The 57671-nt window shown below is 66.6% G+C and carries 49 protein-coding genes and 3 pseudogenes (1 of these 52 running past the window's edge); 31 read left to right on the top strand and 21 right to left on the bottom strand.

The genetic code is table 11. The features are described from left to right. Both D187_RS54140 and D187_RS50440 read right to left on the bottom strand, forming a co-directional pair. Positions 1–795: the 5' portion of an AAA family ATPase gene (locus D187_RS54140; RefSeq protein WP_081713885.1), read on the bottom strand. Its footprint begins 642 nt before the window's first position; only the first 795 of its 1437 coding nucleotides appear in the window; the start codon lies at positions 793–795; its stop codon lies off the left edge, out of view. Positions 796–1047: 252 nt separating this feature from the next. Then, positions 1048–1779: a hypothetical protein gene (locus D187_RS50440; RefSeq protein ID WP_051256564.1), complete on the bottom strand. Its 732-nt coding sequence runs from the start codon at positions 1777–1779 to the stop codon at positions 1048–1050. A 144-nt stretch (positions 1780–1923) separates the two neighbouring features. Between D187_RS50440 and D187_RS54135 the strand changes: the two are divergent. Together D187_RS54135 and D187_RS27210 are read left to right on the top strand one after the other, a co-directional pair. Further along, a pseudogene (locus D187_RS54135) lies at positions 1924–2292 on the top strand (DUF2380 domain-containing protein); the annotation flags it as partial. Next, a complete protein-coding gene (locus D187_RS27210) occupies positions 2272–2769 on the top strand; it encodes an NUDIX hydrolase (protein ID WP_438356967.1) in 498 nt (165 codons plus the stop codon). The pseudogene D187_RS54135 and the gene D187_RS27210, both read left to right, overlap by 21 nt. A 99-nt stretch (positions 2770–2868) precedes the next feature. On the opposite strand, the gene D187_RS57185 is transcribed toward D187_RS27210, so the two are convergent. From D187_RS57185 to D187_RS58185, 4 genes are all read right to left on the bottom strand, one after another. Continuing rightward, positions 2869–3714 (bottom strand): hypothetical protein, encoded by an 846-nt coding sequence (locus D187_RS57185; RefSeq protein ID WP_211241576.1) that lies wholly within the window; start codon positions 3712–3714, stop codon positions 2869–2871. Positions 3715–3823: 109 nt separating this feature from the next. Next, entirely contained in the window at positions 3824–4198 is a 375-nt protein-coding gene (locus D187_RS27200; RefSeq protein ID WP_002632457.1) for a cupin domain-containing protein, read from the bottom strand. 63 nt (positions 4199–4261) lie between these two features. Further along, positions 4262–4993: a hypothetical protein gene (locus D187_RS50435; protein ID WP_076606239.1), complete on the bottom strand. Its 732-nt coding sequence runs from the start codon at positions 4991–4993 to the stop codon at positions 4262–4264. After that, positions 4938–5354, bottom strand: coding sequence for a DUF5953 family protein (locus D187_RS58185; RefSeq protein WP_076606238.1), 417 nt, complete (start codon positions 5352–5354; stop codon positions 4938–4940). The genes D187_RS50435 and D187_RS58185 overlap by 56 nt, the downstream gene beginning before the upstream one ends. A 207-nt stretch (positions 5355–5561) precedes the next feature. On the opposite strand from D187_RS58185, the gene D187_RS27190 reads away from it, so the two are divergent. Both D187_RS27190 and D187_RS27185 read left to right on the top strand, forming a co-directional pair. Continuing rightward, on the top strand, positions 5562–8273 hold the full coding sequence (locus tag D187_RS27190) for an SNF2-related protein (protein ID WP_211241577.1): 2712 nt from the start codon (positions 5562–5564) through the stop codon (positions 8271–8273). A gap of 80 nt (positions 8274–8353) precedes the next feature. Beyond that, positions 8354–8674 carry a (2Fe-2S) ferredoxin domain-containing protein gene (locus D187_RS27185; RefSeq protein WP_051256562.1) on the top strand — a complete coding sequence of 107 codons (321 nt, stop codon included), beginning with the start codon at positions 8354–8356 and terminating at the stop codon, positions 8672–8674. A gap of 3 nt (positions 8675–8677) precedes the next feature. Here the strand turns inward: D187_RS27185 and D187_RS27180 are convergent, their stop codons facing one another. The 4 genes from D187_RS27180 to D187_RS27165 form a co-directional block, all read right to left on the bottom strand. Further along, positions 8678–9019 (bottom strand): Smr/MutS family protein, encoded by a 342-nt coding sequence (locus D187_RS27180; protein WP_002632461.1) that lies wholly within the window; start codon positions 9017–9019, stop codon positions 8678–8680. Then, complete coding sequence (locus tag D187_RS27175; protein ID WP_043431701.1) at positions 8985–9233, bottom strand: hypothetical protein; 249 nt, start codon at positions 9231–9233, stop codon at positions 8985–8987. The genes D187_RS27180 and D187_RS27175 overlap by 35 nt, the downstream gene beginning before the upstream one ends. 86 nt (positions 9234–9319) lie before the next feature. After that, the gene (locus D187_RS27170; protein ID WP_002632463.1) at positions 9320–10363 is read right to left on the bottom strand and encodes a DUF72 domain-containing protein; all 1044 of its coding nucleotides are present in this window, start codon (positions 10361–10363) and stop codon (positions 9320–9322) included. A 137-nt stretch (positions 10364–10500) separates the two neighbouring features. Beyond that, a complete protein-coding gene (locus D187_RS27165) occupies positions 10501–10782 on the bottom strand; it encodes a LysR family transcriptional regulator (RefSeq protein WP_043431683.1) in 282 nt (93 codons plus the stop codon). Positions 10783–10870: 88 nt separating this feature from the next. Between D187_RS27165 and map the strand changes: the two genes are divergently transcribed. From map to D187_RS27150, 3 genes are read left to right on the top strand one after another with little or no spacing between them, the layout of a single operon-like run. Next, positions 10871–11644, top strand: a complete 774-nt coding sequence (gene map / locus D187_RS27160; RefSeq protein ID WP_002632465.1) for a type I methionyl aminopeptidase — start codon at positions 10871–10873, stop codon at positions 11642–11644. Between the two features lie 51 nt (positions 11645–11695). After that, the gene (locus D187_RS27155) at positions 11696–12157 is read left to right on the top strand and encodes a GNAT family N-acetyltransferase (RefSeq protein WP_002632466.1); all 462 of its coding nucleotides are present in this window, start codon (positions 11696–11698) and stop codon (positions 12155–12157) included. A gap of 9 nt (positions 12158–12166) precedes the next feature. After that, positions 12167–13078, top strand: coding sequence for a hypothetical protein (locus tag D187_RS27150; RefSeq protein ID WP_002632467.1), 912 nt, complete (start codon positions 12167–12169; stop codon positions 13076–13078). On the opposite strand, the gene D187_RS27145 is transcribed toward D187_RS27150, so the two are convergent. Together D187_RS27145 and D187_RS27140 are read right to left on the bottom strand one after the other, a co-directional pair. After that, positions 13075–13440 (bottom strand): response regulator, encoded by a 366-nt coding sequence (locus D187_RS27145; RefSeq protein ID WP_002632468.1) that lies wholly within the window; start codon positions 13438–13440, stop codon positions 13075–13077. The genes D187_RS27150 and D187_RS27145 overlap by 4 nt on opposite strands. Positions 13441–13442: 2 nt before the next feature. Further along, a complete protein-coding gene (locus D187_RS27140) occupies positions 13443–14909 on the bottom strand; it encodes an ATPase domain-containing protein (RefSeq protein ID WP_043431682.1) in 1467 nt (488 codons plus the stop codon). 187 nt (positions 14910–15096) lie between these two features. Between D187_RS27140 and D187_RS27135 the strand changes: the two genes are divergently transcribed. Both D187_RS27135 and D187_RS27130 read left to right on the top strand, forming a co-directional pair. Continuing rightward, positions 15097–17460: a phosphoketolase family protein gene (locus D187_RS27135; protein WP_002632470.1), complete on the top strand. Its 2364-nt coding sequence runs from the start codon at positions 15097–15099 to the stop codon at positions 17458–17460. Beyond that, positions 17457–18626 carry an acetate/propionate family kinase gene (locus D187_RS27130; RefSeq protein ID WP_002632471.1) on the top strand — a complete coding sequence of 390 codons (1170 nt, stop codon included), beginning with the start codon at positions 17457–17459 and terminating at the stop codon, positions 18624–18626. Before D187_RS27135 ends, D187_RS27130 begins: the two co-directional genes overlap by 4 nt. Before the next feature lie 12 nt (positions 18627–18638). On the opposite strand, the gene D187_RS27125 is transcribed toward D187_RS27130, so the two are convergent. Further along, entirely contained in the window at positions 18639–19835 is a 1197-nt protein-coding gene (locus D187_RS27125; RefSeq protein WP_002632472.1) for a cytochrome P450, read from the bottom strand. 196 nt (positions 19836–20031) lie between these two features. On the opposite strand from D187_RS27125, the gene cysC reads away from it, so the two are divergent. From cysC to D187_RS27100, 6 genes and pseudogenes are all read left to right on the top strand, one after another. Further along, positions 20032–20604 (top strand): adenylyl-sulfate kinase, encoded by a 573-nt coding sequence (cysC, locus tag D187_RS27120; RefSeq protein WP_043431700.1) that lies wholly within the window; start codon positions 20032–20034, stop codon positions 20602–20604. 133 nt (positions 20605–20737) lie between these two features. Continuing rightward, on the top strand, positions 20738–22861 hold the full coding sequence (locus D187_RS27115) for a sulfatase family protein (protein WP_002632474.1): 2124 nt from the start codon (positions 20738–20740) through the stop codon (positions 22859–22861). Positions 22862–22947: 86 nt separating this feature from the next. Further along, a complete protein-coding gene (locus D187_RS27110; RefSeq protein WP_051256561.1) occupies positions 22948–23601 on the top strand; it encodes a hypothetical protein in 654 nt (217 codons plus the stop codon). Between the two features lie 260 nt (positions 23602–23861). Beyond that, a complete protein-coding gene (locus tag D187_RS27105) occupies positions 23862–24806 on the top strand; it encodes a DUF6310 domain-containing protein (protein ID WP_043431681.1) in 945 nt (314 codons plus the stop codon). A 1-nt stretch (position 24807) separates the two neighbouring features. Beyond that, positions 24808–25572: a DUF5953 family protein gene (locus D187_RS52710; RefSeq protein WP_002632477.1), complete on the top strand. Its 765-nt coding sequence runs from the start codon at positions 24808–24810 to the stop codon at positions 25570–25572. Positions 25573–26325: 753 nt separating this feature from the next. Continuing rightward, positions 26326–27637, top strand: a pseudogene (locus D187_RS27100) (IS4 family transposase). Positions 27638–28429: 792 nt separating this feature from the next. Here D187_RS27100 and D187_RS27095 read toward each other — a convergent pair. Both D187_RS27095 and D187_RS58180 read right to left on the bottom strand, forming a co-directional pair. Beyond that, a complete protein-coding gene (locus D187_RS27095; RefSeq protein ID WP_043431680.1) occupies positions 28430–29002 on the bottom strand; it encodes an imm11 family protein in 573 nt (190 codons plus the stop codon). After that, positions 28999–30402: pseudogene (locus D187_RS58180) on the bottom strand (AHH domain-containing protein). The gene D187_RS27095 and the pseudogene D187_RS58180 overlap by 4 nt, the downstream one beginning before the upstream one ends. 285 nt (positions 30403–30687) lie before the next feature. Here D187_RS58180 and D187_RS55510 point away from each other — a divergent pair. The 3 genes from D187_RS55510 (at position 30688) to D187_RS50430 (ending at position 32437) form a co-directional block, all read left to right on the top strand. Then, positions 30688–30975 carry a glycosyltransferase family protein gene (locus D187_RS55510; RefSeq protein WP_051256560.1) on the top strand — a complete coding sequence of 96 codons (288 nt, stop codon included), beginning with the start codon at positions 30688–30690 and terminating at the stop codon, positions 30973–30975. Positions 30976–31087: 112 nt separating this feature from the next. Then, entirely contained in the window at positions 31088–31657 is a 570-nt protein-coding gene (locus D187_RS57180) for a hypothetical protein (protein ID WP_211241575.1), read from the top strand. 126 nt (positions 31658–31783) lie between these two features. Next, positions 31784–32437: a glutathione S-transferase family protein gene (locus D187_RS50430; RefSeq protein ID WP_002631966.1), complete on the top strand. Its 654-nt coding sequence runs from the start codon at positions 31784–31786 to the stop codon at positions 32435–32437. A 111-nt stretch (positions 32438–32548) separates the two neighbouring features. On the opposite strand, the gene D187_RS50425 is transcribed toward D187_RS50430, so the two are convergent. Further along, positions 32549–33097: a MarR family winged helix-turn-helix transcriptional regulator gene (locus D187_RS50425; RefSeq protein WP_051256559.1), complete on the bottom strand. Its 549-nt coding sequence runs from the start codon at positions 33095–33097 to the stop codon at positions 32549–32551. A gap of 181 nt (positions 33098–33278) precedes the next feature. Between D187_RS50425 and D187_RS27065 the strand changes: the two genes are divergently transcribed. The 9 genes from D187_RS27065 to D187_RS27030 all read left to right on the top strand — a co-directional run bounded on the left by D187_RS27065 (position 33279) and on the right by D187_RS27030 (position 43726). Further along, positions 33279–34694 (top strand): cytochrome P450 family protein, encoded by a 1416-nt coding sequence (locus D187_RS27065; protein WP_002631960.1) that lies wholly within the window; start codon positions 33279–33281, stop codon positions 34692–34694. Between the two features lie 25 nt (positions 34695–34719). Further along, positions 34720–35970: a cytochrome P450 gene (locus D187_RS27060; RefSeq protein WP_002631959.1), complete on the top strand. Its 1251-nt coding sequence runs from the start codon at positions 34720–34722 to the stop codon at positions 35968–35970. A gap of 92 nt (positions 35971–36062) precedes the next feature. Then, positions 36063–38531 (top strand): pyrroloquinoline quinone biosynthesis protein PqqF, encoded by a 2469-nt coding sequence (gene pqqF, locus D187_RS27055; protein WP_002631957.1) that lies wholly within the window; start codon positions 36063–36065, stop codon positions 38529–38531. Positions 38532–38685: 154 nt separating this feature from the next. Beyond that, positions 38686–38757: a pyrroloquinoline quinone precursor peptide PqqA gene (gene pqqA, locus D187_RS52700; protein ID WP_076606242.1), complete on the top strand. Its 72-nt coding sequence runs from the start codon at positions 38686–38688 to the stop codon at positions 38755–38757. A 70-nt stretch (positions 38758–38827) separates the two neighbouring features. Continuing rightward, on the top strand, positions 38828–39739 hold the full coding sequence (pqqB, locus tag D187_RS27050) for a pyrroloquinoline quinone biosynthesis protein PqqB (RefSeq protein ID WP_002631955.1): 912 nt from the start codon (positions 38828–38830) through the stop codon (positions 39737–39739). A gap of 8 nt (positions 39740–39747) precedes the next feature. Then, positions 39748–40503 carry a pyrroloquinoline-quinone synthase PqqC gene (gene pqqC, locus D187_RS27045; RefSeq protein WP_002631953.1) on the top strand — a complete coding sequence of 252 codons (756 nt, stop codon included), beginning with the start codon at positions 39748–39750 and terminating at the stop codon, positions 40501–40503. Beyond that, the gene (pqqD, locus tag D187_RS27040; RefSeq protein WP_002631951.1) at positions 40500–40775 is read left to right on the top strand and encodes a pyrroloquinoline quinone biosynthesis peptide chaperone PqqD; all 276 of its coding nucleotides are present in this window, start codon (positions 40500–40502) and stop codon (positions 40773–40775) included. Before pqqC ends, pqqD begins: the two co-directional genes overlap by 4 nt. Beyond that, positions 40747–41910 (top strand): pyrroloquinoline quinone biosynthesis protein PqqE, encoded by a 1164-nt coding sequence (pqqE, locus tag D187_RS27035; RefSeq protein WP_043431678.1) that lies wholly within the window; start codon positions 40747–40749, stop codon positions 41908–41910. Before pqqD ends, pqqE begins: the two co-directional genes overlap by 29 nt. Continuing rightward, a complete protein-coding gene (locus D187_RS27030) occupies positions 41873–43726 on the top strand; it encodes a S9 family peptidase (RefSeq protein ID WP_002631949.1) in 1854 nt (617 codons plus the stop codon). Before pqqE ends, D187_RS27030 begins: the two co-directional genes overlap by 38 nt. Positions 43727–43802: 76 nt before the next feature. Here the strand turns inward: D187_RS27030 and D187_RS27025 are convergent, their stop codons facing one another. Beyond that, positions 43803–44912, bottom strand: a complete 1110-nt coding sequence (locus D187_RS27025) for a hypothetical protein (RefSeq protein WP_002631948.1) — start codon at positions 44910–44912, stop codon at positions 43803–43805. 599 nt (positions 44913–45511) lie between these two features. Here D187_RS27025 and D187_RS27020 point away from each other — a divergent pair. Then, a complete protein-coding gene (locus D187_RS27020; protein ID WP_002631947.1) occupies positions 45512–49402 on the top strand; it encodes a serine/threonine-protein kinase in 3891 nt (1296 codons plus the stop codon). 149 nt (positions 49403–49551) lie between these two features. On the opposite strand, the gene D187_RS54120 is transcribed toward D187_RS27020, so the two are convergent. Further along, complete coding sequence (locus D187_RS54120) at positions 49552–50838, bottom strand: Kelch repeat-containing protein (RefSeq protein WP_020918310.1); 1287 nt, start codon at positions 50836–50838, stop codon at positions 49552–49554. Positions 50839–52618: 1780 nt separating this feature from the next. After that, positions 52619–52792, bottom strand: a complete 174-nt coding sequence (locus D187_RS55505; protein ID WP_155893604.1) for a hypothetical protein — start codon at positions 52790–52792, stop codon at positions 52619–52621. A 246-nt stretch (positions 52793–53038) separates the two neighbouring features. Here D187_RS55505 and D187_RS27005 point away from each other — a divergent pair, with 246 nt between their 5' ends. Next, complete coding sequence (locus tag D187_RS27005; RefSeq protein ID WP_043431675.1) at positions 53039–53344, top strand: hypothetical protein; 306 nt, start codon at positions 53039–53041, stop codon at positions 53342–53344. A 151-nt stretch (positions 53345–53495) separates the two neighbouring features. Here the strand turns inward: D187_RS27005 and D187_RS27000 are convergent, their stop codons facing one another. Further along, on the bottom strand, positions 53496–54386 hold the full coding sequence (locus D187_RS27000; RefSeq protein ID WP_043431674.1) for a LysR family transcriptional regulator: 891 nt from the start codon (positions 54384–54386) through the stop codon (positions 53496–53498). A gap of 112 nt (positions 54387–54498) precedes the next feature. Between D187_RS27000 and D187_RS52695 the strand changes: the two genes are divergently transcribed. Together D187_RS52695 and D187_RS26995 are read left to right on the top strand one after the other, a co-directional pair. Then, positions 54499–55104 carry a VOC family protein gene (locus D187_RS52695; RefSeq protein ID WP_076606235.1) on the top strand — a complete coding sequence of 202 codons (606 nt, stop codon included), beginning with the start codon at positions 54499–54501 and terminating at the stop codon, positions 55102–55104. Positions 55105–55153: 49 nt separating this feature from the next. After that, positions 55154–55762 carry a hypothetical protein gene (locus tag D187_RS26995; RefSeq protein ID WP_043431673.1) on the top strand — a complete coding sequence of 203 codons (609 nt, stop codon included), beginning with the start codon at positions 55154–55156 and terminating at the stop codon, positions 55760–55762. 375 nt (positions 55763–56137) lie between these two features. Here the strand turns inward: D187_RS26995 and D187_RS50420 are convergent, their stop codons facing one another. Further along, positions 56138–57070: a transposase gene (locus D187_RS50420; protein ID WP_002631942.1), complete on the bottom strand. Its 933-nt coding sequence runs from the start codon at positions 57068–57070 to the stop codon at positions 56138–56140. Positions 57071–57671 lie beyond the last annotated feature (601 nt).

Raw genomic sequence — 57671 nt, 5'->3', positions numbered from 1 at the left:
TGTGACCTGTATGCCGTCAATCAATTCAGTAAGAATGCGCCCATTTATTTTTGAATACCATTCAATCGAGGAATCGCGAATTTGTGTTGTTATCTTTTCAAGTCGTTGCTGAACGTCGCTCATCCCGAATTGAATCAACTGCTCATCGCGAGGCAGATCTGGCTCTGAGTAACCAAGCGTATGCAAATCCTCCTCAATCCTGCGATACGTGGGGAAATACAACACCGGATACGGGTAGATATTATGCAATTCCTGGAGCGGAGAAACTGTGTGCCTTGCTGTGTTTTGCCTTAAGATTTCTCTTCCAAAAGACTCAATAGACACCATAATTTCCTTGGGACTGGCTCCAAGTAGGGCACTCGCGCGCATGATTTTTGAATTTCGCGCAGCGGCACCTTCCGGGTATCGGCGTAATAAATTAACAAGCGACTCAAAATCACGCTCTCCCAAAAAATCAAAAATCTGTATTGCCAGCATTTGATATCGATTGGTTCGCTGATCTCTGTCCTCCATCAAATCTTGCGGCGGGCGGCCAAACAGACTGCTTTCTATTTTTATTTTCTCCCCTGTATCGAACTCGATACTGATTTCTGAAAAATTCAGACGTCTCAGGCGATTGAGCCTTCCGGTCAACATATGAAACAACGTGCTTAGGACTGTTGTCTTCCCTGAGCCATTTTTATCGACAAGTATTTTGACTGGACTGTTTGTTTCAAGGCGAACATCGCGATCTCCGTGCAATCCACAGATTTCGAATGCTTTTAGCTGGTGGTTACCCATTTTGGACTCGCTCATTTTCTACCTGGAGGTCAGTGGCAATTTTCAGAAAGAGATCTGAGACGCTTGAATTTCAATGTCTTGAGGCCTTCACTTCGTCGACATAAGCAGAGAGTATACTCACCCGAACCGTGGTGAGCATAGGTGAAATTAAGACCTGACTATGAGACGCTGTCCGGCGCACAAGAGGAGGGTGATTCTTGGGAGTCAAAGGACTGCATGCCGCGCCGGTGCTCGAATCGAGCACCACAGAGGTTCGGAGCAAGCCGATCAGGGCTGAATAGAGCGTGGCTCCGGGTCCGGCTTCTTGACAGCCACGTAGCACCCGCCCTGGTACTCAGCCGTTCCTGGAGGACAGGGAGCGTCACTTCGATGGCGCACCCAGCAACCACCTCGAAGTTCCACTTCCGTTTTGGGCGTGCAGGGCGGCGTGGCCTGCTCCTTCAAGGGTTTCTCCGGCATCGGATAAGCAATGGTCGGTGAAGAAAAGCCCGGTCGATTCACGAGGACGGGAGTATCGTCGGGTGGGTCGCGCATCTCCGGAGGCGTGGACGTGCGCGGCCAGAGCAGGAAGGCGAGGCCCACCGCCAGGGCCACGCCCGCGAGTCCCCAGCGCGTCGCCTGGTGCCGTGGACGGATGGGCCGTGGCCCACGCATGAAGTGGGTCCGCACATCCGCCCGCTCATCGAGTTGCGCCAGGGAGGCCGCGAGGCGGATGAAGCCCAGGGTCAGTTCGTGGAACCTCGGCGGCTTCGCCCCGTCGGCGCGCTTGGGGTGAAGAACCAGGGCGTCCGGGTCAGTGAGCCTCGTGGTCTCCGCACACCAGGGGACGGACGTGCGCCAGTCGTCGCCGGAGCCTGGCATCAGGACCAGCGCGGGCTCTCCCGTATCGACATGGTGCGCCGCATAGAGGTGCCCTTCGTCCTCTGGGATATCCGGGAACCGCTCACCCAGCTGATATGCACCCAGACGACGTCCCTTCCACTCTGGCGTATCGCTCATTCCATACCTCCCATGAGCGACTCTTCCTACCCGCGATGTCGGACCGCTGTCCACACCCAAGGGGTCATGATGCCCGGACGTGGAACTGGACTCCCGGGCATCCAACGGATCGCGCACCTACTGTCTCTGGAATCGTGACGCACTGGGGACGGTCCCGAGGTGCGCGGCATGCGCGTGACGGATAGAGCGGGGGCTGGAATGAACGAGCCTCCGCGGCACCACGTTCTGCCGCGAGAGTTCCGCGAGTGGTTCGAGCAGCGCGGCTTCACTGGCGAAATGAGCATCGACCGATTCTGCGTCGAGATGGAGCAGGCAAGCCATGAAGCGATTCATGGCGGCGGCGACTGGCGCCTGGGTCGAATGTGGGCTGGCGAATGGAACCGGATGATCATGCGCGTGCTGCGCGGAGCGGAGATGGCGACCGGCCGGAGGTTGACGCGCAGCGAGATCCTGAACATCGTCGCGGCGAATATGACGGAGTACAAAGTCCCGATGAACTTCACCCCCTGGAGGGGACCATTGAACGAAGATCGTTCCTGGCAGGGGAACTGGAAGGTACGTCTACATGAGCGGGTCCGCGAGCGCGGATACACTTCGCTCACTGCCTTTGCCGAAGCGCGCCCGACCATCCCTCTGGTGGCGCTGGCGGAAGAACTCGGTCAGGACGACGTCAACGCGGTGCAGGTATTGAGTGGGTTGCTCGCCGAGGCCGAGCAGCGCAAACAGGTGACGCGCTTCGAGCGAGATGTGCTCGTTCGACTGCTGTCCGAGAGTCTCCCCGATGGCTGGCCGTCCGTCATGGACGACCAGGCCCGTTTCGCCGTCGGCAAGGCACTCGGCCGCTGGATCGGCTATACCCCCGAAGCCCATCAGGAGCGCTCCGAGCGGGTTGTCGCAGCGCTCCTCGCCACGCCGCCACCGCCCGGCTGGCGGCCACTCGGTCCCGACGATGAACTGCTGCGCACGCTCTTGCCAGACGAGGAGGTCTGAGCTTCACCTCTCCCCAGGCCGAGCCATGCCCTCGCTCCTGGGTGAAGCGCCCAGAAGGTGACCTGCCTTCCAACTCAAGAGCTCCAGGTCCATGTGCCGCTACTCTCCCCCTCCTTCGGTCTCCGCCGCCGCATCTCGGGCCCGCTCACGCTCGGCGGCCCGCTTCGTCTCTTCCCACTCCGTCAAAGTGGAGGCCACGGGGTGAAGCGTGTGGCGCATCAGCCGCTTGTGGTGCACCGCGAGGTAGTGCTCCCCGGCGATGGACACGAAGTCAAAGGGAGCAGCGGGGTGGTTCTTCAGCCACATCCCTGCTTCCGCACGGGTTTCGAATGCGGGCGTCGCGGGAGGTATTCCTCTCGCGGCGAGTTCTTCGATGTACGGCTCGATGATGTAGTCGCGGTACATGCCGCGAGCGTTGTCTTCACGAGAATACCAGGCCAGATAATATTCATCGCCAATGAGTATGCGTGCCGGGCTGAGTGGCTCCGCGAGCCCCTTCAGCCATGCCTCCGCATCGTCTCGTGTCGTGAAATGAGCGATGGCGAGTGGAGCATACTCGAGGCGATTGTTGACGTAGTCCTCGACCGCCGTGAGCTGTTTGGTGTCGGCGATGAAGTTGACCAAGTTGATGAAGACAACTGCGGACTGCTTCTGTTCAGGCTCAGGCGTCTCGTCGAAAGCCTTCAGGAGAAGCCTCATGACCGCATACGAGGTCGCATCCTTGCTCGCTTCGAGGGCGGGGCTCACGTGAGGGCGTGGCGTGGGAGCAATCTCCCTGAGGTAGTCTTCAAACAGGTAGACCTGACCTGTTTCGCCTAGGAATGCCCTGTATTCGTTCACTTGGCGCCAGAGCCGCTCTTCTTCCTCTCTGCCCTCGAGTCGAGCTGCTTGCCACCGAGATGCGGCGAATCGTGAGGCGCTGATCAAGGCGTCCTGGATGCTCACCGGGTAGCCTCCGCGATGTGTGGGTAGTACAAGGGAGTTGATACCCACCACGGCGTCGAATGGACTGGCATGTCCTCACAAGGGGTTCACGCCCTCCACGATATCCGTCCTATGAGCCCATCTGCTTTTCCAGCGGAACGGTTTGCGGCACGATCAGGTCGCCCGTGTGCTGGGTGGTGACGGTCTCGATCAGCATGATGCCGCATTCTTCGGTGGCTACGGGATTGTGCCTGGTCTTCTTCGGCACCACACAGAACTGGCCGGGCGAGAGGTGCACGTCGCGATCCTCGAACTGGATCGTCAGCTTGCCGTAGATGACGAAAAACATCTCGTCTTCGTCGGCGTGGTCGTGCCAGACCAGCTCACCCTTCAGCTTGGCGACCTTGATGTACTGGTCATTGACTCGCCCGATGATGCGCGGCGTCCAGTACTCCGTGATCTGCTCCAGTGCTTCCGCGAGCCCGATGACGCTTCCATTCAGCATGGCCTGTCTCCAGCGTTGTCCTGTGTTCCGTATAGCCGACAACCGCCCGCCAGGAACGTGCGCTCAGGGCTGGATGGAGGTGGGCTTAGGGTCCGGCTTCTTGACCGCCACGTAGCACCCACCTTGGTACTCAGCCGTTCCCGGTGGGCAGGGGGCATCACGGTGATGGCGCATCCAGCAGCCTCCCCTGATCTCCACTTCCGTTTCGGGCATGCAGGGGGGCCTGGCCTGCTCCTTCAAGGGTTTCTCCGGCATCGGATAGGCGATGGCTGGAAAAGAAAGGCCCGGTCGATTCACGAGGACGGGAGCGTCGTCGGGTGAGGCGCGCATCTCCGGAGGCGCGGACGTGCGCGGCCAGAGCAGGAAGGCGAGTCCCATCGCCAGAGCCACGCCCGCGAGTCCCCAGCGCGTGACCCGGTGCCGTGAACGGATGGGCCGTGGCTCACGCATGAAGTGGGCCCGCACATCCGCCCGCTCATCGAGTTGCGCCAGGGAGCCCGCGAGGCGGATGAAGCCCAGGGTCAGCGCGTGGAACCTCGGCGGCTTCGCCCCCTCCGCGCGCTTGGGGTGAAGAACCAGGGCGTCCGGGTCGGTGAGCCTCGTGGTCTCCGCACACCAAGGGATGGACGTGCGCCAGTCGTCGCCGGAGCCCGGCATCAGGATCAGCGCGGGCTCCCCCGTGTCGACATGGTGCGCCGCATAGAGGCGCCCTTCGTCCTCTGGGATATCCGGGAACCGCTCACCCAACTGATACGAGCCCAGACGACGTCCCTTCCACTCTGGCGTGTCGCTCATGTCCATGCCTCCCAAGAGCGACTCCTCCTACTCGCGATGTAGGACCGCTGTCCAGACCCGATGGGTCAGAATGCCCGGAAGTGGAACTGGACTCCCGGGCGTGAATGAGCATCCGGGGCCTACTGTCTTTGGAGCTTTCGAGATCGAGAGGTGTCTCGGTGAGAGGAACAATCCACCCGCCCGTCGCGGTGCGCCGCGAGCGTGACAACAGCTCGAGCGCTGGCAGCCCTCGCGGTGGAGCCCGTGGCCCATGCGGGCGGAACGTCTGCTCCGAAATCCCGATGAGCCTCGAGGAAAAGGGGCCCGGCCCGTACCCGCCGTCAAGCGGATTCTCGCGCCGCGCGTCCCTTCCACCCGACACTCCCGAAAAAAAACCGTGCCAAGCCCGCCGGGGCCGAATTCTGGGCCCCCGCGAAGACCCCCTTTACAGATGCGTTTCGCTCCCCAAAATGGCCGCCCAATCGTGCTACACGCCTGTGTAGCGACGCACGACACGGACGGAGACAGGCGCTTGGCGGAGGCGAGGGAATTCAGGGAGTTGCGGGTGGTGGCGGATGCGGCGGCGGTGATGGCTTCGGAGGAGGCGCTCTCCACGGAAGCCGGGCAGGCGCAGGCGTTGACGCCCTTCCACGAGCGGTTGCTCGCGGAGGAGCTCACCATCAAGAGCTCGGACTCGCGCGAACGGCTCGCCGGGGCGCTGGCCGAGGCGCGCGTGGACTTGAACCCGCACCAGCTCGAGGCCGCGTGCTTCGCCCTGGACTCGCTCTCGCGCGGCGGCTGCATGCTCGCGGACGAGGTGGGCCTCGGCAAGACGATCGAGGCCGGCATGGTGCTCGCCCAGCTCATGGCCGAGGGCAAGACGCGCATCCTCATCCTCGCCCCGGCCGTGCTGCGCGCGCAGTGGAACAGCGAGCTGCGCGAGAAGTTCGACCTCGAGTCCGTCATGGTGGACGGGCGCACCGTGCGCGCCACGGGCAACTGCTTCGATCAGCCCTTCCCCGTCATCTGCTCGCACCCGTTCGCCGCCAACAAGGCCTCGCTCGTGGCGGAGATCCCCTGGGACGTGGTCGTCATCGACGAGGCCCACCGGCTGCGCAACGCCTACAAGGCCGGACACAAGACGGGCCAGGCCCTGCGCGCCGCCCTCCAGGGCCGCCCCAAGCTGCTGCTCACCGCCACGCCCCTGCAGAACGACTTGATGGAGCTGTTCGGCCTCGTCACGCTCCTGGACGAGCAGATCCTCGGCCCCGAGCACGCCTTCCGCAGCCGCTACCGGCTGGAGGGCGAGACGGGCGGACTGCCCGGCGACGTCGCCACCGAGCTCAAGGAGCGGCTCGCTCCCGTGGTGCAGCGCACGCTGCGCCGCCAGGTGCGCGAGTACGTGCGCTACACCAACCGCCGCTCCATCGTGGAGGACTTCGCGCCCTCGCCCGAGGAGCATGATCTCTACGAGAAGGTGAGCGAGTACCTGCGGCGCTCCGAGGTGGCCGCCATCGAGCCGGGCAAGAAGACGTTGCTCACGCTCTGCTACCGCAAGCTCCTGGCCTCCTCCACCTACGCCATCGCCCCCACCCTGCGCCGGCTCTCGGAGAACCTCATCAAGCGCCTGGAGGCGGCACGCCTGGGCCAGCGCGCCCTGGGCTTCTTCGAGCCCGAGGAAGCCAGGCAGTTCGCCGAGGAGGGCGAGGAGTGGATGGAGGACTCCTCCAGCAAGCCCGTGAGCATCCGCACGCTCGAGAACGAGATGTGGGAGCTCAAGCAGTACGCGGACCTCGCCGACTCCATCAAGGTCAACGCCAAGGGCGAGGCGCTGCTGCGCGCGATGGAGCGCACCTTCAAGGTGATGAAGGGCCAGGGCTGGCCGGAGAAGGCGCTCATCTTCACCGAGTCCAAGCGCACCCAGCAGTACCTGTGCACCCTGCTGTCGCAGAACGGCTACGAGGGGAAGATCTCCCTGCTCTCGGGCGACTCGGGCGGCGGCCCCGAGGAGCGCCGCGCGCTGGTGAACGAGTTCCGCGACAAGACGCAGATCCTCATCTGCACCGAGGCGGGCGCCGAGGGCCTCAACCTCCAGTTCTGCAACCTGGTGGTGAACTACGACTTGCCGTGGAACCCGCAGCGCGTGGAGCAGCGCATCGGCCGCTGCCACCGCTATGGCCAGCAGCGCGACGTGCTCGTCATCAACTTCCTCAACCGGCGCAACGCCGCGGACGCGCGGCTGTACGAATTGCTCGAGAAGAAGTTGAACCTCTTCGACGGCGTGTTCGGCGCATCGGATGAAATCCTCGGCGCGCTGGAGAGCGGCGTGGACTTCGAGCGGCGCATCCTCGACATCTACCAGTCCTGCCGCCACCCGGACGACATCAACGCGGCGTTCGACAAGCTGCGCTCGGACATGGAGGGCCGCATCAGCGAGCGCATGACGGAAGCGCGCTCGGTGCTGATGGAGCGCTTCGACGGGGACGTGCGGCGGCGGCTGCGCATGGCGGGCGCGCAGACGAAGGAGGCGCTGGAGAAGCGCCAGCAGGGCGCGCGCGCGCTGACGGGCTCGGTGCTGGGCAGCCACGCCTCGGGCCGGCTCCAGGTGGCCAAGGCCGCCTACGCCGTGCGCGACAGGACGCACGACGCCATCAACTACCTGCAGCTCAACGCGGCCGGCCTGCCCGCGCGGCTCGCGCGCCTGGCGGGCAGCGAGGGCTGGTGGTTCGTCTACAAGTGCGAGACGACGGGCCTCAAGGCCGAGGAGCGCATGCTCCACCTGGTGCTGGTGCTCGAGCGCGACGGCAAGAGCTTCCGCGCCCTGCCGCTCGAGGACGGCGAGCACTTCATGAAGCTGGTGGGCAAGGAGGAGCGCCGCCGCCAGCCGCCCCCCGTGTCCGTGACGCTCATGCAGGAGCAGGCGCTCATGGCCGCCAAGGACGAGGTGCTGCGCGCCGCCGAGCGCCGCAATGCCCTGGAGTTGGATCTGGCGCGCGAGCGCGCCGACCGCTTCGCCGAGGACTGTCTGCTGGAGTCGCGCGAGGCGGTGGAGCGCGCGCGCGAGGCCTGGCAGGAGGCGCGCCGCCACGTGTGCTCCCAGGAGGAGCCCGCCGAGCGCATGAAGGTGCGCGCCCATGCGGAGCGGCTCGAGCGCGAGTACCGCAAGAAGCTCGCCTCGCTGCGCAACGAGGAGGAGAAGCGCTACGCGGCCAAGGATCGGCAGATCGCGGACCTCGCCAACAAGGCCAAGGTCACCGAGAAGCGCTCCCTCATCGCCTCCGCCTACTTCTGGCTGTCCTGAGGCCGCCCGGCCCCCTGCCTTCCGAGGGGGCCACATGCCGTGTACGAGCCAAAGCGAAGGCCGGTCGTTACCCTGCCTTCATGTCCGACGCCCGTCCCGTGCGCCCGCCCTGGAAGTCCGGCTTCGTGCTCGTGTGCAAGAAGTGCTCGGGCAACAAGAACCTGGACTTGAGGAAGTGGCTGGAGCGCCGGCTGGAAGCGGAAGGCCATGGCGACGAGGTGAAGGTGCTCAAGGTGAGCTGCATGGACATCTGCCCCAAGGCTCGGGTGATGGCCGTGGTGCCACCGGGGCCCGAGGGCTCGCCGGGCGGTTGCTACGCGGTGGATCCCCTCCACGAGCGGGAAGATTTCTACCGGCAGGTCCTGAAACTTCTTCCGGAGGACCATCCCAAGACGCACTAGGGCCTAGGACTCCCGGGGCTTGAGCCGCACCCAGGTCGCGCCCCAGCCGCCATCGGCCTCGGTCGCGGACCGGAAGGACTCCACTTCGGGAAGCTTGGGGAGAAGTGACTGGACGGTGCGCCTCAACGCGCCCGTGCCCTTGCCGTGGATGATGCGGATGTCGAGCACCCCGGCTTCACGGCACGCCCAGAGATACTCGGTGACGACGTCCTTCACGTCCCGGGGGTGGAACGGATGCAGATCCAGGTTCCCATCCAACGGCAGCGCCACCGGCGCCTCGGGATCGAACCCGGCGTCCTCGTCCCCCTCACTACTGGCCACGACGCACGCGGTCAGCCTCTTCATGGCGACGCACCGCGTCCAGGCGTCGCTGCTCCCGGGCCGCCTGGAACTCGGCCTCCAAGGTGGAGACTTCGTTGCGCAGGGCGGAGAAATGTTTACGCACGTCTTCCCAGGTATCACCCGCTGGCACGATTTGCGCCTGCTCTTCGACGCCGGGACCCGCACCACCGGCCGCTGCCATGCGTGCCACCAAAGCCGCAACAAGGACCGATCTCATACCCTCCCCCTCAGCAAGCCACGTGCCATGCTCCACGCCCCTTCAGTCGCACACACTGTCCTACTCCCTTCCACACACGGAGGGACTCACGGCGTCACGGCGGAACTGGACGCGGTGCGTGAGATGACGCTGCGCGCCAGGTGGATGGCGGACAGGGGGGCACTGCCCTCGGCCTTGTTGTTGAGGGTGGCGAAGACGGGCCGGCCCAGGTTCAGCGCGGCGGTGGCGACGCGGGCGATGCCCTCGCGGGTGCGCGAGTCCTCGTCCACGAGCCGATCGAAGGGGAAGTAGCGCTTGCGAGCCTCCTCGTAGTCCAGGTTCGGCGGGAGCATCCAGCGCACCACGAGCGCGGGTGCCTGCAAGGCGCGCAGGCGGACGGTCTGCCGCTCGACGGGCGGCAGGTTCTTCCACACGGCGAGCACGGGACAGGCCCCCGCGTCGGCGAGCAGTTGGCCCAGGGCCTCCGTCATCAGGGCCTCGTTGCGGACCTCGACGGCGTACAGCGGACCCCGCGGGAGCGCGGCGAGGAAGGTGTGCAGCCGCTCCATGAAGGGGCCCACGCCACCGAACTCCTGGACGTCTTGCGGCGGGAGCTGGAAGACGATGGGACCGGCCTTCTCCCCCAGGCCCTCGACACACGGCCCCACGACGAGGTCGGCCGCGTAGGCGGCATCGAGGAAGCGGGCATTGGGCTGACCTCGGACGTCGCCATAGCGCGCATGCACCGGCCAGCGCGCGAGCGTACAGGCCTCGTGGGCCTTCACGAGGAAGCGGAAGCCCGGAGGCACCTGGGCGGCGTACTCGGCGAAGGTGGCGGCGGGGATGGGCGCGTAGAAGGTCCGGTCCACCCCCACGGTGCGCAGGACGGGGTGCTGGGCGTACGCGGCGAGCCCCTCGCGCGACAGCCGCGCCGGCGTGGCCTCCCGGTCGTAGACGAGCCCCTTCCACCCGGGAAACGTCCACGAGGAAGTGCCCAGGTAGAGCGCCGGGGGAAGACGCTCGCCCAGGGCCCGGACGTCGTCGGGCTGCTCGGCGGGACCCATGGGCTCGCCCTGCCCGCGCCGCCGTCCCTTGGCGGGAGTGGGGCTGGGCGCCCCGGTGAAGAGATCGAGTTGGGAGGAATCGGCCATGTGCGCTCCGGTGGACTCTATTTCTAGAGTAAGCCCGAGCGGCCACACTTCCAAGGTCTTCTCCGCCGAAACACCGGGGGCCGGCATGCCGGGGGGCGGGCACCCGGCCGCGCTGCACCGCGTCGTGCGCGGGGCCTTCAGTTCGTTTCGGGCACGTCCACCGCGGCCTTGCGCACGGTGAGCACCGCGGCGTCCACCTCGGCGAGGATGCGGCGGGCGTGGGCGAGGAAGGCCGTGCCCGCGGGCAGCAGCCGCATGCCGCGCGGCGTGCGCTCGAAGAGCGGCGTTCCCAGCTCGTCCTCGAGCGACAGGATGTGACGGCTGAGTGGGGGCTGGGACAGGTGCAGCCGGCGCGCGGCGCGGCCCACGTGGCCCTCTTCGGCCACCGCGACGAAGGACTGGAGGTGCGTGAGGCTCACGGCCCCGAGTCTAGCGCCTTCCCGGACTCCGGTCCCAATGCCAAGACAGCATTGGACGCCCGGACGTCCCAGGTCCACCTTGCCCGCCATGGGAATTCCACTGCTCAAGGGAATGGATATCGAGCGGCTGCGGCACGCGGGACGGGCCGCGGCCGGGACGCTCGCGCATGTCGCGGCCCGGCTCGCCCCGGGCATCTCGACGGCGGACATCGACGCCTGGGTGCGCGAGGACACGGCGAGGCGAGGCGGCACCCCCAGCCAGCTCGGCTACAAGGGCTTTCCGGCGGCGGTCTGCACCAGCCGCAACCACGTCGTCTGCCACGGCATCCCCCGCCCGGACGAGCGGCTCGCGCCCGGGGACATCGTCAACGTGGACGTCACCACGTGCCTGGGGGGCTTCCACGGAGACACCTCGGCCACGTTCCTCATCGGCGAGGTGTCCGCGGAGGCGCGTCATGTGGTGGACGTGGCGCGCCGGTGCCGCGACGCGGGCGTGGCGGTGGTGCGCCACGGGGCCCGGCTCGGGGACATCGGCGCCGCCATCGAGGAGCTCGCCCGCCAGGAGGGCTGCAGCGTGGTGCGCGAGTTCGGCGGACACGGCATCGGCCACCAGATGCACCTGCCGCCCCATGTGTCGCACGTGGGTAGGCGCGGCACGGGCATCACGCTGCGCTCGGGCATGGTCATCACCATCGAGCCCATGGTGAACCTGGGGCGCCCGGAGATCCGGGTGCTGCCGGACGGGTGGACGGTGCTCACGGAGGACGGGAGCCTGTCGGCCCAGTTCGAGCACACCGTGTTGGTGACGCGCGAGGGCTGCGAGATCCTCACCCCCGCGCCCCCAGCCGGGGAGATGCTGTAGGGTCCGCCCCCGCGCCCACCCCTCGAGAGCCCGGGCGCGCGAGGAGCGAGCGTGCAGCTGACCTTCATCGATACCGAGCACCCGCTGTACCCGGAGGAGTTGGAGCTGCGCTACCAGGTGCTGAGAGCCCCCCTCGGCTTCGATCGCGCCTCGGTGAAATTCCCCTTCGACGCGCACAGCCTGCACCTGGTCGCCGTGGACGCGGGGCGGATCGTCGGGTGCGTGCTCTTCCATCCGGAGAGCGAGCACTCGGGCCGGCTCTTCCAGATGGCCATCGAGCCCGCGCGGCAGCGGACCGGCCTGGGTGCCCGGCTGGTGCGTGCCCTGGAGGAGGAGCTCGTGGCGAGGGGCTTCCGGGAAGTCACCCTGCATGCGCGCGCCCACGTGGCGGGCTTCTACGAGACACTCGGCTACGAGGTGTACGGCGAGCCTTTCGTGGAGGTGAACATTCCGCATGTCCACATGCGGCGGAGTCTGAACGAGGCGCGGCGGAACGGACCAGGGGGACGTTAGGCTTCGAGGATGTCCGAGCTGCCCGCCGCGCTGCCGCCCTCCGATCCACTCGCCGCCCTCAACACGGCCTTCCGCGACGCCTACGCGGCGCGCCGGGATGCCGTCCTCGCCGAGATGGGCCCCGTCATCGCCCAGATCGATGACCTGCTCATCCTGCGCATGCGGGGCGAGCGCCACGAGGGCCCCGCGCGCACCCGGCGCTACCACGAGTTCAAGTCGCTCGCCCACCTGCCCCTCGCCCTCTACGCGCTGCTGTCGGGCCCGCGCGGCGCGCTCGACGAGGCCACGCGCGAGCGACTCACCACCCTGCGGCGGCTCGTCACCGACACCGAGGCCAGCCTGGCCCAGCGGGCCTTCTCCTCCGAGGAGCGCACCCGCCAGCAGCGCCTCCTGGGCGCCGCGCGCGAGCAGATCGATCAGGTGCTCTCGAGCGGAAGCGTCTCCGCCGGGGCGCTCGCCGCCTATGTTCGCGCCCAGGCGCCGGATCTGCTGCGCAACGCCGAGGACGCCGCGAGGGATCAGCTCGAGACCATGCACGCCACCGTCGAGGCCTGGAAGCAGCGGATGACCCCGGAGGAGCGCGACCAGTTGCGCGCGGTGGTCGCCGTCTCGCACATGTCCCGTCCGGGTAACGTGGCCGTGCAGTACTTCTCCGTCACCCTGGGCGAGCGATGGGAGGGCCGCTTCGACCAGGAGGGGCTCAACCCGGGCAAGCGCGTGCTGGCGGCCGAGACGACCTTCGACGAGGAGGCCTCCTTCACGTTGCTGGCCACCCACGTGCTCGACGCCAACGTGGGCACCCGCTTCTTCGGCGAGGAGACACGCCTGTCTCGCGACGCGCTCGCGGACGCCACGGAGCGGCTCCTGGCGAAGATGTTCCACCAGGAGCCCGCGCCCCCGTCGCCGCCCACCAGCGCCTAACGCCCTGGAGGCGCGCCGATGATCTGGTGGATCACCTCCAGCAAGGGCGGCAACCGGAAGGGCTTGGGCAGGAAGGCGGTACACGGCAGGTGCTGCCAGAAGCGAGGGGGCGCCGAGCTCATGATGACCACGGGGATGTCCCGGAACTCGGGCTCCTTCTTCATGGCGTCCAGCAGCTCGGGTCCATTCATCAACGGCATCATGTAGTCGGTGAGCACCAGGGAGGGACGCTCCGCCGCCATGCGCTCCAGCGCCTGGCGCCCGTCGAACGCCACCATCGTCGGGTAGCCCTCGTCCTGGAGCAGATCCCGGATGGTTTCGACCATGCCGAATTCGTCATCGACGATGAGGATGGGCCTCATACCTATTGGCCCCGATGCGTCGGGACCCGTGCCTGTCCCGTCAGGAGTTGCTGTCCGTCCTCGATGATGTCGCCCACGGCCAACCCCTTCTCCCCGATGATCAACTCGCGGAAGGAGTGATCGTAGCCACTGTTGCGCACCTTCATGGCACAGATGAAGCGGCGCAGTTGGGAGCGCAGTTCCACGGAGCGCAGATAGAGGATGTTCTCCGCCACCAGGGACAAGCCCTGGAGGGGAAACTTCAGCTCCGGACCGAAGGCGGCCTGCGTCTCGGCCGTGTAGACCAACGTCACGTCCCGCTGGCGGCACTCGTTGACGAGCGCCGCCAGGAAGCGCGTGACCCGGCCCCGCTGGCCACTGGCCTTCTGCAACCCGTCATACCCATCGAGGAAGAGCCTGCGCACGCCCCGCTCGCGGATGAGGGTCAGCAACTGCACCCCGAGCTTGTCGAGGACGTTCTCCAGCGGCGGATGGTAGCTGATGGCGAGATCACCGCGCTCGACCAAGGGATCGAGGTCCAGACCCACGCCGCGCGCCTGGACCCGCATGCGCTCCGGAGAGTCGTAGAAGGCGAAGTGGTGACCGCGCTCACCCTGAAGCGCTCCCTGCGCGAGGAAGCTCACGCCCAGGAGCGTCTTGCCACTGCCCGGAGGGCCATACAGCAGGGTGGAGGAACCGGACGGAATGCCCCCGTGCAACATCGCGTCCAGCCCGGCGATGCCGAAGGCGCACCGCGTGTGGCCCGAGGGGGTATGGGCGACATCCTCGCGCGGAAGAGACTCCAGGCGGGGGTAGACGACGAGCCCGTCGTCGGTGATGTCGAAGCTGTGCCATCCGAGCAGGTGCGCGCTGCCCCGGAACTTGCGCACGTCCAGCTCCCGGAGCATGCGCGCGCCCTGCGTGCGCTGCCGCAGTACGATCAACCCATCCACCATGGTGTGCTCGGCGCGCAGCCCCTTGCCACCGCCCGTGGTGAGGATGAGGGTGGTACACCCCAACAGGTTCGTCACCACCTGGAGGTTGTGGATGAACTTCTTGAGCGCCTGGGGGGACGGGGCCATCTCCTCGGCGGCCACCAGGCCATCGAGCACGAGCAGCGAGGAGTCGCGGGCCTTGATTTCCTTGCGGATGAGCGCGAGCAGGCCATCCAGTCCACTCTGCTCCAGCACGTTGAACGCGCTCACGTACGTGGCGGACCGCCCGATGCGGGAGGCATCGAAGAACGAGAGCGGCTCGAGGTTGGAGATCAGATCCGTGTGCGACTCGGCCAACAAGGTGACGTACAGCACCCCGAGTCCCTGCCGGAGGTGATGGAAGCAGGTCTGGTTGGCGAGGATCGTCTTTCCCGCGCCCGGCAGCCCCATCAGCATGTAGGTCCGGCCCCGGCGCAACCCCCCATGCAGCACCGTATCGAGGCCCGGGACGCCCGTTGAAATCCGCTCCTGAGGACCTGGACCGTGCACTGTCATCACTCGTTCTCTCCTCCACCGCAGACTAACGGCCTGTGTTCAGTGCGTGCGTAACTGGAACGGCCTTCGCGCGCCAGCGTCATCTGTCGAACGCCCCTCTTCCGCCCGCGACCCCCGGTTCCCGCGCGGCTGGTAATCGGCTCCGTGGCCGCACCCGCCACACCCCACCGCCCGCGAGGAGCCGCGCATGTCCGGTCCACTGAGTGCTTCGGAGCTGGAGAAGATCGACGCCTACTGGCGTGCCGCCAACTACCTCTCGGTGGGGCAGATCTATCTCAAGGACAACCCGCTGCTCACGCGCCCACTCGTGCTGGACGACCTCAAGCCCCGGCTGCTCGGGCACTTCGGCACGACGCCCGGGTTGAACTTCATCTACGTCCACCTCAACCGCATCATCCGGCTGAACCAGGCCAACATGATGTATGTGATTGGCCCGGGACATGGCGCCCCCGGCATCATCGCCAACACCTTCCTCGAGGGCTCCTACACGGAGACCTACCCCAACATCGAGCGCAACACCGATGGGGTGAAGCGGCTGTTCCGCCAGTTCTCCTGGCCCTACGGCGTGCCCAGCCATGACTCGCCGGAGGTGCCCGGCTCCATCAGCGAGGGCGGCGAGCTGGGCTACTGCCTGCTGCACGCCTACGGCGCCGCCTTCGACAACCCGGACCTCATCGTCGCCTGCGTGGTGGGAGACGGTGAGGCGGAGACGGGCCCGCTGGCGGCGAGCTGGCACTCCAACAAGTTCATCAACCCCATCTCCGATGGCGCGGTGCTGCCCATCCTCCACCTCAACGGCTACAAGATCGCCAACCCCACGCTGCTCGCGCGCATCGACCCGGACGAGCTCGAGGCCCTCTTCCGCGGCTACGGCTACCACCCCTACGTCCTGGAGGGAGATGACCCGCGGACGATGCACCAGCGGATGGCCGAGGTGCTCGACACCCTCTACCGGGAGATCCGCGACATCCAGCGCAAGGCACGCGAGAACAACGACGCCACCCGGCCCCGCTGGCCCATGTTGATCCTCCGCACCCCCAAGGGCTGGACGTGCCCCGCCACGGTGGACGGCAAGCCGGTGGAAGGCACCTGGCGCGCCCACCAGGTCCCGCTCGACGCGGTGCGCACCAACCCCGAGCACTTGAAGCTGCTCGAGCAGTGGCTGCGCAGCTACAAGCCCCACGAGCTGTTCGACGAGCACGGCACCTTCCGCGAGGAGCTGGCGGAGCTCGCGCCCAAGGGGCGGCTGCGCATGGGCGTCAATGCCCACGCGAACGGCGGACAGCTCCTGGTGCCGCTCGTGCTGCCCCACTTCCGCGAATACGCGGTGGAGTGCGGCACGCCGGGCTCCCACCTGGTGAGCGCCACGAGCGTGCTGGGCAAGTACCTGCGTGACGTCATGCGCCGCAACCACTCCCAGCGCAACTTCCGCATGTTCGCGCCGGACGAGAACGCCTCCAACCGCTTGCAAGCCGTCTACGAGGCGAGCGGCAAGCGGTGGAATGCCCGCTACGAGGACGTGGACGAGTCGCTCTCCGTGGACGGCCGGGTGATGGAGGTGTTGAGCGAGCACCTGTGCCAGGGATGGCTCGAGGGCTATCTGCTCACCGGACGCCACGGCTTCTTCTCCTGCTACGAGGCGTTCATCCACATCGTCGACTCGATGTTCAACCAGCACGCCAAGTGGCTCAAGTCCGCCAAGGACCTGGCGTGGCGCAAGCCCATCGCCTCGCTGAACTACCTGCTCAGCTCCCACGTGTGGCGGCAGGATCACAACGGGTTCTCCCATCAGGATCCCGGCTTCATCGACCACGTGGCCAACAAGCGCGCCGACACGGTGCGCATCTACCTGCCCCCGGACGCCAACACGCTCCTGTCCGTGGCGGACCACTGCCTGCGCACGAAGAACTACGTGAACGTCATCATCGCGGGCAAGCAGTCCGCCCCGGTGTGGCTCGACATGGAGAGCGCGGTGCGCCACTGCGCCGCGGGCATCGGCATCTGGGAGTGGGCGGGCAACGAGGCGGGAGGCGAGCCGGACGTGGTGATGGCCTGCGCGGGGGACGTGCCCACCCTGGAGACGCTCGCCGCGGTGACGGTGCTGCGCGAGTGGGCGCCGGAGTTGAAGGTCCGCGTCGTCAACGTCGTGGACCTCTTCACCCTGGAGCCCGTCGGCGGCCACCCCCACGGGCTGAACGATGAGGACTTCGACCGGATCTTCACCCGGGACAAGCCCGTCGTCTTCGCCTTCCACGGCTACCCCACCATCGTGCACAAGCTCACCTACAACCGGGCCAACCACGGCAACATCCACGTCCACGGCTACAGGGAGGAAGGCACCACCACGACCCCCTTCGACATGACCGTGCTCAACAAGATGGATCGCTACACGCTGGCGCTCGACGCGATCCGCCAGTCCCGGACCACCGCCCACCGGGTGAAGGATGCCGAGCAGCGACTGTCGGAGGTGCTCCAGCGGCACAAGCTCCACGTCACCGAGCATGGCGAGGATCTACCGGAGGTGCGCGACTGGAACTGGACGGCGCGATGAACGGCCCCCTGCTGGTCATCAACAGTGGCTCGTCCTCGCTGAAGTTCGGCGTGTATGCGCACCGCGAGGGTCATGAGGCCGTGCTGTTCAAGGGCGTGGTGCGGCACATCGGGGGCGAGCGGGGCACCCTGTCCCTCCAGGACGCCCACGGACAGAAGGTGTTCGAGAAGTCCGCGCCCTACCCCACCCAGCGCGAGGCGTTCGAGCGGGCCATGGATCGGCTGGAGTCCCTCGGCCACACCCCACCCGTGGCGATCGGCCACCGCGTCGTCCATGGAGGGCCGCACCTGCGGGAGCACCGGGCACTGACCGACGAGGTCCTTCACACCCTGGAGGCGACGACGCACTTCGCGCCCCTGCATGTGCCGCCGGCGCTCGAGCTCATCCACCACGCGCGCGGGCGCTACCCGTCCGTGCCCCAGTTCGCGTGCTTCGACACGGTCTTCCACCGCACCCTGCCCGAGGAGGCGGCCGTCTTCCCGGTACCGCGCGAGTACCGGGAGCAGGGCGTGGAGCGCTACGGCTTCCACGGGCTCTCCTACGAATCCATCGTGGAGCGGCTCAAGCCCCGCGTGCCCGAGCGCACCGTCGTGGCGCACCTGGGCAGCGGAGCCAGCCTGGCCGCGCTCCGGCACGGCCTCTCCGTGGACACCACCATGGGGTTCACCCCCACGGGCGGCATTCCCATGGGCACGCGCACGGGCGATATCGACCCCGGCGTGCTGCTCTGGCTGCTGCGCCAGGGCCACGTGGATACCGAGGGGCTCGAGTCCCTGGTGAACCACGACTCGGGGCTCAAGGCGCTCTCCGGAGGCACGAGCGACATGTCCGAGCTCACGCGGGCCGCGGGGTTCGGTGATGCGCCGGCGGCGCTGGCGCTCTCGGTCTTCGTGCGGAGCATCGCCAAGACGATCGGGGCCTATGCGACGGTGCTCGGCGGAATCGACCTGCTCGTCTTCACGGGAGGCATCGGCGAGAACAGTCCCATCGTGCGTCAGCGCGTCTGCGCGATGCTCGGCCCGCTGGGGCTGGTGCTCGATGACGGCCGCAACCGGGACGGCCAGGGAGTCATCTCGGCATCCGGCTCGCGCGGGACGATCCAGATCCTCCCCAGCGAGGAAGAGGAGCAGATCGCCCGCCATACGCGCCGGCTGATGCGGGCCTGAGGGCACCGGAACTCAGGCCGGGTGCAGCTCCATGGGGAGCACCGCGGGCCCACGGGTCGTGACCGCCACGTTCCACGTCACGGGACCGGGCTCGCGCACCAGCCGGTCACACCGCTCGAGCAGCACCTCCACGGCCAGGCGCGCCTCCAGCCGGGCCAGGGGCGCCCCCACACAGAAGTGGATGCCCTGGCCAAAGGCCAGACTCGGTACGCCCGTGCGATCCATGTCGAAGCGGTGGGCATCGCGATAGACGGACTCGTCCCGGTTGGCCGAGACGAACTGCACGAGCACCGTGGCTCCCTTGGGCAGCTTCACCCCACCCAGCTCCGTTTCCTGGGTGGTGGTGCGGATGGTGGACTGGGAGGGGGACTCGAAGCGCAGCACCTCCTCGATGAATTTGGGCACGAGCGTCCGGTCCTTCTTCAGCCGCGCCCAGATGTCCGGGTTGTCCGCCAGCGTCAGCCCGCAGAGCCCCAGCAGGTCATACGTCGTCTCCAGGCCCGCGACGAGCAGCAGGACGAGGAAGCCCATCAGCTCGTCATCCGACATCACCCCGCCTTGTGCTCGGGCCTGCAGCAGATCGCTCACCACGTCATTGCCGGGCTCGCGTTGGCGCAGCTCCAGGACGCCCGTCAGGTGGTGCTTCATGTCGTCCAGGAACGCGACCAGCTCGGCCCGTCGCTCCGTGGCCTCCGCGGGGATGATGCCGACGCCCGTCACCGCGTCCGCCCAGCTCTTGAAGCGTGGCGCCAACGAGGCATCCAGCCCCAGCAGCGCGCCCATGGCGCGCGAGGGCAGCGCCAGGGCCATCGACTCGACGAAGTCCACCCGGCGGCGCGCCAACATGTCGGCGACGATCGACTCCGCCGAGGCGCGGATGGAGGACTCCAGGCGGGCCACGCCCGGAGCCGAGAAGGTCCGGGTGATGAGCGACCGCAAGCGGGTGTGGGTCGGCGGATCCATCATCAGGATGGAGTCGATCACCGGGTTGCGCTGCTCGAGCCAGGCCGGCTGCACGGCGGAACGGAAGCCCTCGGACGAGAAGAGCTGCGGATTCTTGAGGACGTAGAGCACGTCCTCGTAGCGGGTCACCGCCCACATTCCTCCCGGCTCCACCTGGCTCACCGGCGCTTCCCGCCGAAGTGCCGCATAGAAGGGGTGTGGGTTGTTCCAGATCTCGGGCGCGTAGACGTGGGGTCGGTGGGTCATGAAGGGGACTCGAGGAAGGACCTGGAGGATAGGTCCAGCCTCGCACCGGCGGCAATGCGCCCTGCCCCCCGCGCGCAGTTCGACCTCACTGGGATGCGCTACCTCGACGCCGAGCAAGGAAGCAGTCAGGAGACGAGAGGGCGTGATACCTTGGACGCTCGGCTTTCGAGACGAGGGTCATGAGCGTGAGGCCGCGGTGAAACCATCAGGGGACGACGCCGTCCGGTCGAAAGGCTTCATCCTTTGGTTCACGGGCCTGTCCGGCGCGGGCAAGAGCACGCTCTCGGTGGAAGTCAGCCGCCGACTGATGCCCAGACATTCCGTGGACATCCTCGATGGGGATGAGATCCGCAACTTTCTCTCGCGCGGACTGGGTTTCACCCGGCCGGACCGCGAGGAGAACATCCGGCGGATCGGCTTCGTGGCGCGGCGGCTCGCCAGGCATGGCATCGCGGTGCTCTCCGCCGCCATCTCCCCGTATCGAGACTCGCGCGACGAGGTGCGGCGGTTGGCGGCCGAGGAGGGCATCCCGTTCCTCGAGGTATACATGCAAGCCAGTCTGGAGGTCCTCATCCGTCGAGACGTGAAGGGGCTCTACAAGAAGGCCCTGGCGGGTGAGATTCCCCACTTCACGGGCATCTCGGATCCCTACGAGCCGCCCGAGTCGCCCGAGATCTTGATCCTCAGTGATTCGGAGAGCGTGGAGATGAGCGTGGCCCGCGTCCTCGCTGTCCTCGAGGAGCGGGGGCTGACCTCGCCGGCTCGATGAAGCCTGTCCGCTGGGACGCCCCGCCCGAGCGACCAGACGAGCCCAGGATGCCCGCTCGCCTCTCTCCGAGGTGTCGGACACCACCCGGCGAGTCGCCTGAAATTCCGGCGAGGGGGTGTCAGTCGCCTGCCCGATGAACACCCTGTCCGGTGAGATGAGGCCCGCGACCCCGCTCCCTTTCGTGCGTGTGCTCACCTGGGCCTGCCGGGGCGGGCTGTGCGCCTTCATCGGTCTCTACACCCTGTGTGCCGTGCTCAACATGCAGTTGGGCTATCAGGGCAACGAGAACACCGAACTCACCGCGCTGGTGTGGCGGGAGTGGCGGCACGTGGTGTTGGGGCAGGTGGCCCGCCTTCTCACGGCCCATACGGTGCTGGGGCTGCTCGCGGGGCTCGGCCTGGGGCTGGGCGCGTGGGGCGTGGGCGTGAAGCGGTGGAGCGCGGCCTTCCTTTGGGGACTCGGCGGAAGCCTGCTCCTCGCGCTGCTCGCGCTCCTGGGGGACATGGCTCACCATCCCCACCTCTACGCCGCCACGCTCTACACGCGCGCGGAATGGACGCGGGCCCTGCTGCTGGCTGTCAGTCAGACGTCTCCCGCGCCCTGGCGGGCCCTGGCCGCGCTGCTCCTCACGCTCGCCCCCGTGTTGGCGCTCTGGCGTCTCGGGAGGGAGCATCGAGGGGAGGTCCGGACGCCGCGGCTCGCACCGGCCGCGCTGAAGCCCTTGGGGGTGGCCGTCCTGGGTGCGCTGCTCATGGGACTGCTGCTCGCGTGGAACCCCGGCTCCGCGGCCTCCTCCGAGCGGCCCCGCCGCCCCAACCTGCTCATCCTCGCCTCGGATGGGCTGCGGCCGGATCACCTCTCGGGCAACGGGTATCCCCGCCCGACGTCGCCGCACATCGACCGGCTCATGCGCGAGGGCAGTCACTTCGAGGAGACGCTCGTGCAGATTCCGCGCACGGGGCCCTCGTGGACGACGCTGCTGAGTTCGCAGTGGGCGGGCCAGCACCCCATCCGTCACACCATGGTGGGCCCCGAGGCGCGCGCTCAATCCTTTCCCACGCTCGCCACCGCGCTGCGCGAGGCGGGCTGGCGGACGGAGGTGCTGTCCGACTACGCGGGCGACATCTTCTCGCGCCTGCCGTTGGGCTTCGAGCACGTGAGCGCCCCCTCCTTCAACTTCCCCGAGCTCATCCGCCAGCGCATGCTCATCACCCAGGTGACGCTGCTGCCGTGGACCGCGCTCGTGCCCTCGTTCTTCCCCGAGCGGCGGCAATTTCCCGAGCTCACCGACCCTTCCCCGCTCGCGGCGAGCACCCGCCGCGCGCTCGAGGGCGTCGGCTCCGACGAGCCCTTCGCGCTGCTCGTGTTCGCCTCGGTGACACACTTCCCCTACGCCGCGCCGCATCCGCACGAGGGTCGATTCCTCACACCTGGAGAGAGCGGACCCTGGCACTTCGGGGCCACGCCCCAGATGGAGCCGCCGCGCGCGCCTCCGAGTAACTCGGACAAGGCGGCGCTGGTGGCCAACTACGATGCGAGCGTGCTCGCCTTCGATGCGTTCGTGGGGCGGACGATGGAGGAGCTGGAGCGGCGGGGGCTCGAGGAGGACACGCTGGTGGTGGTGCTGTCGGACCACGGCGAGCACCTGGAGGAGAGCGACCGGGGAATGGGCCATGGGGAGCACCTGTGGGGCGGCGAGGCCCTGCGCGTGCCCTTCATCCTGCGCTGGCCGGGGAAGGTGGCGGCGGGCCGGGAGGTGGCGGTGCGCGCCCGGGCCATCGACGTGGCGCCCACCCTGCTGGATCTGTTGGGCGTGGAGGCCCCGGCGCGCTTCCAGGGGCGCTCGTTGGCCGCCCAGCTCACGCCGGGGTGGGAGCCTCCCGCGCTGGAGGAGTTGCCCGCGCTCATCGAGACAGACATCTGGTTCTCGGAGCGGGATGGCCAGCGCTACCAACGGTTCCGCCTGCCCTACCCCTGGCTCTACGAGACCATGCGGGCGGAGCCCGGCACGGGGGACCTGTCACTCAAGCCCGAGTGGGAGGAGACGGTGGAGCGCGCCAGGCACCGGGGCCTCTACCTGGGCCGCTGGAAGCTGCTGGAGCTGCCCACGCGAGAGGGCGTGCGCGTGGAGCTCTATGACGTCCACGAGGACCCCGAGGAGCGGCACGAGGTGTCCGCTGCGCATCCCGAGGTGGTGTCTGAATTGCGCGCCCGGCTCCACCGGGAGCGCACCTGGGGCGAGCAGGACGCGCTGTAGCGACCTGCCCCAGGTCTCGGACGAGCGGATGTGCCGCTCGCGGGGAGGGCCCACGAGCGCGGAGTGGAGCTAGACTGCCCTGCCCCATGTCCTCACTACCGCCTTCGATCATCGATAAAGACGACCTGTGGTTCCTGGAGGTCGTGTCGGAACTGCGCACGTGCCTGTCCATGCTCCTCGGACCCGAGGTGGCCCTGGCATTGAACCTGCGCCGTGGGCATGGCCTCTCGTTCGAGGCGCTGCATGAGAAGTTGGTCTCGCTGAGCGAGCGAGACCTCATTCAGGTCTACTCCGTGGAGAATGAGCAGCAGGTGATGCTCGCGTGTGAGGATTTCGGGCGAGCGTTGGCCGAGAGCAGACCGCGAGGCTCGGACACGTTCGCCTATCAACTCACCGCACGAGGGGGCGCCACCTGGGAGCATTACGCCCGGCCCGATTGGAGTCGCTATCTCACGGCCTGGTCCAGCCTCGAGCCACGGGAGTGCGTCATCGAGGCCAACAGCCGCGAAGCCGCGGAGGCGGAGTATCGACTCCATGAGGTGGATGGCAGCGGGCATCAGCCGGTCGCGGAATCGAAGCGGGGCGAGGCATTGGTGCCCTGGCAGGCCACGTATTGGAAGGTCCTGCCCACGGGATACCGGCTCCGCTATGACTGGGTGCCGCGACCAGCTGGCTTCTCGGGGCGGAAGCCTCTTCCAGGGCGAAAGCGGTGGTATGTGTCGCTCGCGCTCGACGAATGAGGCGAGAGCCGCTCGCGGACGGGTGTCAATGACAGTGCACGATGCCCGTCAGCCCATCGGTGAAGCGATACCAGCTGGAACATCCTCAGTGGCCAACCCATCCTCTTCCCCCGCGCGTGTGCTCCGCCAGGCCGAATACACCCTGGAGGCCAGTCGCAAGTCCTCAGAAAGACGGGAAGAGCGGTCGGTTACCCGTCCACGTCGAGCTTCGTTCTCGCTCAAGTCCCCCGTTTCGAATCCTTTGATACCCTCTCCGAGCTATGCGTTTCCGAGCGTGCATCGCACTTTTGCTCTATGTCTCTGCCTGCGCTACGTCAGCGCCCAGCTCAAGAAAGCTGGCGGCCCGAGACCCGAGGCCCAACCTCCAGCGAGCGGCGACGCTGCCCTGGACGGATGGGGGGCGTTGCGCCGTCCGCGAAGCTTCTGAGCCCTGGTCCGTGCTGGTGGAGCGGTGCTTTCATGCCCTGGACCATGACCGGATCGAGTTTCACGACCGCACGGGAAAATGCGCGATCGCCTCGGCGGGTGCCGCTGCCGTGGGGCTTGGGGTCTGCGTGCTGGCGGCACCGGAGCTCGTCGTGGGGGCGGTAGTTGTGGCGGGCGTGGTGGTGGTGGGCTTCGCCATCAAAGAAGCGTTGGATACTTACGCGGAGAAGAGGGGTCGTCCCCAGGCAAGGCCCGTGCCTGAAACGCGCCCCGTGCCAGAAGTGAAGCCCGTGCCCGAAACAAAGCCCGCGCCGCAGGAGCCCTCGCCGAAAAAAAGGCCCAAGCCGGAGCCAAGAGCACCGGATTTCCCTCCTCTGGAGCCACCCGAAGTCACGGAGCGAGATCGCAACAGGTGCGAGCCCGTCCCAGTGCCGTACCACCGTGGCGGTAATAAACTGCACAACAAGTGCGCCGACAGAATTCCGTTCAACAGTTTCCCCGGCGGGGATGTGTTCGTGAATGGGAAAAACTTCGACGCGCTGCAACTGGCCACGCGCACGCTCTGGGAGGTCAAGACCGACAATTTCGATACGTACCCACCCGACCTTCGAGACATCGTGGTCGAGGGCCTGGTGGAAAAGTTGCGGCATGAGCGCGCCCTCGCTCTGGCTTGCGGATTTGACTTCCGGGTCGGCGTGCGGAGCCCCGCGCACAAAGCCGCGCTGGAACGCACGGCCCCGGATCTCGATGGAGTCATCGTAGTTATGGAGTGGTGCTGAGATGCCAGCCACACAAGAAAATGAACTTGCCATTACCGTTTACGCACCAGAACTCGTGGGCAACGATGGCCGCCCTTTGGCCGTTGTTCATGGAATGGAGCGTGCGCTCCCTGGCTTGCGCCTGGAGTGGACGATTTCTAGCGAGGGGAAGCGCATCCCAGTGCCGCAGCGCGAGGCATTTCTCGCCCGAGGGAGGCCAAACGGGCGTGGCTTTCCGCTCCTCCGCAACGGGGATGATGACTTCCGGGTCACGGTGACTGGATTGGAACTACCGGCGGGCAGCTCGCCGGGTGGCCAAGCCCAGCTCGATATTCATGCGGTGTTGCCTCTGACCGTAGACGGCATCGCGGCGGCCGAGGAGGTGCTGGAAGCCATAGCGGAGGGTGCTCGCGCCTTCTGGGGGCATGCAACGCCGTTCAACGCGGGAGTAGATATTGCGCGCCAGACGAAAAACTGGGCGGCGAATCCGCAGCCTCCACCCCGAGGGCTGCCAGCGCTAAAGCTCCCATGGAACATCCGCTCGCCTGAGATTCCGGCTCGCCTTGGATGGCTGAACTACTGGTCGGCCGCTGCCGCACGGGCCATCGGCTTTCCGGACTCGACTCGCGATTCGGACCTGCTCTCGCGCTCACGGCGCACGGCGTCGGGGGGGTGGGTTGTGCAGCTCACCGATGCACCGCTCGACCTGGACAACCTCGCCCACCTGGACGCGCTACTGCGGGCTTACGAGCGCTTCCCGGAGGTCGGCGGGCGCTCCACCCCTTGAGGCTCGGCACGGCTCGCAATGGCCGTGCTCAGGGTTCCGCCTTCTGGCTCACCGGGAATGTGACGTTCCCGAGGGTGACAGTGCGCGGCCCCCCCTGCCTCCTCTACAGCGTGGAGCGCATTGTTCGCGGACATGGGGCGCTGGCAGCAGCGGCTCGAGCCCGCCATGACGGAGCTCTCCTCCCTGGAGCCCGAGCTCCAGAGAGGGTGTCAAAGGACTCGAGTGCGCCAGGTAAAGCCTGGGTGAGGAGGAAGCGATGTAGAGCGGAAACTTCACGAAGGGACCCTGCGGGTTCAAACCCCGCCCGGCAAAGGAGGCCACCAGCCGGAAGCGAGTCTTGCGTGGTGCCGGGGTGACCCGGGCCGCGAAGCGTAGACAGCGAGTAGGTGGGCCGCGTGATTGAGCCCCGAAAGAATTGAATCGTCGCGAGAGCCGACGCCGTTCGAGTAGCGGAAGGCAGCATCCCAGGGTCGCAACAGGCCAGGTCCTGGGGTCTCGCCGGGGTCTGAGAGCGGGGCACGCACACAAGAGGGTCCTCCAGGAACCTGGGAGGTCCTGACGACCACCACTTTCAAGGTCATGTGGAGGGTGCTACCATAGGAGTCAGGTGGGAAGGTGAATGCCCACCTGGGCGGAGGTGGGTCCGGAGTTACGGACGACCAAGACGAATTCCTCGCGCCCCTACGCGGAGGAACGAACGTGGCCTTGAATACAATCGTGGAGCGTTTCACGCAGCGCAGTCCCGTCACGGTGATGGTGCGCCGCACGCTGGAGCATGCCCTGAGTTCGCAGTGGATTGATGAGGTATTTGAAGCACAGCGAGACAAGCAGTACACGCGTGAGCTGCTCTTCTCCTCGGTAGTGGACTTGATGGGACTGGTGGCGCTGGGATTGAGGCCGTCGCTGCACGCCGCGGCGCAGTCGGCCCCCGACTTGACCGTCTCGCTGGCAGCGCTCTACGACAAAGTCAATCGCACCGAGCCCCAGGTGGTGCGAGCGCTGGTGCAAGGGAGCGCGGAGAGACTGTTGCCGGTGGTGCGACCCATGAAGAAGCAGGAGCCGTGGGCGGCGGGCTACCAGGTGCGAGTCTTGGATGGCAATCATCTACCGGCCAGTGAGAAGAGGCTCAAGCCGCTGAGAAACTTCCGAGGAGCAGCACTGCCCGGACAGTCCTTGGTGGTGTATGCGCCTGAGATGGGGTTGGTGGTGGATGTGCTGCCCGCGGAGGATGCGCATGCACAGGAGCGAGCGTTGACGGGGCCCGTGCTGGAGCGAGTGAGGGGGGGAGCTGTGGCTGGCGGACAGAAACTTCAGCACGAGTCGGATTTTGCGAGCGGTGGAGGAGAAGAAAGCGGCCTTCATCATTCGCGAGCATGGAGTGTCGCCCAGTCCGACCGAGCTGGGAGAGAAGCAAGAAGTGGGACGAGGGCGGACAGGAAGAGTGTACGAGCAGGCAGTGCGCGTGGAGGGGGAGGTGCCGTTGGAGCTGAGACGGATTGAAGTGCATTTGGATGAGCCAACGGAGGATGGGGAAACAGTCATCCGCCTGCTCACGAACGTGCCGACGGAGAAGATGAGCGCCCTGGAAGTAGCGGAGTTGTACAGGAAGCGCTGGACGATAGAGGCGATGTTTGGAGAGCTGGAGTCCGTCCTCGAAAGCGAGGTGAGGAGTCTGGGGAAGCCGAGAGCGGCGCTGCTGGCTTTCGGGGTGGCGGTGCTGGCCTACAACGCGTTGTCCGTGGTGAAGTCAGCAGTGGAAGCCAGCCATGACTTGGAGGCAAACAACATGCAAGTGTCCACCTACTACATCGCCGCCGAGGTGAAATTCACCTACGGGGGGATGATGGTGATGGTGGAGCCAGAGGAGTGGGCCGGGCAGGAAGTGCAATCCGCGGAGCAGTTGAGTGCGGCCCTGTTGGAAATGGCGAAGAAGGTGAAGCCCGCGACGTTGCGCAAACATTCCCGGGCAGCCAAGAAGAAAGTGAAGAAGGGCTATGCTCCGGGGGAGGTGGCGCGCAAACACGTGGCGACAGCGCATGTGCTCAAGGGGGAGACGCTCTGCTGAGCAGGGAGGAACCGAGGCACTCAAGAGACCAGACGACCCCAAGAGCGTCCAGTGGCGGGCGCTCCATGGGATGGCTATGTCTTGATAGAGCGCCAGGTTGCCTTCGCTCGCCATTTCTTCCCTGTTTGTCATTCTAAAAGAAGCACCCTCCATCGACCTTGAAAGGGGAGGTCCTGACGACTCCACGTTGAGTGGCCGGTTGGGGAAGCCGGTGAACAACCCTGGTCCGCGGAGGATGGGCGCCCGACCTCCACGGGAGCGAAAGACGGGTGGCGGTGGTACTGCGCCGACGAAGGCAACGAAGCCGGGCGGGAAGGTCGTCAGGGAGTCGGAGTGCCTCGTAGTACCGATGAAGCGGGGGAACGCAGCGAGCGGACCCCGTGGAGGGAAGGGGGCACCGGAACATGGAACCGGGGGAGGGAAAGACGGAGGGGACACCGAGCCCTACAACCGTCTCAACACAACGTCCTCGGATAGTGCTCGCGGCGAAACCATGAGCCGAGGAGCCGGATGCGGGAATTCTGCACGTCCGGATCTGTGGGGGGCCGGGGTGGGCAACTGCCCCGGCCTACCCGACGCGACGCGAGCCGGCACGACACGCGGCGGGAAGGAGTAGAGAGGGAAGCTCACCGAGAAGTCTCCCCGCCCGCCGCCACCGAGCCGCCGCCTCTTGGAAAGCGGGGTGTCCGCCCCCACGAACGCTGTGCGTGCGCAGGGGGAACCCAAGGCCCGGAGTGTCGCTACCGATACAGGAGCGTCTCCCACAGGAGGCGACGAGCGCAAGGCGCCCAGTCACACTTCGATGAACTTGGTACCGGAGAGACCTTCTTCCTCCATGGCCAGCTTGACGCGCTCGGAGACGATCAGCACCACCGTCCAGCCCCAAGGACGGAAGATATTAGCGCCGCCCACCTTCGTCGGATCTATCCTCAGGCCGGCGACGTTCCGGTATTCGCCCACCCTTTCTGGCTCTCCATGCCTGGGCTCCCAAAATGTAACCTCCTCGCATCGGGCCTCATCAATACACCTGATGATGTGGAGTGTGTTGAGGATGAAATACTGCTCAGACTTATTTTCCACTCGTGCCGGGATGAATTGCACGTCGTTCTGGATGCCTAGCTGCTCGCACAGGGAAACAAAGCGATGGCTTACAACAGCAGTGGCCTCTGTTTCTGTATAATCGAGTGCCTGCCCGGGGTAACGCACAGAGAAGAAGGGCCTCCAGTCCAAGCTCAAAGCATTTCCCTCTTGTAGCCGCCCGGGAATGCTCCTCCTTCCCTCAGCGTCCCAGGGGCCTTGGACATACCAACGCCCCGGAATGTGTACGTCGCCCGTTAGACGGAAGTATCTATCCTGATTGCTCATGGCTTCTTTGTAACGAATTTATTGAGTCGTGATCCAGACCTGCAGATGTCGCCCGCGATTTCATCAAGCGCATTGGTGAGTTTGCGCCTGCATTCGTCTGGCCCTGCGCACAGCTGACTGCGTCAGTCAGACGGTCATAAACCTCTTGATGGTACTGCTCGGGGTGAGGCCCCTTGTGGCCAATAACAAAGAGCTTGTTCGCTGGATCATTGAGGCTCATGCCGGCTCGTTCGAAGAGAGGCTCAAACTGTGGTGTCCAGGGGCCACCTCTGACTTCGGCCTTGCCATTCTTGTCGGTGGCAATGTGGTGTTCTGGAGCATCACCCTTGCTGTTGTCTTCCCGGCAGCCTCCCGTTGTCCGGGCCGCCTTGATGGCTGCCTTGACCGCGGAGGCTTCTGTGCCCAGCAGAGCCCCCATCAGCAGGACCGTCCCGTTCGCCACAGAGGTCTCCGCAGCCGCGGCCTCTCCGACCACGATCGGCAGGCACCTGCGCACCGGCCCCCTGCACGACCGGTGCCCCCTGCAGTGTGACATTTCTCGTCAGGGCGTACCGGGGCACGCCGAGCCTTGTCCACAGTCCACCTCCTCCCGGCGCCTTGGGCACCTGTGGCAGCTTCCCCGCCAGCCGCCCCAGAGCTATTGACACAAGGACCCTCAGCGCCGTGCCGCCTATCTTCGGGCCAAAGCTCTGGGCGGCTTTGTCCAGCTGCTTGAAGTTCTGCGCCGCCTCGGCCTCCTGGTACAACTGCTTGACCGCCATCGCTACGTTCATGATTTCCGTAGCGCCATAGGTGACCAGGAGCCATAGCGAGACAGCCGCCACAAACCCCTTACTCAGAACGGGCTCAGGTGCCGCGAGCGCCGCGAGATACAAAGTCATTGAGGCGGCCATGGATACGATAAAAGCGGGCGAGCTGAACAGCTCCATGGCCGCCTCGCGTGCGCCCTCTCCCTTATATTGAGGGGAGAGCCTCAGAGCCTGGAAGAAGCGGCTGTCTTCCAGGTTGCTTGGCAACGCGAGGGCAGACGGCCCCGTCCTGTAAAGCTCTTCATAGTCCTTGCGAATCTTCTCCTGCCACTCTGGAGGGGCCGTGCTGACATATTGAGTCCCCACACTCGCGAGCCTCGCCCCGCCGGGGTACCGTGGCGGAGGGAGTGGCTCCTGCTTGCCGTATACCTCTTCGAAGGCCGCACGGATGACTTGCCTGTCCTCCCGGGTCAGCGCCTCCTGGTCGCGGTCGGGAGGGAGTCGCTTGAAGATGAACTGAACCCCTTTACGCCCCCAGCCGCCGTCGTACTCGCGCACTTCGACAGGCTCGAGTGCTCGACCGGGCGGGGCGCCTCGAGCCAACATCGGTATCAGCACCAAGCACAGGGCGTGAGTGACAAGCTGACGCATGACCGGATCCTCCTGCCCCTCGGAGCACCCCAGGAACGTGAGTTGGTGATTGTCCCCACCATGGGGAAAGGAGGCAAGCTCCATTTCCCAGGACGCATGGGGTTGTCGGAGAGGGTGTCAAAGAACTCGAGCGACGCGATCCGGCACGACGCGCGGCGGGAAGGAGTGGAGAGGGAAGCTCACCGAGAAGTCTCCCCGCCGCCACCGAGCCGCCGCCTCTTGGAACGCCACGACGAAAGAGCGGTACTGCTCGCGCAACTCCTTCAAGGCCCGGTGCGTGGAGGCATGCCCCAACGGCCGAGCACTGCGCTTGAGCTGCTCGGGCGGGTGGAGCCGCTGCTGGCGCTCTACCGCAAGGCGCTCGCGGGCCCGTGGGGAGAGGCCCTGAGAGCCGAGGAGCCCTCGCTGCAGAGCCTGGTCTCTCGCTGCCGGGCGAGGCGGATGCCCGAGGACTCCCTGCGCGCGGTGGACGCGGAGCCGCGCTCGGTAGTGAGCGTGAACACGCCGGAGGGCCTGGCCCGCCATGGAGCATCCCTCCCCTCGCCTGGGCTCCGAGGCAACGCCAGGGACTGACGGCCCCAAGGGGTTGCATCGAGGCCACACGGGTAGTCCCCGGAGCCGACGAGGTGCACCCTTGCTGAGAGGGCCGCTGTCGGACGCGGCGCTCATGCACAGGGGGTGCGCCATGGCAACGAAGAGTTCTCGGGTGACGATCGACCATGAGGAGATCCGCCAGTGGGCGGATGCTCGCTGTGGCCGGCCGTCGATGGTGACGGGGACGGGCAAGGGTGACGAAACGGGCATCCTGCGGATCGACTTCCCGGGCTACTCGGGCCGGGGGACGCTGGAGCCCATCTCCTGGGACGAGTTCTTCGACACCTTCGAGAAGCACAAGCTGGCGCTCGTGTACTCGGCGCATGCGCATGGGCACCGCAGCAACTTCAACAAGCTCATCGCCCGCGAGACGGTGGACCTGGAGACGGGCGAGAAGCTGGGGCCCTCGCGCCATCACCGCAAGCTGGCCGAGCAGGCCCGGGCCACGGCGAAGAAGGCCACCGCCGAGAAGACGACGGCCCGGAAGGCCACGCCGCGCCGGGCGACCCGCAAGAGCCCCGTGGCGAGCGGCGAGCACCGGGCCCCTCGGAGCGAGGCCGCACGCACGACGAAGGGGCAGGGCTCGCAACGGGGCGGCACGAGGCAGAATCCCGAGCGGCGTGGCACCAGCCGTGGCGGCGGGCGCTCCCGGGGCAGGTAGCACCTGGTTCCGCTCCGGGTGCGAGTCTTTCGCACCGGCTCCCTTTCCGGGTAAACACCTCGGAGGCGCTCGCGCGCTATCGGGCCTACCTCCCGCGCACCTGGGACCCTCTCCGGCCGTTCGCTGATGATGCGCATCCTCTTCCACATCCAGACCTCACCCTTCGCCCGCCGTACCCGCCTCGCACTCGCGCACAAGGGGCTCACCGTCGAACTGCGTCACGTGCGTGCCCACCCGGAGTTCCTCGAGGAGTCGCGCCGCCTCTCCCCGCTCAAGACGACCCCCGTCCTCGTCGAGGAGGATGGGCGTGTCCTCGGGGACTCGACCGCGATCTCCCACTACCTCGATCGGGCCTACCCCTCGGCTCCGAGGCTCTGGCCTTCGGAGCCCGATGATGCGCTCGCCGTCTTCGAGGTCGCCTCGCTCGTCGACGTCGCCCTGGGCACGGTCGCCGATCTCGGCGCCCGGTACTACGCGCTTCACTCCTCCGAGGCCTGGAGTGCCGTGAAGACCGAGGCGATGGAGCGCGTCCAGCGCGCGCTGGACGCACTGGGCCAGCGCGTCTCGGTGCTCTCGCGCCCCACCATCGCCCGGAGTGGCTGGTCGGCGGCGGACATGTGGCTCGTCACCGCGGAGCACTGGCTCGCCACCTTGCCCCAGCGTGCGCCCAAGTACCCCGTGCTCGCGCAGATGGTCTCGCTCGGTTGGCGCTTGCCCTCGGAGCTCCGCCGCTGGGCCGATCAGCACCGCAACCGGCCCGACATGATCGCGCTCGGCTAGCGGCGGAAGGCCGGCGGAAGGTGTCAAAGAACTCGCTGGTACGAGTCCTTTGACACCTTCCCCGACACCTTCCCCGGCAATGGCTCAAGGCACGTCGGGCTTTCGCCCGTATCACTTCTTTTTTTGGCCGCCGCTCGCGGGCGGCACACGTCTCGGCCGGGCGGAGCGCACCTCCTCGTCCTCCAGCCCTCCCTCCGGGGGAGAGGGCGTGCGTTGCTCCAGCGCGCCGATCGCACGCTCCACGAGATCCAGCGCGCGGCCCAGTTCCTTCAGCTCCGCCGGGGAGGCGCTCGCGAACTGGGCGGCCAGGTCACCGGTCACCGCCTGCCGGACCTGTTGGCTCACCGCCAGTCCAGCCTCCGTCAGCACCGTGCGCAGCCGCCGCCGGTCATCGGGCTCGGCCTCGCGTCGCACGTAGCCCTGCCGCTCCAGGCGGTCGAGCAGTCCGGTGATGACGGCGGGGGTGACCAGCAGCCGCCGCGCCAGGAGCCTGGGAGAGGAGACTCCCTGCCGGATGGCGTAGAGCAGGGTGAGCTGACGCAGACTCAACTCCCCGCTCAGTTGGTTCGCCTGCACGCGCGTGGCGGCCCAGCGGTGGAGGCGGGACATCAGCAGCAGAGCGCGCTCCGCGTGCTCGATGGGGGGGTCGCTCCGAGTCATCGCTCCTGATCCTCTGCCGCGGACAATCTCATCCATGTCGTTTACGTCAAAAATTGAACGTGAACTGAACCACTCCGTCAACGCGTACCCAGGGGGGCATGGGTATTGCCAATTCCTTTGCTTCAGATATGTTTTCCCAGGCTAACGACTTTGGGCCCGGTGGCCCGACGTGAGAGGACACATGGCGACGACCCCCCCCGACGCACAGGAGCGCGAGACGGCGCCCCACACGAGCCCAAGCCTCGGAGCGAAGACGACCCCGAACGAGGCGCCCGTCGCGCCCCCCACGGTGAAGCTGGACAGGGCGAATCCAGAGTTCCTGGCCGGTGCCCACGCCATCTACTCTGGCCTGCGGGCCCAGGGCCCCGTCGTGCGCGTCTCCTTCGGCTCCAACCTCACGGAGAAGGCCCGGGCGGCGGGCGCGCCGGAGCACCAGGCCCAGGGAGCCTCGGGAGATGAGTGGCTCTTCGTGACCCGGTACGACGAGGTGACGGAGGCGCTGCTCGACGAGCGGATCGCCTCCGACTTCCGCACGGGAATGACGCCGGCGCAGAGCGAGCGCGCGGTGGCCGCCATGCCCGAGGAGTTCCGCCCCATCGCCCACAGCCTCATCATGCTGGATCCCCCGGATCACACGCGGCTGCGCAAGCTGGTGCAGCCGAACTTCACCGCACGGGCCATGGATGCCCTCAAGCCCCGCATCCAGCGGCTCGTGGATGAGCTGCTCGACAAGGCCGAGCGGGCCGCGGCCGAGCGGGGCGAGACGGCACCGGAGCGCCGGATGGAGTTCGTCGAGGCCTTCGCCTACCCGCTGCCGGTCCAGGTCATCAGCGACCTGCTCGGCATCCCGGTGGAGGACCAACCCCAGGTGCATGTTTGGGCGGAGCGGTTCCTCCAGTCGGATCCCCAGCAGTACATGACCAACCAGGCGGCGCGGGCCGGAATGATGGACTTCACGCGCTACCTGGAGGGCTTGTTCGAGCGCAAGCGGCGCGAGCCCACCGAGGACATGATCAGCCAGATGGTGCACGCCCAGGAGGATGGCGACAGGCTCAGCTCGCAGGAGCTGCTGTCGATGGTGTTCATCCTCTTCATCGCCGGCCACATCACGACGGTGAACCTGCTGGGCAATGGGGTCGTCGCGCTGCTGAAGCATCCCGAGCAGCACGCCCGCTTCCTCGCGGACCCCGCTGGCATGGCCAAGGGGATGGTGGAGGAGACGCTGCGCTACTGGGGGCCGGTGGACTTCCTGGGGAGCCCGCGCATCGTCAAGGAGGACCTGGAGCTGGGCGGTGTCCACATTCCCAAGGGCTCGAAGCTGTCGGTGGGACTCGCCTCGGCGAACTGGGATCCCCAGCGCTTCGAGAATCCGGACGCGTATGACATCTCGCGGCCCGATGCCCACCGGAACATCGCCTTCGGCAAGGGCATCCACGTGTGCATCGGGGCCCCGCTGGCCCGGCTCGAGGCACAGATTGCCTTCGAGACCCTGTTCCGGCGCTTCCCGAAGTTGCGGCTGGCCGAGAGCGCCGATTCGCTCCGCCTGGGCGTGGGGGCCGCCATGCGCGGCTTCAAGCACATCCCGGTGCTCTTCTGAACCGAAAACCCATAGGAGGCTGTCCATGTCGCAAGAGCAGACGAAGTCCGAGACGAAGTCCTGTCCCTTCAACCCGAATGCCCCCGGCTTCGACGTCAATCCGTACCCCATGTTCAAGGATCTGCGGACCCAGGCGCCCATCTCGTACTGGGATCAGGGCCATGGTTGGATCGTCACCCGCTACGAGGATGTCATCGCCGCGCTGCGTGACAACAAACGCTTCTCGACCAACCCCGCTGATTGGGAGCTCGCCAGCACCCTGGGGACCGCGGCGCTGATTCCGGAGCGGGACGAACTCAACAAGTCGAACCTCTTCGCGCTGTCCGACGCGGACCATGCCCGGGTGCGCAGGCTCGTCAGTCCAGCGTTCACCCCCCGTGCCGTCGAGTGGCTGCGGCCGGAGATCCAGGCGATCGTGGATGAGCTGCTCGACGCCGCGGAGGCCAAGGGAACGGTCAACCTGGTGAGCGACATCGCGGACCCCATTCCCGCGCGGGTCATGAGCTCCCTGCTGAAGATTCCCAAGGGGCGCGAGGTGCTCTTCCAGCGCTTCACCGAGGCGTCGATCAAGAGCATCCTCCCCAGCCTGATTCCTCCCGAGGAGTTGGTGGCGGTGCGCAAGGACATCCGCGAGGGCATCGCACTGCTGCGCGAGACGATCGAGGAGCGGCGCCGCAACCCCGTGGAGAACGACATCCTCACCACCCTCATCCAGACCGAGGAGCAGGGTGACAAGCTGAGCACCTCGGAGCTGCTGTCGCTGGTGGCCTCGCTCATCGTGGGGGGCTTCGAGACCACGGTGCACCTCATCGGCTTCACCCTGTCCAACATCCTGCGGCGGCCCGAGCTGTTCGCCCAGCTCAAGGCCGAGCCCGAGCTCGTCAAGAACACCCTCGAGGAGGTGCTGCGCTTCGACAACTTCGGCAAGCTGGGCCTCACCCGCTACGCGCGCGAGGACGTGGAGTTCGGCGGCGTGAAGATCAAGAAGGGGCAGCGGTTGTTCCTCATGATCAACAGCGCGATGCATGACGAGGCCGCGTTCCCCAATCCCGAGACGTTCGACGTGCGCCGCAGCACCACCGCGACCGTCGCGTTCGGCAACGGGATGCACTTCTGCCTCGGCGTCCACCTGGCGCGGCTCGAGGGGCGGATCGCCGTGGACACCCTGCTCAAGCGCTTCCCCGACATGAAGCTCGTCAAGCCGCCCACGTTCGGTCCCCATCCGGTCCTCCGCAAGATGGAGACGCTCGAGGTGCAGTTGATCGCCCGCTCCTGAGCGCACGGCAGATGGCGATGCGGACGCCCGGCACGGGGGCGCCGGATCCGCTAGCATCTCCCGGTGACGATCCATTTCTCCCGGGAACCCCCATGACCGAATCCAGCGACCAGGGCTGCGAAAGCCTTGTCCTCGCCCATGGCTTGCGCGTGCGCCTGCGCCATGAGCCCCGCCTGCGTCGTGCCGCCGCATGGCTGAGGGTCGAGGCCGGCAGCCACGACGTCGACGCGCGGTGGCCGGGGCTGGCGCACTTCCTCGAGCACCTGGTGTTCCTCGGCACGGAGCGCTTCCCGCGCGAACAAGGGCTGATGGCCTTCGTCCAGCGCCATGGTGGACAGGTCAACGCGCGCACCAGCGAACGCACCACCGACTATTTCTTCGAGTTGCCCCAGGCGGTGTTCGGCGAGGGCCTGGATCGGCTGTGCGACATGCTGGCCCGGCCGCGACTGGCCATCGAGGACCAGCAACGCGAGCGCGAAGTGCTGCATGCCGAGTTCATCGCCTGGTCGCGCGATACCCAGGCCCAGCACCTGTTCGGCCTGGCCGGCGGGGTCTCGGCCCGCCATCCGCTGCGCGCCGTCCATGCCGGCAACCGCGACAGCCTGCCGGTGGCCAGCCCCGAGTTCCAGCAGGCACTGCACGACTTCCATCGGCGCTACTACCGCACCGGGCAGATGACCTTGCAACTGGTCGGGCCGCAGCCGCCGCGGATTCTCGCGGGGCTGGCCAGGGACGCCGATGCCGCATTGGCCGCGGGCCCGCGCAGCGCCAATGCACCCGTGGAGACGCTGCTGGGCAACCCGGGCGAGGCGCCGCCGGCCAGCGACCCGCGACGGCTCAACCTGCTGTTCGCCTGCGACGGCCTGCCGCCCGGCACGGACGAGGCGCTGCGTTTCCTGGAACTGTGGGCCGGCTCCGCCCATCCCGGCGGGCTGCTGGCCGAACTGCGACGCCTGGGCTGGGCCCAGAGCCTGTCGCTGAGTCCGCTCTACCAGTACGCCGACCAGGCCCTGGTCAACTTCGAAGTGCAGCTGACCGAAGCCGGACAGCAATCCCGGGCGGCGGCCCAGGCCCTGTGCTTCGACTGGCTGGAGTACTTCCAGTCCCATGCCGGTTGGGAGCCCCTGCGCGAGGAGTATCGCCTGCTGCGCGGCCGCCAGTCGCGGACCGAGGGGGCGCTGGAGTGGGCCCGGCGCCTGGCCCATGGACAACTTTCGGAACTGCCGGACGAAGCCGTCCCGGCCCTGCGGGCCTTGCTCGAACGTTTCACGCCCCAGGCACTGCTCGCGCCCGGCGCCCAGGCGCTGGACGAACCGCCCCGGCTGCCGCCGTTCGGTCCCTGGCACCTGCCGCCGCGCAACCGTTTCCTGCGCGGCCAGCACCGGCCGACCCAGGCCAGCCCGCGAATCGCGGCCCTGGAGCAGGGCGAGCCCGAACCGAATCGCGGCTTGGAGGGCGCCGTGCACCTGCGCTGGCGCCTGGCCAGTCGGCATCACGCCGCGCTGTGGCACATGCTCGATGCCAGCCTGCGCCGGCTCGGCGAAGAAGCCCGCCAGGCTGGCGTGCAACTGGAATTCTCACGCCTGGGTCCGGACTGGCAGTTGCGCCTGTACGGCGTACGCGAGCCGATCCCGGCGATCCTCGAACAGGCCGTGGAATTACTGCAACGCCCGGCACCGGAGAGCTGGCGCCAGGCCAGCCCCCCCCCGCGCCAGCAGGTACCCATCCGCGAGCTGCTCGCCCAGTGGCCCGAGCATGGCCTGGGCCACCACCGCCCGGCTCGCAACGACAGCGGCGAGTTGCACCCCGAAGCGCTGCAACGGCTGTGGCGGCAGGCACGCTGGGATGGTTTGCTACTGAACTTCGACGATGCCGACCGGCTCGCCCTCGACGCCGTGGCGGCGCACTTGCCGGGCAGCGCCTCGAACGATCTCCACCCGTTGTCCACACTGCCCGACCGAGCCAACTGGAGTCAGGTGCACTGCGGTTCGGACGAGCATGCACTGCTGGTGTGGTGTCCGGCGCCGAGCCTGTCGATCGAGGACGAGGCCGTCTGGCGCGCACTCGCCCAGTTGATCCAGACACCGTTCTACCAACGCCTGCGAACCGAGCTACAGCTGGGTTATGCGGTGTTCAGCACATTCCGCCAGCTGGCCGGCCGCCCCGGACTGTTGTTCGGTGTACAGTCCCCTGGCAGCGACTGTGCGGCCTTGTGGGGGCATATCGCCGAATTCCTCGATGCCCTGCCCGAGCGCCTCACTCAATGGCCGGGGACAAGACTGCGCGAGCAATGCGCGGCGCTGGCCGACAGCCTCGACGGCGGCAACCTCGGGCTGGCGCAGCGACTCGAGATGCAGTGGCAAGGAAGATTGGCCGGCCATTCGTCGGATTATTCCAACACATTGAGAGAATCTTATTCCAACACATTGAGAGAATCGGTCGGTCAACTGGATGGGCCGGCGCTGGTCGAGGCGGCGCATCGGCTGTTGGCCAGCCAGGTCAGCTGGACCGCGCTGGCAACCGAGCCTTGCCCGGGTGCGTCCTGGTATGCGGCGGTCTGACTCTTGCCAGGAACGTATCAGGAGCATTAACGAAGATTTAAACCCGCCAGGTGGGAAATTCAGTAACATACGGCCCAAGCATCGAGACAGCTCCACCTGGAGCTGGCCTGGATGTGAGGCCGAAGTTCAACCATCCTGAGAAGGAGCATCTCCTATGTGGACCAAGCCTGCTTACACCGACCTGCGCATCGGCTTCGAAGTCACCATGTACGCCTCCAACCGCTGAGCTGACCTGCAGGACAACGCCTCGGTCCGCCGAGGCGTTTTTGTTTCAGCCGCCGCACGATTGATTGGTTATGTACATTCAGATTCTAGGTTCCGCCGCCGGCGGTGGTTTCCCACAGTGGAACTGCAACTGCGCCAACTGCAAGGGCTTCCGCGACGGTTCCCTGCGCGCCCGGGCCCGCACCCAGTCCTCCATTGCCCTGTCCGATGACGGCGTGCATTGGATCCTGTGCAACGCCTCGCCCGACATTCGCGCGCAATTGCAGTCCTTCGCACCGATGCAACCGGCCAGGGCCCTGCGCGACACCGGGATCAATGCGATCATCCTGCTCGACAGCCAGATCGATCACACCACCGGCCTCTTGAGCCTGCGCGAAGGCTGCCCGCATCAGGTCTGGTGCACCGACATGGTCCACCAGGACCTGACCACGGGCTTCCCGCTGTTCAAGATGCTCAGCCACTGGAACGGTGGCCTTCAGTGGAACCGCATCGAGCTCGAAGGCCGCTTCACCATCCAAGCCTGCCCGAACCTGAAGTTCACCCCCTTCCCGCTACGCAGCGCCGCGCCACCCTATTCGCCGCACCGGTTCGACCCTCACCCGGGCGACAACCTGGGCCTGGTGGTCGAGGACCTGCGCACGGGCGGCAAGCTGTTCTATGCGCCGGGCCTGTACCAGGTCGACGACGCGCTCAAGCAGCACATGGCCGACGCCGACTGCCTGCTGGTCGACGGCACGCTGTGGTCGGACGACGAGATGCGGCGCCGCGGCGTCGGCACCCGTACCGGCCGCGAGATGGGCCACCTGTGCCAGAGCGGTCCCGGCGGCATGCTGGAACTGCTCGACGGCTTCGAGAAGCCGCGCAAGGTGCTGATCCACATCAACAACACCAACCCCATCCTCGACGAAGACTCGCCCGAGCGTGCCGAGGTCGAGCGCCGGGGCGTGGAAGTCGCCTTCGACGGCATGAGCATCGAGCTGTAGGAGTGACCATGAGCGACAAGACACCGCTGACCCGCGCCGAATTCGAACAGGCCCTGCGCGCCAAGGGCGCCTACTACCACATCCACCACCCCTATCACGTGGCGATGTACGAAGGCCGCGCGACCCGCGAGCAGATCCAGGGCTGGGTCGCCAACCGCTTCTACTACCAGGTCAACATCCCGATGAAGGATGCCGCGATCCTGGCCAACTGCCCGGACCGGGAGATCCGCCGCGAGTGGATCCAGCGCCTGCTCGACCACGATGGCGCCCCTGGCGAGGACGGTGGCATCGAGGCCTGGCTCCGCCTCGGTCAGGCCGTGGGCCTGGAGCCCGACCAGCTGCGCTCCCAGGAACTGGTGCTGCCCGGCGTGCGCTTCGCGGTCGACGCCTACGTCAACTTCGCCCGCCGCGCCAGCTGGCAGGAAGCGGCCAGCAGCTCGCTGACCGAGCTGTTCGCCCCGCAGATCCACCAGTCGCGCCTGGACACCTGGCCGCGGCACTACCCCTGGATCGATCCGAGCGGCTACGAGTACTTCCGCACCCGCCTGGGCCAGGCCCGGCGCGACGTCGAGCACGGCCTGGCGATCACCCTCGCCCACTACACCACCTACGAGGGCCAGCAGCGCATGCTGGAGATCCTGCAGTTCAAGCTGGATATCCTCTGGACCATGCTCGACGCCATGAGCATGGCCTACGAGCTGAACCGCCCGCCCTACCACACCGTCACAAACCAGCGCGCCTGGCACAAGGGGATCGCCCTATGAGTTTCGATCGCAACCTGACGCCCCGCTGGCGTCAGGGCTATCGGTTCCAGTACGAGCCGGCCCAGAAAGCGCACGTCCTGCTCTACCCTGAAGGAATGATCAAACTCAACGAGAGCGCCGCCGCCATCGGCGGTCTGATCGACGGCGTCCGCTCCGTGCGGGCGATCGTCGCCGAGCTGGACCAGCGCTACCCCGGTGTCCCCGAACTCGGTGAAGACGTCGAGCAATTCATGGAGGTCGCCCGTGCACAGCACTGGATCGAACTTGGCTGAAGTCCCGCCGAAGCCCGCCGTCGGCCTGCCGCTCTGGCTGCTCGCCGAACTCACCTACCGCTGCCCACTGCAGTGCCCCTACTGCTCCAACCCCCTGGACTTCGCCGCCCAGGGCAAGGAGTTGACCACCGACGAGTGGTTTTCCGTGCTGCGCCAGGGCCGCGAGCTGGGCGCGGCGCAGCTGGGCTTCTCCGGTGGCGAACCCCTGGTCCGCCAGGACCTGGCCGAACTGATCGGCGAGGCCCGGCGCCTGGGTTACTACACCAACCTGATCACCTCCGGCATCGGCCTGACCGAGCAGAAGATCCGCGCCTTCAAGGACACGGGGCTGGACCACATCCAGATTTCCTTCCAGGCCAGCGACGCGCAGGTCAACAACATGCTCGCCGGGTCGAAGAAGGCCTTCGACCAGAAGCTCGAGATGGCGCGCCTGGTCAAGGCCCATGGCTACCCCATGGTGCTGAACTTCGTCACCCACCGGCACAACATCGACAACATCGATCGCATCATCGAGTTGTGCGTGGCGCTGGAGGCGGATTTCGTCGAGCTGGCCACCTGTCAGTTCTACGGCTGGGCCCAGCTCAACCGCGTCGGCCTGCTGCCGACCCGCGAACAGCTCGAGCGCGCCGAACGCATCACCAACGAATATCGCGCCAGGCTCGCCGCCGAGGGCAACCCGGTCAAGCTGATCTTCGTCACCCCCGACTATTACGAAGAGCGGCCCAAGGACTGCATGAAAGGCTGGGGCAGCATTTTCCTGACCGTCACCCCGGACGGAACCGCGCTGCCGTGCCATGGCGCGCGCCAGCTGCCGGTGACGTTCCCCAACGTGCGCGATCACAGCCTGCACCACATCTGGTACGACTCCTTCGGCTTCAACCGCTTCCGCGGCTACGAGTGGATGCCCGAGCCGTGCCGTTCCTGCGACGAAAAGGAAAAGGACTTCGGCGGCTGCCGTTGCCAGGCCTTCATGCTGACGGGCGATGCCAGCAACACCGATCCGGTGTGCGGCAAGTCTCCACGCCACGACGTCATTCTCAAGGCCCGCGAAGAAGCCAAGACCGCCACCGCGGGCATAGGACAACTGGCGTTTCGCAATGAACGAAACTCGCGCCTCATCACCAAGAAGGGCTGAATCCTTCAGCGCCGCCCAGGCCGTTGCCGCCACCGCCGACTTCGCCGAACTGCGGGTCGGCCCCGGAGGGCTGTACTACAACGAATTCCGTCCCGAGGACGCCCGCTGTCGGATCTGGCGCTGGCGCGACGGGGACAAGCCGCGCTGCCTGACGCCGGAGGGCTTCAGCGTGCGCAGCCGGGTCTACGAGTACGGCGGCGGCGCCTTCTGCCTGGGGCCGGACTGGCTGGTGTTCGTCAACGAGGCGGACCAGCAGCTCTATCGCCAGCCGCTCGACGGCGGCGATCCGGTTGCGCTGACCCGAGGCGAGCGGCGCCATGGCGACCTGCGCCAGGGGCGCGGCGTGGTGCTGGCCGTCGAGGAGACCCATGCCGAAGGCGCGGTGGAACACCGCCTGGTGGCCATCGGCCTGGAAGGCGGCGAACGCCTTGTCCTGGCCGAAGGCGCCGACTTCTATGCCGCGCCCGTGCAGAGTGCGGACGGCGAGCGTCTGGCCTGGATCGAATGGCAGCGTCCCCAACAGCCCTGGACGCGCACGCGGCTGTGCACGCTTCGACGCCAGGCGGATGGAGGCTACGGCGACCCGCGGTGCGTGGCCGGCGACGGCGAGCAGGCCGAATCCCTTCAGCAACCGCGTTTCACCGCCGATGGCCGGCTCGGCTGCCTGTCCGACCGCAACGGCTACTGGCAACCCTGGATGGAAACCGCTGACGGTTGGGCCGCGCTGACAGCGATGCCGGCCGATCACGCCCCGGCGCCCTGGCAGGGCAGCGCCAGCACCTGGGCACCGCTGGACGGCGAGCGCTACCTGGCCACCTGGTTCGAGGACGGCTTTGGCCGCCTGAGCCTGTGTGAAGAAGAAGATCGCCCGCGGGATTTCAGCTGCGGCTACACCCGTTTCCGCGGCCTGGACCTGGACACCCGCTATTTCTACGCCATCGTCGCCTCGTCGATCAGCGCCCCGGCGGTGCTGGCGATCGACCGCCAGACCCGCGGCGCGCAAGTCATCGCGGGCGGCGAATCACCCCTGCCCGCCGAGTGCATCAGCCTTCCGCGGCCGATCCACTACCCCAGCGGCGGCGAAATCGCCCATGGCTTCTTCTATCCCGCCTGCGGCGAGGACAGCCGTCCGCCGCTGGTGGTGTTCATCCATGGAGGGCCGACCTCGGCCTGCTATCCGGTACTCGATGCGCGCATCCAGTACTGGACCCAGCGCGGCTTCGCCGTCGCAGACCTGAACTACCGCGGCAGCAGCAACCATGGCCGCGCCTACCGTGAAAAGCTCCATGAGCAATGGGGCGTGGTGGACGTCGAAGATGCCTGCGCCGTGGTCGGCTACCTGGCCGAGCAAGGCCTGGTCGACGGCGGCAAGGCATTCATCCGCGGTGGCAGCGCTGGCGGCTACACCACGCTCTGCGCGCTGGCGTTCCACAAGGTATTTCGCGGTGGCGCCAGTCTGTACGGCGTCAGCGATCCCCTGGCCCTGGGCCGGGTGACGCACAAGTTCGAAGGCGATTACCTCGACTGGCTGATCGGCGACCCCGAGCGCGACGCCGAGCGCTACCACGCACGGACGCCGCTATCGCATGCCGATCGCATCGAGGTGCCGGTGATCTTCTTCCAGGGCGAGCTGGATGCCGTGGTGGTACCACGGCAGACCCGCGACATGTTGCAGGCACTGCGAAGCCGGGGCGTGCAGGCCGAGGGGCATTTCTACCCGCAGGAGCGCCATGGCCTCCGCCAAGCGGCGAACCTGGCCCACGCCCTGGACGCCGAATGGCGCTTCTACCGGCACATCCTCAACGCGTCGCGATGATGTAGACGGCGTGGGCGATACCGGGGATGTAGCCGAGGAAGACGGCGTCATCCGCCCTGGGAAGACGGACGGGTCCTCACAGGAGCTTCAGCCAGGCGATGATGTCCTGCGCGTCCCGAGGCGTGAGGAGGATGCCTCGAGGGGCGAGCACGAAGGTGTAGTGGGTGAGCACGTCCTCCAGCGTCCTGGCCGAGTTGTCGTGGAAGTAGGGCGCCGTGTTCTTGATGTTCCACAGCGAGCTCATCTTGAAGTGGTTGAAGTCCTCCAATCGGCCGGTGATGAGGAAGCGGCCGGGATCGGGCGACAGGCGCACCTCGGGCAACCCGAGCAGTGGGCTCTGGACGACCAGGGTGTAGACGGGGTTCGCGAGGAAGTTGATCTCCGAGACGAACGCGTTGGAGAAGCGGCTTCCCTGGGGCTGCCCGAGGATGTTGCGGGGCCCCGTCTCGTTGAGCAGGGGGCCGCCGTGGCACTGGCCGCAGGCCCCCTCGGGCCGGAAGAAGGCCCGGCCCCGCTTCTCGGACTCGGTGTTGCCCTCTGGCAGCACCGGAGCCACGCCCGTCCGCGCGTAGTCCTTCAAGGCCTGGGAGGAGAACAGCGTCTGCTCGAAGCTGGCGATGCTCGTCAGTTCCTGGGCGGTGGGCTCCCGCGTCGCCTGGGCGTGCCCCATGATGGCGTCGTGGGCCTGGACCGTGAGCGAAGGGGCGCGCCCATCCTGCATCAGCACGGGGTCCAGCGCGGGGGTGTCGAGCGTGCTCGGAATGCCACGCCACAGCGAGAGCTGAGTGGCCCCCGGGTCGAGGAGGAGCCGGGTGTTGGAGGGCAGCGGGATGGAGACGCGGACCGTCGCGTGCTCCAGGAGCCGCTGGTAGCTCGAACTCGTCGTCCCGTCATCGCTGTCGATGGCCCGGAACATGGGCGCGTTCGGGTCCTGCTGGTAGAGCGCCTGCAACTGGGCGGGATGGACCGTCCCCGTGGCCATACCGTGGCATGTCTCACAGGTTCGCCCATTGCCGCCGAAGGTCTCCTGGCGGAAGAGGCTCTCGCCGGTCGCATCCAAGGACTGGTGCGCCTCGGCCACCTCCACCCCATTGGCGCCCGCGGGAGAAGGGCCTCCGCACCCTGCTGCGAGCAACAAGGCCGACACCGCGGCCCGATGGGTTCGCTTCGTGGAATTCTGCGTCATGGAACGGGTCTTTCGAAATGAAGGTCTGAACGCATTTGCGTGGAGACACCGGGCCTGGATCTTTTCTGTCGGGCTTGAGCCGCCAGAGGTCCTCCGGACACGGGGCCTTCAGCTCGTCAAGAGCACCTTCACGAGTTGGCAGCTCACCCATGCCATGGAGGAGCTGCGCCAGCGCCACCCGGCAGTGAGCGCGATTGGACACCGCCTGCCGTGGCGTGTCCCTGGTGAGGTGGAACGCCTACAAGTCGTCTGACATTGAGCCTGCCCGGTTTAGTGGCTCTTCCCACACTTTGGGTGATCGCCACTCAGGCAGTGAGCCGCACGCGACGAGCAACGCGATTCCCCGCTCGCGAATCACATCAGGTGCGGAGAGCCACGTAACTGGGGCAGGCCCATGGGGGTCTATGCGTACCTGGGCACGGACTGGATGCGCTGGAGCGAGGAAAAAGTGGTTTCGGCGCTTTCACTTGGCTTGGGCGGGAGCGGGCAGCAAGGCTGAGGGAGGAGTGGTACGCTCTCTGCGCCAAGCCCTGCTCGCGCTCATGAACAACGACAAGACAGCTCCGACCCCACCCGACTCTCCTCTTGAGATTGCTCCGATGGGAAAGGTGCTCGCCGGCCGTTTCACCATCGAGGACTTTGCCGGACGCGGAGGCATGGGCACCGTCTATCGTGCCAGTGACTCCTCCACGGGCCGCCGCGTGGCCCTCAAGCTGCTGCATGCCGTCACCTCCCCGGCCGCGGGCCTGCGCTTCAGCCGCGAGGCCCTTCTGCTGGAGGAACTGCACCACCCCGCCATCGTCTCCTATGTCGCCCATGGTACCCTCGAGGGAGGCCAGCCATATCTGGCCATGGAGTGGCTCGAAGGGGAGGTCCTGGCGCGTCGTCTGCTGCGCAAGCCCCTGAGTCCCCCCGAAGTCGTGTCGCTGCTGAGCCGCGCCGCCGAGGGGCTGGCCACGGCCCATCGGCGGAACATCGTTCACCGCGACATCAAGCCCTCCAACCTTTTCCTGCGCGAGGGCCAGCCCGAGGACGTGGTGCTACTGGATTTCGGCTTGGCTCGCCATGCCGTGCCCACACTGATGGGGGTGACGGGCTCCGGTACCGTGGTGGGCACCCCTGGCTACATGGCTCCAGAGCAGGCCTCCAGCCAGTCGGAGATCTCTCCCGCCGCGGACATCTTCTCGCTGGGGTGTGTGCTGTACCAGTGCCTCACGGGCAAGCCACCCTTCGAGGCTCCGCACTTCGCCGCCGTGCTGGCCAAGATTCTCTTCGCCGAGCCGGTGCCCCTTCAGAAAGTGCGTCCGGGTCTACCCATGGGCTTGCAGGTGCTGATGGAGCGCATGCTGGCCAAGGTCCCCACGCAGCGGCTGCCGGATGCCGACAGCCTGCTGGAGGCGCTCTCCGAGCTGGAGCCGGTGCCCGGGTTGTTGCTGTTACAAGCTGGGACGGACTCGCGCCCCCACGGCCTGGTGGGGGCGGAGCAGAAGCTCGTCAGCGTCCTGCTCGCGTCCCCGCGCCCCATTCAGGAGGAGGAAACGGCGGATTGGGACCAGGGGGTCGCGCTGCGCGACGCACTGCGCCTGGAGGTCTCTCCCCATGGCGCCCAGGTGGAGTTGCTGGCGGACGGCTCACTGGTGGCCACGATGGTGCCAGAGCGCGGCACGGCCACCGACCTGGCGGCACTGGCGGCGCGCTGTGCGCTCACCTTCAAGGAGCGCTGGCCCGAGGCCGCGGTGGTGCTGACCACGGGCCTGGGCATCTTCAACGAGCGGCTGCCGGTGGGCGAGGCCATGGACAGGGCGGGGCGGCTGCTGCGCCGAGTGAGTGGGATGTCGGCTTCCCCGCCGGTGGTGATGGACGAGGTGACCGCGGGACTGCTCGGGCCGGGCTTCCGGCTCTCGCGCGCCGATTCGGACACCTTCCTGCTGCAAGGCGAGGAGCTCAGCGTGGACGAGTCACGCCCTCTGTTGGGCAGGCCCACCCCCTGCGTGGGCCGTGAGCAGGAACTGGCCCTGCTTGAGCTCGCCTTCACTTCCTGCACCGAGGAACCGGCCGCGCGGGCGCTGCTAGTGACAGCGCCCGCGGGCGTGGGCAAGTCGCGGCTGCGCTACGAGTTCCTGCGCCGCCTCAAGCGCAAGGAGCTTCAGCCGCTGGTACTGCTGGGGCGCGGAGATTCGATGAGCACGGGTGCCTCGTACGGGCTGCTGGGTCAGGCGCTGCGGCGGCTGTGCGGCATCGGGGAGGGGGAGAGCCAGGCGGAGCACCGGAAGCGGCTGTTCCAGCGCGTCTCCAGACACCTGCCGGAGGCCCGGGCCCGGGAGGCCGTGGAGTTCCTGGGCGAGCTATGCGCCATTCCCTTTCCCGAGGAGGAGGGCAGTCCCCGTCTGCGTGCGGCCCGGAGCGATCCGCGATTGCTGAGCGCGCAGGTAGGCCGGGCGCTGGTGGCATTCCTGAAGGCCGAGTGTGACCATCACCCGGTGCTGCTGGTGCTGGAAGATCTCCACTGGAGTGATGCGCTCACCGTGGCACAGGTGGACGAGGTGCTGCGGGAATTGGGCGAGCACCCTTTCCTGGTACTGGCGCTGGCCCGGCCCGAGGTGAAGACGCTCTTTCCGGGCCTGTGGTCGCGGAGCCTGCAGGAGGTGACGCTGCGCGGGCTAAGCCGCAAGGCGGGGACACGGCTGGTGCGTGAAGTGCTGGGGCCCCAGGTGCCGGACTCCGTCGTGCAGCGAGCCGTGGAGATGTCCGATGGCAACGCGCTCTTCCTGGAGGAACTCATCCGTGGAGTGGCCGAGGGGCGCGGGGAGGGAGTCCCGGAGACGGTGCTGGCGGTGCTCCAAGCGCGTCTGCAGCGGATGAAGCCGGGGGCGCGCCAGGTGTTGCTGGCGGCCAGCGTCTTCGGCCGTGCCTTCTGGACAGGAGGCGTGGCCGAGCTGATGGGCGGGCAGGTCGCGAACGCAGCGCTGGAGCAGTACCTGCGGCTACTCGTGGAGCAGGAAGTCATCGAGCGGCAGCCCGACAGCCGTATCTCCACCGAGGCAGAGTATCGCTTCCGCCATGCGCTGGTGCGGGACGCGGCCTACGGCCTGATCCCCGACAGCCATCGTCCCGTGGGCCACCGGTTGGCCGCCACCTGGCTGGAGCAGAGGAGCGAGCCGGATCCGCTGGTACTCGCCACGCACCACCAGTTCGGCGAGCAGCCGGAGCGCGCCGCCCATTACTACACGCGGGCCGCCGAGCAGCTCTTCGAGCGTTACGACATGCTGGGGGCGATGCGCTGTGTGGATGCGGCCCTGGCCTGCGGCGTGGATGACGGGAGGTCCGTCCGGCTGCGCGGGCTCCAGGCCGTGGTGACCTTCTGGATGGATGACACGCCGAGGTCCCTGCCGCTCGGTAGTGTCGTCCTGGAGGAACTGGAGGGGGGCGATCGGCTGTGGTGCTGGGTGATGGGCGGACAGATCCTGGGGGGCATCTATAGCGGCATGCGCCAGGAGCAGCTCACCCGGTTGAAACAGCTCCTGCGGAGCACCCCACCGGCGCCCGAGGCTATCGTCGCCTACCATTGGGCCATCGCCTGCATGGGCCTCTCCTTCGTATTCTCCGGCTCACGCTGGGAATTGGAGGACTGGCTCGGAGAGGTGGGGAGGGTGGTCGCGGACGGGCCGTCGCGAGGATGGACCGGGTACATCGACGGCTTCTTCCATTACCTCTTCGAACCCAGGCCGTGGCACGCGTTCCTACGGGCCGAGCAGGGGATGCGGGACTTCCGCGAGCTCGGCGTGGAGCGCGATGCCCTCGTCGTGCAGGCGTTGCAGGGGCTGACCCTGGCGGCGTTGGGAGACGTGCCCGGGGCCGTGGAGCGGATGCGGGAGGTACTGACCGTGGGCCGGCGGCTGGAGGCAAACCTCATGGTGGGCATGGCCACGCACTTCTTGAGCCGGATCCTGGTCGACAGCCCTGACCCAGCGCACCGGCAAGAGGCGTATGAGCTGGTGCGCGAGTGGGTGAACATCGAGGACTTGTATTCCTTCCGGCGGGGCTTTGCCCACTCCGTGCTGGCGAAGGTGATGCTGGAGCGAGGAGGGGTGCACGAGGCCGAGACGCATGCGCGCAAGGCCTGTGAGCTGCTGGCTCCATTCCAGGCTGACGTGGTTTACGCGCGCGGGCTCCTCAGCAACATCCTGCTCGCCCAGGGGAAGGCCGCGGAGGCCCGCGGGGTGGCGGCGCTCGGTGTGCGCGAGTTGGAGGAGACGCGTGGCATGGGCACCTACGCGGTGGCCATGCGCCTGGCTCTGGCGGAAGCCTGCTTCGCGCAGGGAGATGCCGAGACGGGAGAGGCTGCCCTGCACGAGACTTTGCGGTGTGTGCGGGCCCGCGCCAGTGACATCCCCAACCCCGATGTCCGCGAGCACTTCCTGCGCCATGTGCCCGAGAACGCCCGCACCCTCGCGCTGGCCCGCGAGCGCCTGGGCAACGCCGCGATGTAGGACCTACAACGCGCCGCGCTCCTTGATGTCGAGGTGGCGGTTGACCGCAGCGAGGCTCAGCTCATCCGGCTGCGTGTCGAGCAGCTGCACGCAGGCTCACCTTGGGACGGATTCAACCCCGGGTCAGCGAGTAGGGAGGAGCATCGAGTTCATGGGGCGGGGTCGAACAGCTCCGCACTCTTAAGGAACTCACCGTCACCTTTCCCTCCCGTGACCAGCACCTTGCCATTCTGCAGTACCGTGGCCGTTTGCTTATTACGTGCGATGCCCATCGAACCAGCGGAAGACCACGTGGCCGTGGTGGGGTCGTACAGCTCTGCTGTCGCGAGGGCCCAACCATTGGGACCTTCCCCTCCCGTGACCAGTACCTTGCCATCCTGCAATACCGTGGCCCTGGGCAGATAACGTGCAGTGTTCATCGGGTCGGTGTCCAACCACGTGCCGTTGGTGGGGTCGTACAGCTCCGCCTTCCTGAGGGTCCAACCATTGGGACCTTCCCCTCCCGTGACCAGTACCTTGCCATCCGGCAATACCGTGGCGACGTGCCCACGGCGTTCGATGCGCATCGAGCCCGTGACAGACCACGTGCCCTTGGTGGGGTCGTACAGCTCCGCCGTCTTCAGGGCCTCACTGCCATTGTGCCCCCCCGAGACCAGCACCTGGCCATTCGCCAACAACGTGGCCATGTGCCCAGCGCGTGCGATGCGCATCGAGCCAGCGGAAGACCACGTGGCCGTGGTGGGGTCGTACAACTCCGCCTTCATAAGGGTCCAACCATTGGGACCTTCCCCTCCCGTGACCAGTACCTTGCCATCCGGCAATACCGTGGCGGCGTGCCCATAGCGTTCGATGCTCATCGAGCCAGCGGAAGACCACGTGCCCGTGGTGGGGTCGTACAACTCCGCCTTCATAAGGGCCCAACCATTGAGACCTTCCCCTCCCGTGACCAGTACCTTGCCATCCTGCAATACCGTGGCGGCGTGCCCACGGCGTTCGATGCTCATCGAGCCCGTGACAGACCACGTGCCCTTGGTGGGGTCGTACAGCTCCGCCGTCTTCAGGGCCTCACTGCCATTGTGCCCCCCCGAGACCAGCACCTGGCCATTCGCCAACAACGCGGCCTTGTGCATCCACCGTTTCGTGGTCATGGAGCCTGTCGAGAGCCACTCGGCACAAGAAGGGCTGGCGTGGCCATCACAGTCGTCATCGAGATCATTGCCACAAACCTCGGTCTGCGGAATCACCTCGCCCGTACAGGCTCCCCAACTGGTGCCCGAGACGTCGCACGTGCGCGCACCCGCCTGGCATGTGCCCACCCCCTCGGTCCCCGCCGGCCCGGTGTAGGCGCAAGACTCGCTCGTTCCCGGTGCACACAGGCGCGCCACCCCATCGCAGTCCTCGTCCACCGCATTGGCATCCACCTCCGGTTGGGGCACCACCTCTCCTGAGCACGCGCTCCAGGTTGAGCCCGAGGCGGCACACGTGCGCGCCCCCGCGTGGCACACGCCTACTCCCTCAGTCCCCGCTGGCCCGGTGTAGGCGCAAGACTCGCTCGTTCCCGGTGCACACATGCGCGCCACCCCATCGCAGTCCTCGTCCACCGCATTGGCATCCACCTCCGGTTGGGGCACCACTTCCCCTGAACACGCGCTCCATGAGCCCGAGGCGTCGCACGTGCGCGCCCCCGCGTGGCACACGCCTACTCCCTCAGTCCCCGCCGGCCCGGTGTAGGCGCAAGACTCGCTCGTTCCCGGCGAGCACTCCGTGGACACCATGCCATCGCCTCGCGCCTCGCGGGACGCCACGCCCTCTTCCTGGGCTGGTTCTTCTGGAGAAGGAGACGTGCAGGCCCCCAGGCCGAGCGTCACCCACAGCGCCAATACCCAGGCAGACCGGATAGGATTTCCTCTGAAGCTCAATGACTTGAAGCCAAACATGCGTTGCCCCCTACTGAAGTGCTCCCGGCGGAACCAGTACCGCCGAGCGAGGACTCTGACGGGTTCACTCCAGCGCCACAGTGACGGCACTCACTGGCCCGGGGTGAGTGGCATCACAGCGGGACAGCATCCTCCAGGCCTCCACGACGCCTACCAGGACAGGCCTACGCCCAGGGTCCCGAGGGGGCGTATAGGCGGGAGAGAGGCCATGTTGAGGGTGAGGGCTGGCGCGGAGGGCGGCTGGCGGGGGCCACCCGAGCAGTGCGCCAGGCGGGTGGAGAAGCCGAGCAGCCCCTTGGGGTACACGCTGGCACTGGCTGCCCTCCCAGGAGCCACCCGTCCGCGGCCCTCCTCCTCCCCTCTGCTCCAGCCCTCCCCCGCCCCCTCCATCGGCCTCCTCTCCGCCCCATGCGCTTCGCCGAGCCACACGAGCGCCGCGCGGGTTGATGCTAAGAGGGAATCGAGGAGGAGAGACGACCTGATGGTTCGAGGTACCGGCGCCCGAGAAGTGTCCGTGGGATCTCAGGGGAAGACGTCTGGCGGGTGGGCGCGTGGGTGGATTGCCGTGCTCGGCGTCTCGTTCGCCTACACCCTCTACTGTGCTTGGACCGCCTTCCGGGGGGGGGCTGTTCGCGTTCCACGACCTGGCCCTCTTGAATGACCTGTTCGCGAACGCGGTGCACCGTGGCCGCCCCTTCTGGGTAACGGACGGGGACTTCAACCACCTCACCGTCCACTTCACCCCGAGCCTGCTGCTGCTCGCACCGTTCTTCCTGCTCACGGACTCGCAGTTCCTGCTCGTGTTCCTGGGGCTGGTGGCGCTGTATGGCTCGCTCGCGCTCCACGTCTGGTTCTTCGAGCGCATGCTCGAGGAGCGGCAGCTTCTCTCCGCCCCCTGGCGGCCCTGGGCCTGCGCCGCCTTCGCGGTGTACCTCGCGCTCAATCCCTATACGAAGACGGTCGCGCTCTCGGCGCACTTCGAGGTGTTCTTCCAGCTGGCATCCACCGCGGTGCTCGTGCTCCTGCTGCGCGGCGTCCGGATGCGCTGGGTGGTGCTCCTCACGCTCGTCGCGCTGGGCGTGCGCCCGGATGGAGGCCTGTTCCTCGCATTCCAGGCGGCGGCGCTCCTGTTGCTGCCCGCGGTGGCCCGTCCCCCGCGCGAACAGCTCTCACGGCGGGTGGCCTCGGTATCGGTGCTGTCCCTCGGCTACCTCGCGTTCTGCGTCGTGGTGCTGCTGCCGGCGCTCGGGACGCCTCCGGGCACCCGCTTCTGGTCGCACTACGGCGACACTTGGGGGCAGGTGGCGCTCACCGCGTTGAGCGACCCCGCGAGGGTGGTGCACGACGTGGCCTCCAGTGGGCTGGTGTCCTTCCAACGCAGCTTCCTGTGGATCCAACTGCTCGCGCCAGCGGCCACGCTCGTCAGCAGCATTCCCGGCACCTTCTTCTTCATGGCGGATGCGCAGGACAAGCGTTTGCTGTGGTTCTACAACTCCGCGTTCCTGTTACCCGGTCTGGGCGTGTGCGCGGCGGCTGGCTTCGGCCGGCTCGCGGAAGGGTGGCGAGGATGGGTCGCTCGCGGGCGAGTCCCGGCTCGGGCCCTGGCGGCACCCGCGCTGCTACTCGCCGGGCTCGCGCTCATCCAGCTCGTGCGTTTCGATCGGACCGTCGGGATCGTCCGCCTGCGCCCCCTTCACCCGTGGACGAGGACTTCCGCCAGGCCTTCGCGCGTCACGTCCAGGAGTGTGCCTCGCGGCGGGTGGTGGCGACGGACTTCCGCTCGAGCGTCTTCGTCCCCAACGGCTACGACCGCTTCCTCCTCCACCACTACGCGCGGGCCCAGGTCGTGCTCGTTCCCCAGCACGTCGAGACACTGCTGCTCGGGGCCTCCTCGCGGGAGGAACTCCTCGAGACGCTCCTGGGCGATACCCGGTTCGAAGAAGTTTCGAGCGACGGAGCCGTCCGTGTGTTCGTCCGGACGGATGCGCGGCGTTGCGGCCCCTGAGCGCGGCACCGTCGCCTCATGCCAGGGAAGCTCCGGCTCGGGTGCCGACCCCTCCGACTCAGATGACTTCGACCCATGCGCCCCGAGATGCGCGTGGAACAGTGGGAGTGGCACTCGGCGCTTCATCCGAGCATGGCGCGTCGGTACGCCATTAGATGAAGAGCGGCTTCATCTTTTGTTCCATATACGAGATAAAAACCGAAACCTTCGGTGGCATGAAAAGGTGTTTTTGAAACACGAAATGAATGGGTGCGTCTTCCATCGACCACTCCGGCATGACGACCTTGATGCGCTTTGCTTCGATCTCCTCCCGACAATTGGAGACAGGCAGGAGGGCGACGCCGGCTCCTTGCACCACCAGGGCCTTCACGGCAGTCACATTGTTTGAGATGAACTTGATCTCTGGCTCGAAAGTCGTCCTCGAGGCTCCGGACTTCAACCGCCATCTTTGCATGTCAGGCTTGGGGGTGAAGACCAGGCAGTTGTGCTTTTTCAGATCGCCTGGCTCCTGAAGAGAGGGCGAACGTTTGATATACGCGGGGCTCGCCACCAACTGAAAAACATCGCGACCCACCTTCTTCGCTCCCAGAGATGAGTCCATCATCGGGCCAATCCGGATTGCGACATCGATGTCGTCATTCACCAAGTCGAGAACTTTGTCGGTCAGCATCATTTCGAGCGAGACTTTCGGATACGTCTCTAAAAACCCCGCGAGGAGCGGCGCGAGGATGCTCGTCGCGAAATCGGAAGGAGCCGTAACACGCAAGCGGCCTCGAGGTTCAACACTTGTTGCTTGTGCCTGCTCGGTCGCCTTCTTGATTTCTGACAACCCTCTCGATGACTGCTCGTGAAACTGCTTTCCCATGTCAGTCAGCTGAAGGCTTCTGGTCGTTCGCCTGAGAAGAGTCGTTCCCAAGTAGGACTCGAGCTCGGCGATCTTCTTCGAGATCGTCGATTTCGTGACGCCAAGCTCTGCCGCGGCTTTCGAAAAACCGCCGACCTTCACGACCCGGTTGAACATCATCACCGCGTTCAGATCCATCTGGCTCCTCCAGGGACATTGTTCGCCTCGAGAAACAAAGCGTTCAGTTTATAGCGTCTTATCGAACCCCGCAAGCTCCGATAGGGTTACGGAACAAATCAACCGATTCAAAATGAACTCGAAATCTAGAACTCTGATTTTCTCAGTCGCCGCGGTGTTCGCCCTGACCTCAACAGCCCAGGCGCAGATGCCTGGAATCCAATCAGCCGGAATCGATCACGTCGGGATCACAGTCCCCAACCTGCGCGAGGCCGAAAAGTTCTTTTCTGAAATATTCGGCTGTGTCGCCGTGACGAAGATCGGTCCCCATTCGATGACGAACAGCTTGTCGAATGACCGGAAAACGCAGGTCCCAGCCAGAGCGAAAAGCATGACGCTCAAGATGCTTCGCTGCGGCCACGGCTCCAATATCGAGCTCTTTGAGTACGAAGACTCAAAAGGGAAAACAGCCCCACCGGATCATGAAGACCTGGGTGGCCACCACATTGCATTCTATACAGACGACGTCAAGGCGGGTGTTGCCTACTTGAAATCAAAGGGCATCACCGTGATCGGTGAACCGATGACAATGACTTCAGGCGATACGGCAGGCGAAACATGGGTCCACTTCCTCACTCCATGGGGTCTCGAAATGGAGTTGGTTGGCTATCCAAAAGGGAAAGCCTACGAGAAGCGGGCTCCAGTGAAGCTTTGGTCCGCGAAGCATCCAGCCGATTGAGAGGAAACACATGGAACAGCACGCTGTAGCAGACTCAGTCCAGCACCCCATGCCTACTGTGAAGTCCACCGCATCCCTCGCTGTCGCCCTCGTGCTCTCCGCCTGTGGCGGGCCCGCCACCGATGAGTCGATTGAGACCGCTACGGCCTCCGCCGCGCTGACCGCTGCCGTCTCGCAGGGGTGCACCTTCTCCATTACCTACCAGAAGACGAGCTCGAGTTCGCATCCGCCTCTGTTCGAGCCCATCATCACCCGGCAGGCCTCCTCCACGTGCCCGTGGCCGAGCGCGACAGTGGTGCTCGCGGGATCGTACTCGGAACCCAACCTGGCGATTGCCGCGAACGACCTCGGGGTCGCCGTCAGCTACACGTACGATTACTCGCCGAGTGGCTCCAACAGCGAATACCTGAGGCTGCTGCACCTGACGCCGGACACGCTGTCGGTGGTGCGCTTCACGGAGCTCTTGGCGCAGTACGAATTCCACACCTCGAACGTCTCCTGCAAGGAACTGTCCCTCCTGGCCGATGGCACCACCCTCCAGGTGCAGGGGACCAAGGTCGGCATCATCCCGTTCGAGCTCGGGAGCGGCTCCAACTACATCGCCACCTACCCGGACTTCTTCACCAGCACCACGGCGCCCACCGTCGTGGCCTACTGAGACGCCGAGACGTTCGACCGGTGTCGCCCGCCCGGTGGCCCGGTGCCCCCGCCGGTGGCCCCCTGTGGCCCGTGGCCCCCTGGCCCCCTGCCCCCGCCCGCCCCCGCCCCCTCTCCTCTCCAGGTGTCAAAGAACTCGCTCGCTCTCCAGGTGTCAAAGAACTCTCTCTCCTCTCCAGGTGTCAAAGAACTCGCTCTCCAGGTGTCTGTCGCCCGCCTGCCTCTGCCTGCCTCTCCAGGTGTCAAAGAACTCGCCTCCAGGTAGCCTCCCCTATGCCGGGTGTCTATGCCGGGTGTCAAAGAACTCCCGCCTGTCTCCCGCCGGGGTGTCCCCGCCGCCTGTCTCCCGCCCGGCCCGGCCCGGCCCGCCGGGGTGTCAAAAAACTCGAGCGACACGTTCCGGCACGACACGCGGCGGGAAGGAGTAGCGAGGGAAGCTCACCGAGAAGTTTCCCCGCCGCCACCGAGCCGCCGCCTCTTGGAACACCGCGACGAAGGAGCGGTACTGCTCGCGCAACTCCTTCAAGGCCTGGTGCGTGGAGGCATGCCCCAACGGCCGAGGACTGCGCTTGAGTTGCTCGGGCCGGTGATGCGGGTGCTGTGCCCGCACGGCCCCTGCTCCCAAGACAGGCGTGCCTCGTGCGCGAGCCTCGGCTTCCACCTGCTCCACCAGTCTCCGCACCGCGCGCTGCCTCTCCTCCTCCCTCAGTCCTTCCCAACACGGCAGGGGCGCCACCTCCAACTCCACGGGCTCGGCCCATTCCTCGGCGAAGCGCCTCTCTCCCGCCGCCATGTCCTCGCTTCCCCTCCTGCTCCACCGCTTCGTCCAGTTGAACCACTGGAACAGCCGCTTCGCCGGCCCCAGCAACTGCGGCAGACACGTGAGCCCCGGCCACTCGGCGCTCCTCTCCACCAGCCCCTCCTTCACTCCATGGGCCAGCACGTAGCGCAGTCGGCCCACCAGCGCCGCATCGTCCAGCACCGGCTCCGCCGAGTAGCGCCTCTCCCAGAAGCTTCCACTCCAGTCCACCAAACGCCCCACCTTCCTGGAGAGGTTGGCGCGCAGGTACTGCATGAAGGATGCAAGTGCGGCCCCTCGGGCCCACACCAACAGGTGGAAGTGGTTGGAAGCGAAAGTGAAGGCGTGCAGTCGGACGGTGCCGGCGCTCTGCTGGACGGCTCGCGCCAGCACGCCGCCCACCACCTCGTTCACCTCCTGGCTGGGCCGCAGCAGAAACCGTCCCTGGAAGCACCTGGACGTCACGAAATAGAAGCCCTCCTCCTGGAACATCCTCAACGGCCAGCCCATCCCCATCCCCCGCGTGTGCTCTGCCAAGCCGAGAATGCACCCTGTAGGCCAGCCGCAAGTCCTCAGAAAGACGGGAAGAGCAGTCGGTTACCCGTCCACGTCGAGCTTCGTTCTCGCTCAAGTCCCCCGTTTCGAATCCTTTGACACCCTCTCGGAGACACCCTCTCGGAGACACCCTCTCGGACACCCTCTCCGGGGAGGCTCTCGGAGTTTCGAATCCTTTGACACCCTCTCGGAGAGTTGTCGGGTAGGCCGGGGCAGTTGCCCACCCCGGCCCCCCACAGATCCGGACGTGCAGAATTCCCGCATCCGGCTCCTCGGCTCATGGTTTCGCCGCGAGCACTATCCGAGGACGTTGTGTTGAGACGGTTGTAGGGCTCGGTGTCCCCTCCGTCTTTCCCTCCCCCGGTTCCATGTTCCGGTGCCCCCTTCCCTCCACGGGGTCCGCTCGCTGCGTTCCCCCGCTTCATCGGTACTACGAGGCACTCCGACTCCCTGACGACCTTCCCGCCCGGCTTCGTTGCCTTCGTCGGCGCAGTACCACCGCCACCCGTCTTTCGCTCCCGTGGAGGTCGGGCGCCCATCCTCCGCGGACCAGGGT

It is taken from the genome of Cystobacter fuscus DSM 2262, from assembly GCF_000335475.2.
Classification (GTDB): Bacteria; Myxococcota; Myxococcia; order Myxococcales; family Myxococcaceae; genus Cystobacter; species Cystobacter fuscus.
Note: the sequence above shows the minus strand (reverse complement) of the source record. Positions and strands in the feature narration are given on the sequence as shown.

Coding starts and splice junctions, on each gene's coding strand:
- D187_RS50440 (WP_051256564.1), bottom strand. CDS start 1,779: ATGAGCGATACGCCAGAGTGGAAGGGACGTCGTCTGGGTGCATATCAG.
- D187_RS27210 (WP_438356967.1), top strand. CDS start 2,272: ATGAACTTCACCCCCTGGAGGGGACCATTGAACGAAGATCGTTCCTGG.
- D187_RS27200 (WP_002632457.1), bottom strand. CDS start 4,198: ATGCTGAATGGAAGCGTCATCGGGCTCGCGGAAGCACTGGAGCAGATC.
- D187_RS50435 (WP_076606239.1), bottom strand. CDS start 4,993: ATGAGCGACACGCCAGAGTGGAAGGGACGTCGTCTGGGCTCGTATCAG.
- D187_RS27190 (WP_211241577.1), top strand. CDS start 5,562: ATGGCTTCGGAGGAGGCGCTCTCCACGGAAGCCGGGCAGGCGCAGGCG.
- D187_RS27185 (WP_051256562.1), top strand. CDS start 8,354: ATGTCCGACGCCCGTCCCGTGCGCCCGCCCTGGAAGTCCGGCTTCGTG.
- D187_RS27180 (WP_002632461.1), bottom strand. CDS start 9,019: ATGAAGAGGCTGACCGCGTGCGTCGTGGCCAGTAGTGAGGGGGACGAG.
- D187_RS27175 (WP_043431701.1), bottom strand. CDS start 9,233: ATGAGATCGGTCCTTGTTGCGGCTTTGGTGGCACGCATGGCAGCGGCC.
- D187_RS27170 (WP_002632463.1), bottom strand. CDS start 10,363: ATGGCCGATTCCTCCCAACTCGATCTCTTCACCGGGGCGCCCAGCCCC.
- map (WP_002632465.1), top strand. CDS start 10,871: ATGGGAATTCCACTGCTCAAGGGAATGGATATCGAGCGGCTGCGGCAC.
- D187_RS27150 (WP_002632467.1), top strand. CDS start 12,167: ATGTCCGAGCTGCCCGCCGCGCTGCCGCCCTCCGATCCACTCGCCGCC.
- D187_RS27145 (WP_002632468.1), bottom strand. CDS start 13,440: ATGAGGCCCATCCTCATCGTCGATGACGAATTCGGCATGGTCGAAACC.
- D187_RS27140 (WP_043431682.1), bottom strand. CDS start 14,909: ATGACAGTGCACGGTCCAGGTCCTCAGGAGCGGATTTCAACGGGCGTC.
- D187_RS27135 (WP_002632470.1), top strand. CDS start 15,097: ATGTCCGGTCCACTGAGTGCTTCGGAGCTGGAGAAGATCGACGCCTAC.
- D187_RS27130 (WP_002632471.1), top strand. CDS start 17,457: ATGAACGGCCCCCTGCTGGTCATCAACAGTGGCTCGTCCTCGCTGAAG.
- D187_RS27125 (WP_002632472.1), bottom strand. CDS start 19,835: ATGACCCACCGACCCCACGTCTACGCGCCCGAGATCTGGAACAACCCA.
- D187_RS27115 (WP_002632474.1), top strand. CDS start 20,738: ATGAACACCCTGTCCGGTGAGATGAGGCCCGCGACCCCGCTCCCTTTC.
- D187_RS27110 (WP_051256561.1), top strand. CDS start 22,948: ATGTCCTCACTACCGCCTTCGATCATCGATAAAGACGACCTGTGGTTC.
- D187_RS27105 (WP_043431681.1), top strand. CDS start 23,862: ATGCGTTTCCGAGCGTGCATCGCACTTTTGCTCTATGTCTCTGCCTGC.
- D187_RS52710 (WP_002632477.1), top strand. CDS start 24,808: ATGCCAGCCACACAAGAAAATGAACTTGCCATTACCGTTTACGCACCA.
- D187_RS27095 (WP_043431680.1), bottom strand. CDS start 29,002: ATGAGCAATCAGGATAGATACTTCCGTCTAACGGGCGACGTACACATT.
- D187_RS55510 (WP_051256560.1), top strand. CDS start 30,688: ATGCCCCAACGGCCGAGCACTGCGCTTGAGCTGCTCGGGCGGGTGGAG.
- D187_RS57180 (WP_211241575.1), top strand. CDS start 31,088: ATGGCAACGAAGAGTTCTCGGGTGACGATCGACCATGAGGAGATCCGC.
- D187_RS50430 (WP_002631966.1), top strand. CDS start 31,784: ATGATGCGCATCCTCTTCCACATCCAGACCTCACCCTTCGCCCGCCGT.
- D187_RS50425 (WP_051256559.1), bottom strand. CDS start 33,097: ATGACTCGGAGCGACCCCCCCATCGAGCACGCGGAGCGCGCTCTGCTG.
- D187_RS27065 (WP_002631960.1), top strand. CDS start 33,279: ATGGCGACGACCCCCCCCGACGCACAGGAGCGCGAGACGGCGCCCCAC.
- D187_RS27060 (WP_002631959.1), top strand. CDS start 34,720: ATGTCGCAAGAGCAGACGAAGTCCGAGACGAAGTCCTGTCCCTTCAAC.
- pqqF (WP_002631957.1), top strand. CDS start 36,063: ATGACCGAATCCAGCGACCAGGGCTGCGAAAGCCTTGTCCTCGCCCAT.
- pqqB (WP_002631955.1), top strand. CDS start 38,828: ATGTACATTCAGATTCTAGGTTCCGCCGCCGGCGGTGGTTTCCCACAG.
- pqqC (WP_002631953.1), top strand. CDS start 39,748: ATGAGCGACAAGACACCGCTGACCCGCGCCGAATTCGAACAGGCCCTG.
- pqqD (WP_002631951.1), top strand. CDS start 40,500: ATGAGTTTCGATCGCAACCTGACGCCCCGCTGGCGTCAGGGCTATCGG.
- D187_RS27030 (WP_002631949.1), top strand. CDS start 41,873: ATGAACGAAACTCGCGCCTCATCACCAAGAAGGGCTGAATCCTTCAGC.
- D187_RS27025 (WP_002631948.1), bottom strand. CDS start 44,912: ATGACGCAGAATTCCACGAAGCGAACCCATCGGGCCGCGGTGTCGGCC.
- D187_RS27020 (WP_002631947.1), top strand. CDS start 45,512: ATGGGAAAGGTGCTCGCCGGCCGTTTCACCATCGAGGACTTTGCCGGA.
- D187_RS55505 (WP_155893604.1), bottom strand. CDS start 52,792: ATGAAGAAGAAGGTGCCGGGAATGCTGCTGACGAGCGTGGCCGCTGGC.
- D187_RS27000 (WP_043431674.1), bottom strand. CDS start 54,386: ATGGATCTGAACGCGGTGATGATGTTCAACCGGGTCGTGAAGGTCGGC.
- D187_RS52695 (WP_076606235.1), top strand. CDS start 54,499: ATGAACTCGAAATCTAGAACTCTGATTTTCTCAGTCGCCGCGGTGTTC.
- D187_RS26995 (WP_043431673.1), top strand. CDS start 55,154: ATGCCTACTGTGAAGTCCACCGCATCCCTCGCTGTCGCCCTCGTGCTC.
- D187_RS50420 (WP_002631942.1), bottom strand. CDS start 57,070: ATGGGCTGGCCGTTGAGGATGTTCCAGGAGGAGGGCTTCTATTTCGTG.